Below are 48,059 nucleotides of genomic sequence, written 5' to 3'. Positions count from 1 at the left end.
CGGCCCGACACGGAGGGACGATGGGACTGACGGGAAACCCCCATACCCATCCCTGACCCCGCCCCAGCAGCTCCCGCCCACCCAAGCCCCCGCCGTGCTTCGTCTGATTCCGCCCGCCCGGCCCCACCCCCGAGGCCCCCGCCCCACCTCCCCGGCCCCGGCCGAGCCGCTCCCGCCCCCGAAGCCCCCACCCCCGCCCCCTGGCCCCCATCCCCGCCCTGCTGTTCCATATGCCTCATGACCAGCGAGACCAGCGAGATCAGCAGCGACGAATTCCGCGCCACCCTGCATTCCCTGCGCGTGTGGGACTCTCCGCTCCCCGGGTTCGACGCCTCCGCCGCGCCCCGGGAGCCCTTGGCGCTGTTCCGGGAGTGGTTCGTGCATGCCGCCCGGGCGGGGCAGTTGGAGCCGCACACCATGACTCTGGCGACGGTGGACGGGGAGGGGCGGCCCGATGTGCGGACGTTGATGCTGCACGACGTCGACGCGCGCGGCTGGCACTTCGCCTCGCACGCCACCAGCGCCAAGGGCGTACAGCTGGCCGGGCACCCGGATGGGGCGCTCGGGTTCTACTGGCCGACCGTGGGCCGCCAGGTCCGCGTCCGGGGGCGGGTCACCGCCTGCGGGCCTGAGGAGAGCCGGGCGGACCTGGCGGTCCGCTCGCGGGGTGCGCTCGCCGCCGCGCTCACGGGCCGGCAGAGCGAGGTGCTCGGCTCCGCCGAGGAGCTGGCGCGGGTCTCGGCGGCCGCCTGGGAGCGGGCCGGAGCCGAGCCGGACGCGCCGGCTCCGACCTGGACGCGGTACGTGCTGGATCCCGCCGAGGCGGAGTTCTTCCAGGGTGATGCCGCGCGCCGGCACATCCGCCTGCGGTACTCCCGTACGGAAGGCGGTTCCTGGGAGCGCGAGCTGCTCTGGCCCTGATCCCCGGCCCGAAGGTCCCTCAGTGCGGTGGCGGCGCGGGCTGGAAGACCGCCACCCACACCCCGTCCGCGGCCTCGCGGAAGGTGACCGTCAGCGGCATGCCGACGCGCAGCTCCGCCGCATCGCAGTCCACCACCTCGGTCATCATCCGCGGGCCTTCGGCGAGGTCGACGACCGCCGCCGTGTACGGGACGCGCGTACCGAACGGCGGGAGGTCGTTGCGGTGGACGACCGACCACGTGTAGAGGGTCGCCCGGCCGCTCGCCGTCTCCCACGTCACGCGGTCCTCGCCCGCCCAGCAGAAGGGGCAGAACTCGCGCGGGTAGTGGTGCGCCCGCCCGCAGTCGGCGCAGCGCCGCAGGAGCAGCCGGCCCTCGGCCGCCGCGTCCCAGTAGGGCCGGGTGAACTCGTCCGCCTCGGGGAGGTCGTACCGCACGGTGCCGGTCACGGGAACAGTCCGATCGCCGCGTCGAGGGACCAGGTCTGCCAGGACATGGCGAGGAGCGCGACGAGGGAGATGAGCGCCATCATCGCGTTCTGGCCCTGCTCGGCCCAGTCGTGGATCATCAGCACCAGGTAGAGCAGGTTCAGCAGGAGTCCGCCGATCAGTGCGACCGGGGTCAGGAAGCCGAGTACGAGGCCGAGCCCGAGGGCGAGTTCCGCGTAGACGACGATGTACGCCATCGTCTTCGGCCGCGGTGCGACGACCAGTTCGAAGCCGCCCTTGACGAAGGTCCAGCGGTGTTTGCCGGCGACGTCGGCGGCCCAGGCGATGCCGGTGCCGCGCTCGAACCAGCCCTTCTTGTCCTTGTGCCGCCAGCTCTCCAGCCACCACAGGCCGAGGCCTATCCGGAGCACGGCGAGCCATTCGGCCCCACTGAGCCAGATGGTCTGCATCGGCAGCCCCCACCCCTCTCGCGATCGACGCGCACGCTCTATCTGACGGAACGTCAGTTGAGCGGATCCGGGGCGATCGCGCAAGGCCCCGGCCGGCCGCGGACTCACGGGGGTGCGGGCGTTCCGGGCGCCCGTGATCGATCCGCAATCGATTCCCCGCCCGACCGAGACCCATCAACCCAGCGTGGCGATACGATCACACCTCATGCCCGGAGACCCCACAGCACCCGACATGACCACCCAGCCCCGCCCCGTCTACGTCATCGGGGCCGGCCCCGGCGGCCTCGCCGCGGCCGCCGCGCTGCGCGCCCGCGGGGTCCGCGCGGTGGTCGTCGAGAAGTCCGACGCGGTCGGCGCATCCTGGCGGCAGCACTACGACCGGCTGCGCCTGCACACCACACGCCGGCTCTCCGCCCTCCCGGGCCTGGCCATGCCGCGCCGCTTCGGGCGCTGGGTCTCCCGCGACAACGTCGTGCACTACCTGGAGAAGTACGCCGAGTTCCACGAGCTGGAGCTGGTCACCGGTGTGGAGGTGACCCGGATCGAGCCCGCCGGGCCCGGCCCCGAGGGCGAGGGCTCGGACGGCTGGGTCCTGCACGCCAGCGGCGGCCGGGAGCTGGCGGCCGCGGCCGTGGTCGTCGCCACCGGGTACAACCACACGCCCGCGCTCCCCGACTGGCCGGGCCGGGACGCGTACGCGGGCCGACTGCTGCACGCCTCCGACTACCGCAACCCCCAGCCGTACGCCGGCCAGGACGTCCTCGTCGTCGGCGTCGGCAACACCGGTGCCGAGATAGCCGTCGACCTTGTCGAGGGCGGCGCGGCGCGGGTGCGGCTCGCCGTGCGCACCGCGCCGCACATCATGCGCCGCTCCACCGTCGGCTGGCCGGCCCAGCGCAGCGGGATCCTCGTACGCCGGCTGCCCGTGCGGCTGGTGGACCGGGTGGGTCGGCTCGTCGCCAGGGCGTCCGTCCCGGACCTGTCGGCGTACGGGCTTCCGCGCCCGGCCACCGGCCTGTACAGCAGGGTCAAGCAGGGGTCGATACCGGTTCAGGACGTCGGTCTGATCGACGCGGTCCGCAGCGGCAAGGTGGAACCGGTGGCCGCCGTCGAGGCCTTCGACGGCGCCGAGGTGGTGCTCGCGGACGGCTCGCGGATCACGCCGGACGCGGTGGTCGCGGCGACCGGCTACCGCCGGGCGCTGGAGGGGCTGGTCGGCCACCTCGGGGTGCTCGACGAGCGCGGCCGCCCGCTTGCGCACGGCGCCCGCACCCCCGAGCAGGCCCCCGGCCTGTACTTCACTGGATTCGGCAACCCCATCAGCGGCATGTTCCGGGAGATGGCCCTGGACGCGGAGAAGATCGCCAAGGCGGTCGCCCGCCGCCTGCGCACCACCGAGGGGGCTCCGCGATGAGCAATTCCGATGCCGCAGCCGTCCTGACGACGCCCGACCTGGCGGAGGCGACCCGCGCGATGCACACCCTGCTGGACATCGCAGACACCAGGAACGGCGAGGTCGACTTCGAGGCGGTGATCCGGTCGCCGGAGGTCCTGGCCCGCGTGCTCGTGCTACTGCCCGCCCTCAAGTGGTGGGCCGTGGCCGGAGAGAAGCACGGCTCGTCGGACGCCGGCGACGACCCGGCGCGGTGCCTGCCGATCCGTGTGTTCGACTGGTGCCACCCGCTCGATCTCGCCGAGCCGTTCATCGCCGCGCTGGGACCCGACCCCGCGGCCGTACGGTTCGATCTGGACGCCTGGCCCGAGGTGCCCGAGGCCGGACTGGAGCGCGTCTCGCAGAAGTACGCGTACCTCACGCTCTCGGTCAACTCCCGCGACCTCTACCAGGACGAGCTTCACGAGGACCACACCGTCCACGTGCACGTGCCGAACGCCGCCCGGCCCGAGCACGCCGCCCGTGTCCGGTGGCTCGCCGATCAGGTCGGCGGCCGGTTCACCGGCCGGGTGGAGGTGGCGCCCCTGTGAGCCGCCGGGCGGGCCCGGCCCGCCCGCTCGCCTCATCGGCCGATTCGCGCCCTGGACCGGTCCGGGCGGGATCTGTCACCGTTCACTTCACCACACCACCTCCACACCTTTCCTGCGCAGCCCTGTTCCTGACGGCACGTCAGTTCAGTAATCTGACTACACGTCAGTTATTGAGTTCCATCGAGGTTCATCGAGCAGGAGCGGGCGGGCAACGATGCTTGGATCTACTCACGGCACCCTCACCACCGACTTCCGCGCACGTGTCGAGGCCTGCGGGGAGTCTCCCAGGACCGCCGTCCACTCGTCGGCGGCCCCCTCCGCCGACGACGCGGTCCCCCTGGACGTCAGCGGACGACCGCTGCACGCCGACGTGCCCGACCTGGACCGGTTCTTCCGGCCCGAGTCCGTGGCCGTCATCGGCGCCTCCGACACGGAGGGCCGACCCAACACCGGCATCACCCGCCAGCTCATCGCCTGGGCGGAGCGCGTCGGCGCCCGGATCCACCCCGTGCACCCCACCCGCCCCACCGTCTTCGGGCTGACCTGCCACGCCTCCGTGGCCGACCTGCCCGAACAGGTGGACCTCGCCGTCCTCCTCGTCGCCGACCCGCTCCCCGTCATCGAGGAACTGGCCGAGACGAAGGTCAAGTTCGCGGTCGCCTTCGCCTCCGGCTTCGCCGAGACCGGCGACGCGGGGGCCGCCGCCCAGGAGCGGCTCGGCGCCGCCGTCCGCGGCTCCGGCCTGCGCCTGCTGGGCCCCAACACCAACCTCAACGCCTTCGAGAGGTTCCGCGAGGACCTCGACGGCCCGGCGATCGCCCTCATCACCCAGTCCGGCCACCAGGGCCGGCCCGTCTACACCCTCCAGGAGCTGGGCATCCGGCTCTCCCACTGGGCGCCCACCGGCAACGAGGCGGACCTGGAGACCTCCGACTTCATCTCCTACTTCGCCGAGCAGCCCGAGGTCGGGGCCATCGCCTGCTACGTGGAGGGCCTCAAGGACGGCCGGTCCTTCCTGCTCGCCGCCGACCGGGCCGCACGCAACGGCGTCCCCGTCGTCGCCGTCAAGGTCGGCCGCACCGAGACCGGCGCCCGCATGGCCGCCTCCCACACCGGGAAGCTGACCGGCGCCGACACCGTCGTGGACGCCGCCATGCGCCAGTTCGGCGTCATCCGCGTCGACGGTCTCGACGAGCTCCAGGACACCGCCGCCCTGCTCGCCCGGGCCCGCAAGCCCAAGGCGGACGGGGTCGTCGTCTACTCCATCTCCGGCGGCACCGGGGCGCACTTCTCCGACCTGGCCACGGAGGCGGGCCTGACCCTGCCCACCCTCTCGCAGGCCAGGCAGGACGAACTCCACCAGTGGATCCCCGGGTACCTGAACGTCGCCAACCCGGTCGACAACGGCGGCCACCCGGTCGGCGACTGGCGCGGCCGCAAGATCATCGACGCGATCCTCGCCGACCCCGAGGTGGGCGTCCTGATCTGCCCGATCACCGGCCCCTTCCCGCCCATGAGCGACAAACTCGCCCAGGACCTGGTGGACGCCGCCGAGCAGAGCGACAAGCTGATCTGCGTGATCTGGGGCTCCCCCGTCGGCACCGAGGACGCCTACCGCACCACTCTCCTCGGCTCCTCCCGCGTGGCCACCTTCCGTACCTTCGGCAACTGCATCACCGCCGTACGCGCCTACCTCGGCCACCACCGCTTCACCGCCGGATACCGCTCCCCCTTCCAGGACGCACCGCGCACGCCCTCGCCCTCGTACCGCAAGGCGCAGGCCCTCATGCGGCCGTCCCAGCAGCTCAGCGAGCACGCGGCGAAGCAGCTGCTGCGCGCCTACGGGATACGGGTCCCCCGCGAGCAGCTGGTGACCAGCGCGGCGGCGGCGGTCCGCGCGGCCGGGCTGGTCGGCTACCCGGTGGTGATGAAGGCCTCGGGCCCGCAGCTGGGCCACAAGACGGAGCTCGGCCTCGTGAAGATCGGCCTCACCTCGGCGAGCCAGATCCGTGACGCGTACCGGGAGCTGACCGACATCGCGCGCTACGAGAACGTGCCGCTCGACGGGATCCTGGTCTGCCAGATGGTGGAGCGGGGCGTGGAGATGGTCGTCGGCGTGACCCAGGACGACCTCTTCGGCCCCACCGTCACCGTCGGGCTGGGCGGGGTCCTGGTGGAGGTCCTGCACGACGCGGCGGTCCGCGTGCCGCCGTTCGGCGAGGACCAGGCGCGGGCGATGCTGCGGGAGCTGCGCGGGCATGCGCTGCTGGAGGGCGTACGGGGGGCTCCGCCGGCCGATGTGGACGCCCTGGTGGAGGTCGTGCTGCGGATCCAGCGGATGGCTCTCGAACTGGGCGACGAGCTGTCCGAGCTGGACATCAACCCCCTGATGGTCCTCCCCCGCGGCCAGGGGGCGGTGGCCCTGGACGCCCTCGCCATCTGCCGCTGAGCCACCGGAGCCCCGGCCGGGGCTGCGCCCCGCACCCCGCTCCTCAGACGCCGGAGGGGCTGAAATGCCCGGCCCTGCGGGCACTTGCAGGCTGACGCCGGCCACATCCAGCCCCGCCGGCGATTGAGGCGCGGGGGCTCGGGGGCGGAGCCTCCGCAACGGCGCCGCACCTACCCCCGAACGGGAGTCACCCATGAGCCGCATCGCCGAGGACGAAGTCCTGCACCGCATCGAGAACGGCGTCGCCTGGATCACCCTCAACCGCCCCGAGGCGATGAACGCCGTCACCTGGGACCAGCGCGAGCGCATCATCGCGCTGCTCTCCGAGGCCTCCGCCGACCCCGGCGTGCGGGCCGTCGTCGTCACCGCCACCGGCAAGGGCTTCTGCGCGGGCGCCGACCTGCGCGGCGGCGGCGCCCCCGCGGGCGAGAGGGTCGCCGGTGACGTCGCCCGTATGATCCGCCTCGGCGCGCAGCGCCTGATCACCGCGGTGCTCGACTGCGAGAAGCCCGTCCTCGCCGCCGTCAACGGCACGGCCGCCGGTATCGGCGCCCACCTGGCCCTCGCCTGCGACCTCGTGATCGCCGCAGAACCGGCCCGTTTCATCGAGGTGTTCGTCCGCCGCGGCCTGGTCCCCGACGGCGGGGGCGCGTATCTGCTGCCCCGGCTCGTCGGCCCGCAGAAGGCCAAGGAGCTGATGTTCTTCGGCGATGCCGTCCCGGCCGCCGAGGCCGAGCGCCTGGGTCTGGTCAACCGGGTGGTTCCGGCTGCGGAGTTGGAGGCGACGGCCCGCGAATGGGCCGAGCGGCTCGCCCAGGGGCCCACCCGGGCCCTGGCCATGACCAAGCAGCTGGTCAATGCCTCCCTGGACGGTGACCGGGCGGCCGCACTCGCCGCCGAGGCCACCGCCCAGGAGATCAACATGACCACCGCCGACGCGAACGAGGGCGTGGCGAGCTTCGTGGAGCGCCGCACGCCCAAGTACCTCGGCCGCTGACGGAACCGCCGCGGCCCACTACATCCGCGGGTCGGGCTTGAGCAGCGCGAACACCGCTCCGGCCGGGTCGGCCAGCCAGGCGATCCGGCCGACCTCGGGGAGGTCGGTGGCCGGCATGAGCACCGAGCCGCCGTTCGCCTTGGCCGCCGCGACGGTGGCGTCGACGTCCGCCGAGGAGAAGTACGGCACCCAGCGCGCCTCCTCGGCCGCGCCCTCCCCCAGGAAGGGGGCGACCCCGCCGAAGGAGGCGTCCTGCTGGTCTCCGTCGGCGGTGCTCAGCACCCGGTACGTCATTCCGGGCGCGGGCATCTCGGCGCTGCGCCAGCCGAACACTCCCGTGTAGAAGTCGATGGCGGCGACGGGGTCCGCCACGTGGAGCTCGGTCCACACCAGCGTGTTGTCGGCGGAGGTCAGCTGGAGTCCGGCGGTCTTCCCGGGCTGCCAGCAGGCGAACTCGGCGCCCTGCGGGTCGGTGAACTGGGCCAGCCAGCCCTCTCCCATGACGTCCATGGGCTCCATCCGGACCGCGCCGCCGCCGGCGGTGACGGCCGTCGCGGTGGCCTGGATGTCGGGGGTCATGAAGTGCTGCATCCAGGCGGACGTGGCCCCTTCCTCGGTGAGCGGCCCGAGCGCGGCGACGGTCTTGCCGCCGACCTGGAAGAACCCGTACCCGCCCGCCTCGGGCCCGGCGGAGACGAACTCCCAGCCGAGAACGGCGCTGTAGAACGCGGCGGCCGCCTCGGTGTCGGGACTGCCGAGGTCGAGCCAGTTGGGTGATCCGGTGGTGAAGTCGGTGCCGAGCATGGGGTCCTCCCGGGACTACGGCGGCGGTACGAGGTCGCTGCCACGATGCCGAGCCTCCACCCGCGCCCGGGCGTACGGACCCACGGAGGCGGGGGGTTTCACCCGTGTGGGGGTACGGGACGCTCGGCGCGGCGCCCTAGGCGAGGACGTCCGGCGGGCCGGAGCGCCACAGGGGGCGCATGGAGCCGGCGCCCGGGTTGCCGACCGGGTGGAGCTCGGGGCGGGCCGCGGGCCCGGCCTCCTGCCACTGCGACTGCCAGCCGGGGCAATCGCCGACGATCAGTTCCACCCCGGCCCGCTGGTCGAACCGCGCGTCGGCCGGCCGTTCCCGCCAGGTGCCCGAGGCTGTGCAGCGCGCCACGGAGCCGTCGCCCGGATTGACCGGGAGGTCCTCGACGACGAGCTCGCCGCCCTCCCGGAGCCGGACCGTCCCGCCGCCCTCACCGTGCCACGTGCCGGCGTACTGCGGCTGCCGCGACCCGGACAGCTCGTAGCCGTTCGTCGTGACCCCATCGGTCGCGTACGGCCCGCTGACCAGGGTGGCCAGCGCGAGCACGCCGGAGGTGACGTACGCCGCCGTCGCGACGTAGCCGCACGACCGGGTGGTGCGCAGCGCCAGACCCGCCACCAGCAGGGGGAGTACGCCGCTGCCCGCGATCCAGGCCAGGGAGGGGAGGAACGGGAACCCCACACGCCACAGGAAGAAGGCGCAGGCCGCCGACGTGCCGAGGAGCCAGGCCGGTACGGCGGCGACTTCGCCCGTCCGGCGGGCCAGGGTGAGGGCGGGGCGGGGCGGGTGAAGACGAAGGCGTGCAGCATGCCGATGACCAGCAGCAGGGCGGGGACGACCACGGCCCCTGCGACGAGGAAGGTCAGCAGGTCGTGTCCCCGGGTGGTGAGTTCGAAGCCGTCGTCCGGCCCCTGCAGGACGACGAACAGGGCCAGCCCTGTCAACAGCTGCCCGGCGAAGACCGCTTCCGCGCCGGGTGCCGATGCCCACCATCCGCGGTCCGCCGCCGCCCGCGGCATCCGTGTCACCTGCGTCATCCTGCCCACCCGCCCTCGTCTGAACGCGTTCAAGTCTCTCGGACCGGGACTCTACACCTTTCCTGAACATGTTCAAATAGCGCGCTCACCCTCCCGCCCCTTCCTATCTGACGAACCGTCAGCTTCAATCGTTGCTGTGATGGGACATGCAGGGATGGCGGCCACCGTCGTCCGATACCTCAGGTCAGTGGGCTCCCCCACCTCCGCCTCGGCGGAGCGGGAACCCGAGTCCGTCGACGCCCTGCCGCGTCCCGACCTGCGGGCCGTCGGCGAGGACGAGCGCGCGCCGGTGTCCCCCGCCGAGTTCCGGGCCGTGCTCGGGAACTTCGCCAGCGGGGTCACCGTCATCACCGCACCGCCCGGCGAGGACGAGGAGGGCCCGGCCGGCTTCGCCTGCCAGTCCTTCGCCTCGCTGTCCCTCGACCCGCCCCTGGTCACCTTCATGGTGGCCCGTACGTCGACCACCTGGCCGCGGATCGCCCGCGCCGGGGTGTTCTGCGTCAACATCCTCGGCGCCGCACAGGGTGAGTTGTGCCGGTCCTTCGCCGTCAGCGGCGCCGACAAGTTCGCCGGGGTGACCCACACGCCCGCCCCCGTCACGGGATCACCGCAGCTCGACGCGGTGCCCGCCTGGATCGACTGCCGGATCCAGGCTGTCCACACCGGCGGGGACCACCTCATCGTCGTGGGCCGGGTGGTGGCCATGGGCGCGGCCGGCGAGGGCGAGCCGCTCCTCTTCCACAAGGGCCGCTTCGGGCGTCTCGCCGACTGACGGGCCGGCTGACGGCCCTGCCGCCGGACCGGCCCCGGACCGTTCCGCCCCCGCAGCTCGATGTCCCTGCGTCCGCCGGATGCGTAAGCTCCCCCACGGGCTGGACACCCTCGGTGTTCTCTCGGCGCTCCAGCCCCTTCGGAATTCTTCGGATACGCGGGGATTTGATTTGATACTGAACCTGATGCGCCGTACGCGCGGCGCGATCGCCGTCACGGTCGCCACCGGGGCCTTCCTGGTGGCCGCTTCGCCGGCCTCGTCGGCGGCTCCGGTCGCCGCACCTCCCGTCACGGCCGCCGGATCGATCCTGATCGACGGCACCAGCGGGGCCACGCTCGCCAGCAAGGCCGCCGACACCCAGCGGCAGGGGGCGAGCACCACGAAGATCATGACCGCCCAGGTCGTGATGCGTACGCCCAACCTGAACTACGACCAGAAGGTCACCATCAAGCAGGAGTACGTGGACTACGTCGTCCGCGAGGGCGCGAGCTCGGCCCACCTGAAGGTGGGCGCCACCCCGACGGTCCGCCAGCTGCTGTACGGGCTGATGCTCCCGTCCGGCTGCGACGCGGCCTACGCGCTCGCCGACACCTTCGGCAAGGGCGCGACCACACAGGCCCGCAAGGCGGACTTCATCGCGCAGATGAACGCCAAGGCCAAGTCGCTGGGCATGACCAAGACCGTGTACGACTCCTTCGACGGCATCTCGCCGACCGGCAAGAACCTCACGACCCCGCGCGACCTGGCGAAGCTGACCAAGTACGCGATGTCGGGCGTCACCTTCCCGAAGATCGTGGCGGCGAAGACCTACAGCACGGGCGGCACCTCGACCGACGCCACGTGGGGCAACAGCAACCTGCTGATCAGGGAGCGTCCCACCGGCTACGCCTACCCGGGCGCGATCGGTGTCAAGACCGGCACCGGCACCGCCGCGGGCAAGTGCCTCGTGTACTCGGCGACCCGTAACGGCAAGACCGTCATCGGCGTCCTGCTGAACGACGAGGAGCGCTACGCGGACTCGATGAAGCTCATGGACTGGGCGCTCGGTTCGAGCGCCGGCTCCGGGGCGGCACTGCAGCGCGGCAACACCGACCCGATCCCGGACGTCCTCGACTGACGGTGACACGGTTCACGGCTCCTCCGCCGGCGGGTGCGATCCCGTCGGTGGGGGAGCCGAGCCGTTTCCGGGGAGCGGCAGGGCCGGTCAGAAGGTGAGCACTCCCCTGGCCACCCGCCCGTGGTGGGCGTCGTCCACGGCCTTGGCGAAGTCCTCGACCGGGTAGACCTCCGTGACCAGTTCGTCCAGCAGCAGCCGGCCCTGCCGGTAGAGCTCGGCGTAGAGCGCGATGTCGCGCTGCGGGCGCGAGGACCCGTACCGGCAGCCCATGATCGTCTTGTCCAGGTACATGGACGACACGAGGAACGACGCCTCCTCCCGGAAGCCGGGCACGCCGAGCAGGACCGCCTGCCCGTGCCGGTCGAGGAGGTCGATCGCCTGGCGGATCAGCTTGACGTTGCCCACGCACTCGAAGGCGTGGTCGGCGCCGGTCGGCAGGATCTCGCGGACCGCCGCCGACGAGTCGGCGGCGGCGGACGCGTCGATGAAGTGCGTGGCGCCGAACTGCCGGGCCACCGCCTCCTTCGCCGGGTTCGCGTCCACCGCCACGATCGTCGTGGCGCCCGCGATCCGGGCCCCCTGCAGCACGTTCAGCCCGATGCCGCCGGTGCCTATGACGACCACCGTCTCACCGCGGTCCACGCGCGCCCGGTTCAGTACCGCCCCCACCCCCGTGAGGACCCCGCAGCCGATGAGCGCAGCCGAGGTCAGCGGAATGTCGGCCGGGATCTTCACGGCCTGTACGGCCTTGACGATCGTGCGCTGCGCGAAGGCGGAGTTGGAGGCGAACTGGAACAGCGGCTTCCCGCCCCGCGAGAACGGCTGCCCGGGCATCCCGATCGCCTTGCGGCACATCGTCGGCCGGCCCCGGTCGCAGTCAGCGCACGCCCCGCAGTTGGCCAGGGTGGACAGCGCCACGTGATCGCCCGGCACCACGTGGGCAACCCCCGGGCCCACCGCCTCCACGACCCCCGCGCCCTCGTGCCCGAGCACGACCGGCGGCGGGAACGGGATCGTCCCGTCGATGACCGACAGGTCGCTGTGGCACAGCCCGGCCGCGCCGATCGCGACCAGCACCTCCCCCGGCCCCGGGTCCCGGATCTCCAGGTCGTCGACCACCTGAGCCTGCTTGCCGTCGAACACGACGCCTCTCACCTGGACTCCTTAGGCAGGCCGAGCACGCGCTCGGCGATGATGTTCCGCTGGATCTCGTCCGAGCCGCCGTAGATGGTGTCGGCACGGGTGAACAGGAACAGGCGCTGCTCCTCGTCGAGTCCGAGTTCGTACGGGAGCCCGGGCGCCCAGGGGCCCGGCCCGGCCGTGGCCGCCGCGCCGCGGACCTCCACCGCCAGCTCCCCGAGCCGCCGGTGCCAGCCGCCCCACAGCAGCTTGGCCACGCTGGGGGCGCCCGGATCCCCGTCGGCGCCGAGGGTGCGCAGCGCGTTCCACCGCATCGTGCGCAGCTCGGCCCACTGCCGGACCAGCCGGTCCCGCAGGACGGGGTCCCCGGCGCCCGAGGCGGCCCGCGCCGCGTACGCCGCCAGAACGCGCTCCAGTTCCGCCGCGAACCCGATCTGCTGGACCAGGGTCGAGACCCCGCGCTCCAGGGCGAGCAGGCCCATGGCCACGGTCCAGCCGTCGCCCTCGGCGCCGACGACCTCCGCCGCGACCGCCCCGTCGAAGAACACCTCGTTGAACTCGCTCGTGCCCGACATCTGCCGGATCGGCCGGACCTCGACGCGGCCGGGCTGGTCCATGCGTACGAGCAGGAACGACAGCCCCCGGTGACGGCGCGAGCCGGGCTCGGTGCGGGCCAGGACGAAGCACCAGTCGGCGTCGTGGGCGAGCGAGGTCCAGATCTTCTGGCCGGTCACCCGGTACAGCCCGTCGGCCGCGTCCCGTACCGCGGCCGTACGGATCCCCGCGAGGTCGGACCCGGCGTCCGGCTCGCTGTAGCCCTGGCACCACAGCTCCTCGCCCCGCGCGATGCCGGGCAGGAAGCGGCCCTGCTGCTCGGGCGACCCATGGGCGATGAGGGTCGGGGCGAGGAGGTTCTCGCCGATGTGGCCGACCCGGCCGGGCGCGCGCAGGGCCGCGTACTCCTCGGCCCACACCACCTGGCCGGTCAGGGAGAGCCGCCGGTTTCCCCACCCGTCGGCCTCCCAGCCCTGCCCGATCCAGCCGCCCCGGCCGAGCTCGCGTTCCCACGCCCGCCGGACCCCGGCCCCCTCGTGCTCGCTGCCCGGTCCGCCGAGGCCGACGGCCTGTGCGTACGGGCCCACGAGGTGCTCCGACAGCCACGCCCGGGCGCGCCCGCGCAGCTCCTCGTCCTCGGCCCCGAAGCTGAAGTCCACGCCGCTCCCCCTGGTCCTGTCCCGCCCTGTCTTGTCCGGTCCCGCCCGGTCCGGTCCCGCCCGGTCCGGCTCCTACGCGTTGGGGCGGTCCTTGGCGGCCGCCGCCTTGGCCATGGCCTCCAGCTGCGCGAGCATCGGCATCGGGTCGGTGCCCACCGTGCCGGGCAGGAAGTCGGCGATCTTCTCCGGCGTCCAGGACCCTTCGGCGTATCCGGCGCGCAGCTCGCGCGGCTGCGCCCAGACGGCGATCTTCGGACCGGCGATCGTGTACACCTGCCCGGTGATGTCCTCGGCCCTGGCCCGGTCGCTGAGCAGGTAGGTGACCAGCGCCGCCACGTCCTCGGGCTCGCCGATCTCCTTGAGCTCCATCGGCACGTTGGCGGACATCCGGGTGCGGGCGACGGGTGCGACGGCGTTGGCCGTGACCCCGTACTTGGCCAGGCCCAGCGCGGCGGAGCGGACGAGCGAGATGATCCCGCCCTTGGCGGCGCTGTAGTTGGCCTGGGCGACGGAGCCCTGGTGGTTGCCGCTGGTGAAGCCGATCAGGGTGCCCGTGCCCTGCCTGCGCATGACGGCGGAGGCGGCGCGGAAGACGGTGAAGGTGCCCTTCAAGTGGGTGGCGATGACCGGGTCCCACTCCTCCTCGGACATGTTGAACAGCATCCGCTCGCGCAGGATGCCGGCCACGCACACGACGCCGTCGATGCGGCCGTACCGTGCGAGCGCCGTGTCGACGAGGCGCTGGCCGCCCGCCATGGAGGAGATGTCGTCGGCGACGGCGACGGCCTCCCCGCCGAGGGCGGTGATCTCCTTCACCACGGCCTCGGCGATCTCGCTGGTGGGCTCCGCGCCCTCGATCCCGACCCCGTAGTCGTTGACGACGACCTTGGCGCCCTCGGCGGCCGCGGCGAGTGCCACGGCCCGTCCGATGCCCCGGCCGGCGCCGGTGACGGCGACGACCTTGCCTGCCAAGAAGTTCCCCACGTCCGGCCCCTTCCCGCGATTTCTGACGGACCGTTAGATTCTATGGGTAGTCGGATACACCTGCACAAGCCCTCGTTGTCGTCGTAACCGCCGCATCCACGCAAGGAGCTGTCGACGCCCATGACCCTGCCCGCCGAGTTCCACGACATCGCCAAGCGCGTCAACAACTGGGGACGCTGGGGCGCCGACGACGAGATCGGCACCCTGAACCTGATCACCGACGAGGTGGTCCGGGGCGCCGCGGCACAGATCCGCACCGGCCGCCGGATCCCGCTCGCCCTCCCGCTCAAGGAGGACGGGGTACAGGTCGGCATGATCCCCGGCCGGATCAACCCGCTGCACACGATGGTGCAGATCAACCAGGAGCTCTTCGGTCCCGGCACGGTGGCCTGCAACGACGACGCGGTGAGCATGGGCCTCCAGGCGGGCACCCACTGGGACGCCCTCACCCATGTCTCGCACTCGGGGAAGATCTACAACGGCCGCCCGGCCGGCACCATCACGGCCCACGGCCGCGCCGAGTTCAGCGGCATAGACAAGGCCGGCCACATCGTCTCGCGCGGGGTGCTCCTCGACGTCGCGCGCGCGAAGGGGCTGGACCGGCTGCCGGGCGACCACGCGGTGACCCCCGGGGACCTGGCCGAGGCCGAGGAGTTCGGCGGGGTCACCGTCCGCCCCGGCGACATCGTCCTGGTGCGCACCGGCCAGATCCAGGTCTACCTGGCGGGCGACAAGCACGGCTACGGCTTCCCCTCGCCCGGGCTGTCCGTCCGTACGCCCGAGTGGTTCCACGCGCGGGACGTGGCGGCCGTCGCGAACGACACGCTGACCTTCGAGATCTTCCCGCCGGAGATCGAGAACCTGTGGCTTCCGGTCCACGCCCTCCACCTGGTCGAGATGGGCATGCACCAGGGCCAGAACTGGAACCTCGAAAAGTTGTCCACAGCCTGTGCAGAAGAGAACCGCTACGCGTTCCTCCTCTCCGCCATGCCGGAACCCTTCGTCGGCGGCACCGGAACTCCCGTGGCCCCGGTGGCCGTCCTCTGACCCGACGGCGTTTCGCCCCGGGGGCTTTGGCCGCACGGCCCCCGGGGCGTACGACCACGTGGAACCATGAGGTGTACATGCCGCGTCACCGTTCGCGTGCGTCACACCCCGTCCCCGCCACGTTCCCCGCAGGAGAAGCCCGCATGGCCAACCCGTACCAGGTAACGCCGCCACCTGCCCCCAGGCGCCGTTCAGGCGGCAACATCGTCGCCGTCATCGTGCTCGCCGTGGTCATCATCGGTGGCTACTTCGTCATGCAGTCGCTCCGCAAGGACGACGGCAAGCCGTCGGCGTCCCCCTCGGCCTCCCCCTCCGCCAAGCCCACCGCCAAGGACCCCGGGTCCCCCGAGTCCTCCTCCGACACCTCCAGCGCGTGGAAGGTCGGCGACTGCGGCGGCCCCGACCCGGCCAAGGCCCCCGACGGGTACAAGCGGCACGGCTGCTCCGACTCCGGCGCCACCTTCAAGGCCATCGACATCAAGGAAGCCAGCATCCTCCCGGGCGCGATCCAGTGCCCGCCGGGCACGGACCTGATGATCGACGTGAGCATCTCCTACGGCGGCAAGTCGAGCGGCATCCCCACCAACACGGTCTGCGGCCGCAACCTCTCCGGCGACCACCCCGGCGACGCCGGCGCCGGCGGCGGCCAGCTGGTGAAGGGTGACTGCGTGACCTCCCAGGCCAAGGAGGTCGCCTGCGGCGGCTCGGGCGCCCAGAAGGTCCTCGGCCTCGTCAAGACGAAGGCCGAGTGCCCCTCCGGCACCACCGACCCGATCGAACTGACGATGGCCATCGGGCGCCCGTACGACGTGATCTGCACCGACGGCTGAGACGCCCCGGAACGTGACCGCCCGCTGTCCCGGCACGGCGCCCGGGACGGCGGGCGACAGCGGCCGACCGCCGACCGCCGGCCGGCGCCGAAAATTCCGTGCCCCGGCGCCGGTGAAGGCGCAGACTCGGCCCATGGCGGACATGCGGGCATTCCGGGAAGCGGTCGACCACTGGGCGAGCGGCGGTCCCGGCGAGGCCGCGAGCGAGCTGGCCGCACGCCTGGACGTGCGGACGGCGGTACTGCTGGAAGGGCCCAGCGACCACGCGGCCGTCGAAGCCCTGGCCGCACGGCGCGGCCGCGACCTCGCCGCCGAGGGGGTGTGCGTCGTACCCATGGGCGGGGCCATGAGCGTGGCCCGCTACACCGGCCTCCTCGGGCCGCCCGGCCTCGGACTGCGCCTGACAGGACTGAGCGACGAACGCGAGCAGCCCTTCTACGACCGTGCGCTGGACCGGGCCGGGGCCCCGAGGCAGGGCTTCTTCGTGTGCGTGGCGGACCTGGAGGACGAACTCATCCGGGCACTGGGCACCGCGCGGATCGAGGAGGTCCTCCGGTCCGAGGGCGACCTGCGCTCCTGGCAGACCTTCGTACGTCAGCCCGCCCAGCACGGCCGTCCCCGGCAGCGGCAGTTGCGGCGCTTCCTCGGCACGAAGAAGGGCCGCAAGATCCGCTACGGCCGCCTCCTCGTCGAGGCCCTCGCTCCCGAAGAGGTACCAGCCCCGCTCGACGACCTCCTCGCGGCGCTGTGACCCACGCCTGCCTCAGTCGGCCTCCTTGACGCAGGTCCGGTCCTTCGCGGGCAGTTTGCCGGTGGCCAGGTACCTGTTGACCTGGTCGTCCACGCAGCTGTTGGCGTAACTCCCGTAGAGGGCATGCCGGTTCGCACCCTCCAGAGTGATCAGCCTGGAACTCGGCAGCTGTCGGCGCAGCTCGACGCTGCCCTTGTACGTGGTGCGCGGATCGCCGGTGGCGGCCACGATCAGCGCGGGGGCATCACGCCGTACCCGGGTGGGCTCCTCCCGCGGCCGGTCCCAGAAGGCGCACGGGTTGATGTTGCGGGTCAGCGGGCCGAACAGGGGATGCGCGGCGCGGCTGCGCTCGATGTCCCGCCAGTACTGCTCGGGATCGCGCCCGGCGGCCACGTCCCCGCAGATGATCGCGGACTGCACTCCCGTGGGCTCGCCCTCCCCGCGCAGCGCGTACCGGAGCTCCCCGGCGAACCCCGCGGGCAGCGTGGTCGGCGCCCCGCCGGCGGCCTCGACCAGTACGGACAGCAGCCCGCCGAAGGACGCCCGCGCGGGCTCGGTGTCGTCCGCGATGCCCGAGAACAGCAGGAGCGGCACCTGACTGTCGTCGATCCGGAAGGCGTCGGCGCCCGAACCGATGGTCAGCGGGCCGCGCGCGGATGCCGCGACGACGCGGTCGACGGAGGCTAGCACCTCGGCGCGGGTGCGGCCGAGGCCGTAGGTGCCGTGGCGCTCCGCCGCCCAGCCCGCCCAGTCGGACAGCGCCTTCTCGTTCTCGCGCTCCGTGCCCTCCAGCAGTCGCGGCCGGTAGTCGCCCGGGTCGATCGCCCCGTCGAGCACCATCCGGTCGTGGCGGCCGGGGAACATCTGGGTGTAGACCGTGCCCAGGTAGGTGCCGTAGGAGTAGCCCAGGTAGGAGATCTTCCGCTCGCCGAGCGCGCCGCGGATGACGTCCATGTCGCGGGCGGTGTTGCGGGTGCTGATGTGCGGGAGCACGGAGGCGCCGGTGGCCCGGCACTTGTCGGCCAGGCTCTTCTGCAGGGCGACCTGCCGGTCGAAGCCCGCCCGGTCGGCGCCGGCCGACAGCCAGGTCATACCGAGGGGCCAGCCGCAGTCCAGCGGGGTGCTGCGCCCGACGAAGCGCGGGTCGAAGCCGACGATGTCGTAGCGGGCCCCGACTTCCTTCATCGCCGCGCGGGCCGTCGGCGGGTAGGCCCGGGCGGGGCCGCCGGGGCCGCCCGTGTTCAGCAGGATCGCGCCGATGCGGTGACGGGTGTCGGTGGCCTTGAGCCGGGATATCGCCACGGTGATCGTGCGTCCCCGGGGGGCGGCGTAGTCCAGCGGCACGGTCACGTCCGCGCACTGCACACCTGCCCTGTCCAGATCAGGGCCCGTGGTGTCGCCGGGGCCAGTGACGCAGCTGCCCCAGGCCGGCCGCTGCCGGTAGTACGGGTCGAGGCCGGCCCCGGAACGGTTCGCGGCGGACGCGGACGCGGACGGGGGCGCGGCCCCGGCCGCCCCGGCGGACGCGGCCTCGTCGGCGACGGCCAGGGTGGGGGTGGCGGCGAGGCAGGCGGCGAGGACGAGGCCCACGGAAGACGCGCGACGGGCGGCGGGGCCGAGGGGTCGGTCGGCGGTGGGCGGCGCCTCGGCCGCTTCGTGTGATCGCATGCCCCGAGGCTAGGAACCGGCCCCGGCACGGCACATCGGCCACGGGCACGAGGTCGCGGGTCCCGCCCTCCCCCGGCACCCGGGACCCGCGGCCCGGTCCAGCCTCCTCCCCCAGGAGGAGGCCCGGCGGGTTCTGCGGGTGGCGGCGACGCGCATGCACGCCCCGAGCGCGGCACGGCAGCCGCCACCCCACGACCCGCACTCGTCAAGGCCTGCCCTTGGCGTCCCCTCGCGTCGAATCGCTCCACACCAGGGTGATCAAGATGTGACGAACCGTCAACACCTCGTTAGAGGTACACGCGCGGTTCCCGCGGCGGGGTATGAAATTCCGACGGGCCGTCCGAGGGCCGCTCGGACGCGCAGTCAGAGGTCGATTTCTGCGCGCGGTCGATCTCGCACCAGATCTGTTTGCCCGCACCCTCGCGCTGCCAGCCCCAGCGGTCCGCCAGCCCGTCGACCAGCTCCAGGCCGCGCCCGCCGGTGTCCTCCCCGCACGCCTGCCGGCGGTTCGGCGCCCGGTCGCTCGCGTCGGCCACCTCGACCCGCACTCCCGGCCCTCCGAACAGCATCCGCAGCACGGCCGGACAGCCCGTGTGCACGACCGCGTTCGTGACCAGCTCGGAGATCAGCAGGATCAGCGTCTCGGCGAGCGGCTCGTCGTCCCCTATGCCCGACCCCGCCAGCCGGGAACGCGCCCACCGGCGGGCCCGGCCGACCTCGGCGGGATCCGCACCGACCTCAAGCTGAACCTGAAGCACCTGCACCGCTCACACCATCCGAACCGGCGGACACTTCGCCTCGCGACAGGACGGGATCACCCGCTGTGATCCCCTTCCGTAGCAGCATGGTTGACATACAGTCACCACAACAAGCGCTTCGGGCATATTCACGCGCGAAGGTGTGGGCGTGGTGCATACTGTGCGACGCTCGCGCCGCTCAACCGCTCGCATTCGTGGGAGCGTACCGGAGCAGGTCCCCGCATCCGGGCCGCAATGAGTTGGGCGAAGGACACAAACCGATATCAACTCTCTGTAATCGGACATGCGTCCCGCGTCGTCCTTCCCGTGCCTCCACATCACCGTGAGCGACGTCCGCCGAGGGTCTCCCGCCGACGCGGCCGCCTCCCGCGCCCTACCCCGCCCCGCGCCTTACCGCGCCCGGCCCCCTTGCCCCGCCGAGCCCAGCAGCTCCTGCGACAGCAGCTCCTCCGCCTGCGCCGCCGTCCGCCACTGCTCGGCCCGCACCCAGGCCCGCTTCAGGTGCAGGTGCACGTCCGCCTCCCAGGTGAAGCCCATCCCACCGTGCACCTGCAGGCAGTCCCGGGCGCCCAGCACCGCCGCCTCGTCCGCGAGGAGCTTGGCCGCGGCCACCTCCCCCGCGTCCCCCGTCACCGCCGCCGCGTAGACCGCCGTACGGGCCACCTCCGCCCGCACCAGCATCCGCGCACACAGGTGCTTGACCGCCTGGAACGCCCCGATCGGCTGCCCGAACTGCTCGCGCTCGCCCGCGTACCGCACCGCCAGCTCCACCGTCCGCAGCGCGCTCCCGAGCTGCAGCGCGGCCGTCAGCAGCGCCCCCTCCTCCCGGTACGCCGACGAGTCGCCCGCCACCGCCACCCGGTGCAGCGGAGTCAGCGGGTCCACCGAACGCACCGGCTCGCCCGCCGGCACCCCGGACGCCCCCAGCACCGCGTCCGCCTCCCCGAGGTGGGCCACCAGCGGTCCGCCCAGGTCGAAGGCGCTCACCACCGCCGTCCCCGCCGCCGCCCCAGGAACCACCCCGGCGGCCAGGTGCGTGGCCACCAGCGGACCCGGCACCAGCGCCCGCCCGGCCTCCTCGAAGACCAGCACCGCCTCCGGCAGTCCCAGGCCCACACCGCCCTCGGATTCCGGCAGGCGCAGCGCGAAGAAGCCCGCCTCGCCCAGCTCGCGCCACAGGGCGCGGTCCACGCTCGCGCCCGTGTCCACCGACGCCCGCAGCGCCTCGCGTCCGTACCGGCCCGCCAGCAGGTCCCGTACGCCCGCCCGCAGGTCCTTCTGGTCCTCGGTCGGCTGGAAGTCCATGCCCCTCACCGGCCCTTCGGGAGGCCGAGGATCCGCTCGGCGACGATGTTCCGCTGGATCTGCGAGGTGCCCGCCGCGATCGTGTACGAGAGGGAGGAGAGCCGGTCCAGGGTCCACTCCTCCTCCAGGGACAGGGACTGGGCCCCGAGGACCTCCGCCGCCGTGTCGTACAGCTCCTGGCGGGCGTGCGAGTAGGCGAGCTTGAAGACGGAACCGCCGATGCCGGGGACGCCGCCCGCCGATCGCCCGGCCTCGCTGACGTTCCACTGGGTGAGCCGCCACAGCGCGCCGAACTCCCCGTACAGCCGTCCCAGCCTGCGCCTGAGCACCGGGTCGTCCCACCGGCCGTTGGCCTGCGCCGTCCGGGCCAGTTCCCCCAGGGTCCGGCGGCAGGCGACGACCTCGCCGACGAAGGCGGTGCCGCGCTCGAAGGACAGCGTGACCATGGTGACCCGCCAGCCGTCGTTCTCCGCACCGACCCGGTCGGCCACCGGGACCCGTACCTCGTCGAGGAACATCTCCGCGAACTCCGCCGACCCGGCGAGCGTGCGCAGCGGCCGTACGGTCACCCCCGGCGCGTCCATCGGCATGGCCAGCCAGGAGATCCCCCGGTGCTTGGGCGCCCCGGGATCGGTGCGCACCAGCAGCTCGCACCAGTCGGCGACCTCCGCGTGCGAGGTCCAGATCTTCGACCCGCTGATCACGTAGTCGTCGCCGTCGCGCACGGCCCGGGTGCGCAGGGAGGCCAGGTCGGAGCCCGCGTCCGGCTCACTGAAGCCCTGGCACCACACCTCGTCGCCGCGCAGTACGGGCGGCAGCCAGCGCGCCCGCTGCTCCGCCGTGCCCTCGGCGGCGATCGTCGGTCCGGCGTGCAGCAGCCCGACGAAGTTCGCGCCGACGTACGGGGCCCCGGCGCGCTCGGTCTCCTCCAGGAAGATCAGGTGCTGGGTCGGGGTGGCTCCGCGGCCGCCCGCGTCCACCGGCCAGTGCAGGCCCGCGTAGCCGGCCTCGTACAGCCTGCGCTGCCAGCCGAGGTCGTAGGCGCGCCGGCCCGGCCAGTCGTCGGGGGACGGCCTGGCGGGCAGCTCGGGGAGCACCTTGGCGAGCCATGCGCGCAGCCGGGCCCGGAAGTCCTGCTCCTCCTCGGTGTAGGTCAGGTCCATCAGCGGTCGCGGTCCAGGTCGAGGCCGAGCATGCGGATGGCGTTGCCGCGCATCAGCTTGTAGACCGTCTCGTCGTCCAGCCCCTTCACGTGGTCGAGGGCGACCTCCTTGGTGTGCGGGAAGGTCGAGTCCACGTGCGGGTAGTCGGTCTCGAAGGTCGCGTTGTCGCGTCCGACGACGTCGAGGGAGGCGATCCCGTGCTTGTCGCGGAAGAAGCAGCAGAACATCTGCCGGTAGTAGTACGTGGACGGCGGCTCGGGGATCAGGTCGCGGACTCCGCCCCAGGCCCGGTGTTCCTCCCAGACGTCGTCGGCCCGTTCCAGGGCGTAGGGGATCCAGCCCATCTGGCCCTCGCTGTAGGCGAGCTTGAGCGTCGGGAACTTCACCAGGACGCCGCTGAAGAGGAAGTCCATCATCGAGGCCATCGCGTTGTTGAAGCTGAGCGAGGCCTGGACGGCGGGGGGTGCGTCGGGGGAGGCGGCGGGCATCTGGGAGCTGGACCCGATGTGCATGTTGACCACCGTGCCGGTCTCCTGGCAGACGGCGAAGAAGGGGTCCCAGTAGCCGGAGTGGATGGAGGGGAGCCCGAGATAGGTGGGGATCTCGGAGAAGGTCACGGCCTTCACCCCGCGGGCCGCGTTGCGCCGGATCTCGGCGACGGCGAGGTCGATGTCCCAGAGCGGGATGATGCACAGCGGGATCAGCCGGCCGCCGCTGTCGCCGCACCATTCCTCGACCATCCAGTCGTTGTAGGCGCGTACGCAGGCGAGGGCGACTTCCTTGTCGTGGGCCTCGGCGAAGGTCTGGCCGCAGAAGCGCGGGAAGGTCGGGAAGCAGAGCGAGGCCTCGACGTGGTTGAGGTCCATGTCGGCGAGGCGCGCCTTGGGATCCCAGCAGCCGCGGCGCATCTCCTCGCGGGTGATGCCCTCCAGGGTCATGTCGTCACGGTCGAAGCCGACGGCGGCGATGTTGCGCTTGTACGGGAACTTCAGGTCCTCGTAGATCCACCAGTCGGTCGGCGGGCCGTCGGGGTCCATGGTGATGACGTACTTGCCTCCGGTGTAGGCGAGTTCGCCGATGCCGGCGGTGAGCGCCTTGGGGCCGCGGTCGCGGTACTTGGCGGGCAGCCAGACGTCGAACAGGTGCGCGGGCTCGATCACGTGGTCGTCGACGCTGATGATCCGAGGCAGTTCCATGGTCTCCCCAATTCACCGATCTGATGGATCGTCAGAAACAAGCTAGCCCCGCCACCCCTGGACCGACAAGCGTCGGCGCTCTACGCTCTGCGCTTGATCTGACTATCCGTCAGCTATGGGGAGGTCTGGGATGACGGACACCGCGACCGCGACAGAACTGAGCCGGTCCCGGACCCTGTGGGAACTGATCTCCCGCCGGGCCGCGCTGACCCCGGACGCCACCGCCTTGACCGAAGCCGCCGAGGACCCCGCACACGACCGCCGGCTCACCTTCGGCGCACTGCGCGACCGCTCCGAACGCGTCGCCGCCGGCCTCCACGCCATGGGCGTGCGCCCCGGCACCGTCGTCGCCTGGCAGCTCCCCACCCGCATCGAGACCGTGCTGCTCTCCGTCGCCCTCGCCCGGATCGGCGCCGTCCAGACCCCCGTCATCCCCTTCTACCGGGACCGCGAGGTCGGCTTCGCCCTCCGCGAGTCCAAGGCCGAGTACTTCGCCGTCCCCGGAACCTGGCGCGGCTTCGACCACACCGCCATGGCCGCCCGCCTCGGCGCGCGCGGCGTCTTCGAGGCCTACGCGGACCTCCCCGACGGCGACCCGGCCGTACTCCCCCCGCCGCCCGCCTCCGGCACCGGCGTCCGCTGGATCTACTGGACCTCCGGCACCACCTCCGACCCCAAAGGCGTCCTGCACACCGACCGCTCCCTGATCGCGGGCGGCTCCTGCCTCGCCCACGCCCTCCACCTGAGCCCGTCCGACGTGGGCTCCATGGCCTTCCCGTACGCGCACATAGGCGGCCCGGACTACCTGGTGATGCTCCTGCTGTACGGCTTCCCCGCGGTGCTCTTCGAGAAGTTCGCGATGCCCGGCGCGCTGGACGGCTACCGCCGCCACGGGGTCACCGTGGCCGGCGGCTCCACCGCCTTCTACTCCATGTTCCTGACCGAGCAGCGCAAGGCCCCGGGCGTCCCCCTCCTCCCCACCCTGCGTCTCCTGGCGGGCGGCGGCGCCCCCAAGCCGCCGGAGATCTACCACGCGGTCGTACGGGAGCTGGGCTGCCAGCTGACCCACGGCTACGGCATGACCGAGGTCCCGATGATCACCATGGGCTCCCCGGACGACACCGCCGAGAACCTCGCGACCACCGAGGGCCGCCCTCCGGCGGGCATGTCCATCCGCATCACCTCACCGGACGGCACCGAGCTCCCCCGGGGCACCGACGGCGAGGTCCGCCTGCGGGGCGAGGCCGTCTGCCGGGGCTACCTGAACCGCGACGGGGCGGCGGACGCCTTCGACCCCGACGGCTACCTGATCACGGGCGACCTCGGCCACCTGACGCGGGACGGCTACCTGGTCCTCACCGGGCGCAGCAAGGACGTCATCATCCGCAAGGGCGAGAACATCTCGGCGAAGGAGATCGAGGACCTCCTCCACCAGCTCCCGGGCATCACGGACGTGGCGGTCATCGGCCTCCCGGACCCGACCCGCGGCGAACGCGTCTGCGCGGTGGTGGAACAACCCCCGGGAGCCGCCCCCCTGACCCTCCCCCAGCTGACGGCCTACCTCCGCACCCAAGGCCTGGCCACCCACAAGCTCCCGGAACAACTCGAACTCCTGGAAGCCCTTCCCCGCAACGAGGCCCTGCGCAAGATCCTGAAGTACAAGCTCCGCGAGCGGTACGCGTAGCCCTGCGGGGCGGGGGCCGAAGGGCGGGGGCCGAAGGGCGGGGGCGGGGGCGGCGTGCAGGAGCCACCTGACCGGCATCAGAGTCGCGCATGGGGGCTTCCCGTCAGTCCCATCGTCTCTCCGGTTCGGGCCGGCCCCTCAAGGGCGCTCCCTTCGGTCGCGTCGCTTCGCGATGTCGCTGCGCTCCACCCTTGACCGACCGACCCGCCCCGGACATACGAGGACAGCCGGGAAACCCCCAAAGGAACGAGCCGGGCACTCAAGAATCAGGACGGGGCGGCCAGAGATCCGCGAGGAGATCCCGGTGGGCACGACCGAGAGACGGGGCCCATGACGGCGCCCTGCCGAGTCGGCGGGGCGCGCCACATCGCTACGCGCTCCTCATCGCTCAGCGTCCGACGACCGTCCTGGGCTGGACACAAACCGCCCACAGCCTCGGTCCCCCACCCGCCACGCGTCCGACGACCGTCTGGGGCCGGACACAGGCCACCCACACCCCACAGGCGCTCCTCATCCGAGGCGCCTGACGGCCGACTGGGGTAAAGACGGGCTGGACAGCGGCTATGCCGTCGTGGGTGCGGGTCAGCGCACGTGGGTGGGCCAGAAGGCCGACCATTTGCCCCAATTACCCCTGTTTAGCCGCGAGGTTATGGGGTGACGCTCGCGCTGACCCGGTTCTACGACGGAATAGCCGAGCTGCCGGCCGTCCGCCCTTCTCAGCAGCTCTCATCAGCCCCTGCCGGCCGTCGGACGCAGTCATGGAGAAGCGCGTAGCGATCCGAGGCGGCCTATGTCCAGCCCCAGACGGTCGTCGGACGCTAAGGCGTGAGGAGCGCGTAGCGATTGGGCGCGCTTCCCCCGACGCGGATGCTGGTCTGTGATGGGCCCCGTCTCTGGACCGTGCCTACGGGGGGTCTCCTCGCGCATCGCTGGCCGCCCCGTCCTGATCCTTTAACTCCCGGCCCGTTCCTTTGGGGGCTTCCCGGCAGTCTTTCGTTTCTCCGGGGCGGGACGGTCGGTCAAGGGTGGCCGAAGGCCATCACGCAGTGACGCGACGAAGGAGCGCCCTTGAGGGACCGGCCCGACACGGAGGGACGATGGGACTGACGGGAAACCCCCATACCCATCCCTGATACCGATCGAGCAGCTCCCGACTACCCGAGCCCCCGCCGTACCCCCGCCCCGCCCCGACCCGCCCCCTACAGCCTGCTCAGTGACGCCGCCGCGAACAGGACGTCGCGGATCGCCTCGCGGTCACCGTGCTGGCCCACCGCCGCCTCCTCCGGGGAGATGTGCCCGGCGGCCAGCTGACAGAACTCGATGCCGTCCAGGGCGATCTCCGCCACCGTGCGTTCCGGCGACGGCTTCGCTCCCGGCGAGTCCAGCGCGATGTCCCAGCCACCGCCGCCCGAGCCCTCGATCTCCAGGTGCAGGGTCCGCCCGGGCGCACCCGCCGCGACCAGGCCCCGCGCCGGGGCCGCCAGGCCGGCGCGTCTGCGCTGCGCCAGCGCGCCCGGCAGGAGCCGCGCCGCCAGGTCGATCATCCGGTGCAGGTGCGGGCCGGCCGGCGGCTCGTACGGGTAGTCCACCGCCTCCGCGATGTCCCACGCGTGCACCCAGCACTCGAAGGCCCGTTCCAGGAACGCGTCCCCGAGCGGCAGCGCGAAGCCGCCGTAGTCCACCGCCAGCTCGGCGACTCCCCGGCCGGCGAAGGAGACCGTACGCACCAGCGTGTGGCCCTGTTCCCGCCACGGGTCGCGGACCTGCCGCGTGACCGGGTACGGAGTCGCACCCCAGAAGTGCTCCGTCCGCACGGTCGGCCCGCCCTTCGGCGCGTCCGGACCCAGCGGGTCGTCGAGCCCCAGCGCCGAGGCGATCAGCCCGTCCACGGTCAGCAGATGGCCGATCACCCCCGCCACCGTGGTCCGCTGCGACCGACGCCGCTCCTCCTCGAACCACTTGAGCCGCACCGGGGTGTGCCACTCCGAGTCCCCGAAATCCTGCAGCAGCGCGTCGAGCCGCGCGGTCTCGGTGTCGTACGGACTCGCCCACACCGGCACCGGAATGCGGGCCGGCCGCTTGCCCAGGCAGTCCTCCAGGACGCGCGAGCGCAGCAGCGGTTTCAGGTCGAGGTTCTCCTCCGGGTGCAGCAGCCCCACCGCGTCGCGCAGCCGCAGCGCCTCCTCCGCGCAGGGCGCGCACTCGGTGAGGTGGTCCTCCACCGCCTGGGTCTCCTCGGACGAGCAGGCCGCCAGCGCCCACGCCCCGAGCAGGGACTTCAGCACGGCGTGCGAAGGCGGAGGCGGCACCTCGGACGGCGGCGGCGGTGGCGGCATCGACCGCGGCGCGTGGCCCGGGTCGAGGTCGTCCGCGGCCCCGCGCGGACCCGGTATCCGCGGCCGGCCGCCCGGACGCGCGTATCCGTCATCGGGCGACTGGGGAGGGCCGTTCATCGAGTCGTTCCATATCCGGACCGGGCGGTTTCCTCCTGCGGGAGGGCGTTGGCGGTCGACAGCAACTGCAGCCCGAGCCGCAGCCTGCGCCGCGCCTCGTCTTCACTGATCTGCAGGTCGGCGGCGGCCTGCCGATAGTCGCGCCGCTTGAAGTAGGCGAGTTCCAGCGCGGCGCGCAGGGGTGCGGGCATCGAGGTGACGATGTAGTCGGCGCGGGCGGCCGCGTTGGCGCTGCGCACCTTCTGCTCCAGCTCCTCGCGTGAGCCGCGGCCCAGTTCGGCCTGGCGCAGCCGGGCCACCGCCTGGCCCTGGGTGATCCGGGCGACCCAGGAGCGCATGGAGCCCTGCTTGGGGTCGTAGGCGTCCGGGTTCTCCCAGATGTAGCCGAAGACCTCGCGGGTGATCCGGTCCGCCGCCTTCTCGTCGCCCAGCACCCGGTGCGCCAGGCTGTGCACGAGCGAGGCGAAGCGGTCGTACAGCTCCCCGAGCGCGGCAGCCTCGCCACGGGCGAGTCGCTGCTGCATGCGACGGTCCCAGCGCGGTGGTGCGTCCTTCGGCATGAATGCCCCCAGCCGTGTGTCGACTCAACGAATGTAGTGGGCACATGGCAGATCGCGCCTGTTTTGGAAGAACCTCACCCTGGAAGTGCGCCCTGCGTGATAGGGGCGTGGCAGGGCGTGAACGGTGGTACGCCCGACGGCACATGGGGACAGGTGTACGCGCCCCATCGCGCTCCCCGTGCGCGGGTTCGATGCGGCCGCCTCCTCGACCACTTCGCTTAACGCTCAGGCCACATAGGGCTTACGCTCCTGCCTTGTCTTGATCTGAACCCCACTGCACATGTGAAGGCGGAACGCCGAAATGGACAGCGCAGAATACGAGCGCAAGATCGCCGCCCGATTCGCCACCTTCGACCAGGACGGGTCCGGGTATATCGACCGGGAGGACTTCAGCGCGGCCGCGAAGGCCGTCCTGGCCGAATTCGGCACCACCGCCCGGTCGGACAAGGGCCAGGCCGTCTTCGCGGGCGCCGAGGCCTTCTGGCAGGGAATGGCCGGCATCGCGGACGTCGACGGGGACCAGCGGGTGTCCCGCGAGGAGTTCATCACCGGGGCGGCGAAGCGGCTGCGCGACAACCCGGAGCGGTTCGCGGAGATCGCGCGGCCGTTCCTGCGGGCTGTGATCGCGGTGGCGGACGAGGACGGCGGCGGCGCGACCCCGCCGAACGCGGCCCGGGTGCTGCGCGTCCTGGGCACCGCCCCTGAGCTGGCCACCCAGGTGGCGGCGGCCCTGGACGCGGACCGCGACGGCCGCATCTCGGAGGACGAGATCCTGGCGGCCTTCGCGGGCTACTGCGGTGTGGAAGCCCCCGACGCGTAACGCCTGCGGCGCGCTCGGCAGTACATCCGGCCCGGCCGGCACAACGCAGCCTCGCCAGGGGGCACCTCCCAGCGGTAGCTGGGGGAGTTTGAGGCGCGGGGGTCTGGGGGCAGCGCCCCCAGCAGTCGGCCTGCACGGGCCCACCGCGCCTCACACCGGTATCGGGCCCCTGCGGCCGGCTTCCCGGGGCGCTGCCCCAGACCCCCGCGCCTCAAGCGCCGGCGGGGCTGCACTTCGCTACGCGAAGACGACCGTGCGGGCACCGTTGAGCAGCACGCGGTGCTCGCTGTGCCACTTCACCGCGCGCGCGAGCGCCTGGCACTCCACGTCCCGCCCGACCGCCACCAGCTGGTCCGGGGTCACCTCGTGGCCCACCCGCTCGACCTCCTGCTCGATGATCGGCCCCTCGTCGAGGTTCGCCGTCACGTAGTGCGCGGTCGCGCCGATCAGCTTCACACCTCGCGCGTGCGCCTGGTGGTACGGCTTCGCGCCCTTGAAGCTCGGCAGGAACGAGTGGTGGATGTTGATGATCCGCCCGCTCAGTTCCGTGCAGAGCTTGTCGGACAGCACCTGCATGTAGCGCGCCAGGACCACCAGGTCGACGTTCTCGGCGCGCACCAGCTCCAGCAGCTGCGCCTCCGCCTCCGCCTTCGTGTCCTTCGTGACGGGGATGTGCACGAACGGGATGTCGTAGGAGCCGACCAGTTCGGCGAAGTCGGTGTGGTTGGAGACCACGGCCGCGATCTCGACCGGCAGGGCGCCGATCCGCGTGCGGAACAGCAGGTCGTTCAGGCAGTGCCCGAACTTGGACACCATGAGGATGATCCGCATGCGCTCTTCGGAGCGGTGGATCTGCCAGTCCATCTTGAAAGAGTCGCCGATCGCGGCGAAGCTGGCGCGCAGCTTCTCGACCGTCACCGGGGGCTCGGCCTCGAAGTGCACCCGCATGAAGAAGAGCCCGGTCTCCCGGTCTCCGAACTGCTGGCTGTCCACGATGTTGCATCCGGTCATGAAGAGGTAACTCGACACGGCATGCACGATGCCCTGCTTGTCGGGGCAGGACATGGTCAGGACGTACTGGGGCTGGGCCTGGGCCTCGGTGTGCGGGTCGCTCATGACCGCACAGCCTTTCACACCGCGCGGGTGAGGATCTTCAACACATCGAGCGATGCGGGGCGCACGTCGGGGTCGTCCCCGTCGGCTTCCGCCAGTCGTACGTGCGCCTCGCGCGCGGCACGCACCGCCTCGGGCCACGCGTGGTGCTCCAGGTAGGCGGAGACGGGGGCGTCGGGCCCGACCTGGTGAAGGATGCGGAGCACCCGCAGCACGGCGAGGTCGACGACGGCCGCCTCCTGCGAGTCACGGAAGATCGTGCCGACGTACTTCTCGGCGGACCAGCTGTCGAGCCAGGTGTCCTCGACGAGCCGGTACACGGCGTCGGTGATGTCGCCGTACGCCTCGTCGCCGGTCAGCCAGGTGTCCTCGTGGAAGACCGGATCGGAAAGCATGTGCAGCGCCGAGCGCACGTTGCTGCGCCAGCGCCACCACGGCATGTCGTTGAGGGGCATGCCGCCCATGGTGGAGGAGCGGCCACCGCGTCGGGAAGAGTTCTTCGAACCTTGGGCGAATGTCACGCTTTCGATCGTACGTTCCCGTTCGATGCGATCTTGAAGCACCCAGGGGGACTGCGCCCCTGCAATTCACCTGGGCGTCACCCGATGTTGTGTCCATCTCACTCGACAGTTACCGGTGGGGCGGAATGGTGCACGGACATGACCATCTCGCGACGCGCCGCATCCCGCTCCCGCACCTTCGTGGCCACGGCGATGGGTGCGTGTCTCATCGCCGGGTGCGGGGTGCTCCCCGGCGGCTCGGAGGGCTCCGGGGGAACCGTCACCGTCATGACTTTCGCCCCTGAAGACACCAAAGCGACCAACATGCCTGGAATGACCGGCATGGCCAAGGCGTACGAGCGCTGGGTGAACTCCAAGGGCGGGATCAACGGCCACAAACTGCGCGTACTGACCTGCAACGAGAAGAACACGCCCTCCGGCGCCGCCGACTGCGCCCGCAAGGCCGTCGCCGAGAAAGCCGTCGCCGTCGTCGGCTCCTACAGTCAGCACGGACGCGCCTTCATGGCCCCGCTGGAGGCGGAGGGCATCCCCTTCATAGGTGGCTACGGAGTCTCCTCCGAGGAGTTCCAGTCCCCCCTGTCCTACCCGGTCAACGGCGGCCAGCCCGTCCTCATCGCCGGCGCCGGCCACCAGCTGAGCCGCGCCTGCAACCAGGTTGCCCTGGTCCGCCCGGACACCCTCGCGGGCGACACCCTGCCCGTTCTGCTCAACGCCGGGCTGCGGGCCAACAAGATGGCGGACGCCTCCGACATCCGGGCCGCCGAGGACTCCGCCGACTTCGGACCGCAGGCCCGCGAAGCCCTCGCGCACACCAGCGGCACCGGCAAGGAGAAGGAAAAGGAGAAGGGCTGCGTGACCGCCGTCCTCGGCGAGCGCACCGAGACCTTCTTCGACGCCTTCCGCCGGACCGACGCCCAGCGCAAGAAGCCGCAGATCTCCTCCGTCCTGGGCAGCGTCAGCCAGTCCCTGGTGGACCGCACGGGCGGCAAGGAGAGCCCCTTCGAGGGGGCGTACCTGACCAGCTGGTACCCGGTGGCCGCCGATCCCCTGTGGGAGCCCATGCGCAAGGTGGTCTCCGAGTTCGCCTTCGGCGACGACAACGTCGACCCCGACGACAGCGGGGCGCAGACCACCTGGATCGCGTACACCGTGCTCAGCGAGATCCTCAAGGGCCTCAAGGGGGACGAGCCCGTCACCGGCCGCGTGGTCAAGCGCGCCCTGAACGAGGCGCAGCCGGTCAACACCGGAGGCCTCACCCCGAACCTGAGCTGGCGCTACCAGGACATGCGCGCCGTCGCCGGCTTCCCCCGCATCGTCAACGGCCGGGTCACCTTCCAGATCGTGCAGGCCGGGCGGCTCGTGGCGCAGCCCGGCGAGCAGTCCCTGGACATGACCCCGACCCTGGTGACGGCCCCGCCCATGGCCTGAGCGGAACGGCTCAGAGCTGGGTCTTGTCCCGCTTGGTGAGGCCGTACTTGCCGGCGATCGCGTTCCACAGGGTCGCGGCGGACTCCTTGGCCTTCGTCGCCTCGCCACTCGACTTGTTGCCCTCGGAGGCGTTCTTGGTGACCTTGGCCTTGCCGTCCTTGCACTTGTCGTCGTCCACGTCGTCCGCCCAGGCCGCGTAGCTGTCGTCGGCATCCGCGGAGGACTGCCAGGCCTTGGTCAGGGACGCGGACAGCTTCGCGTGGTCCGGGAGCTGGTCCAGCTTCAGCTCCTGGAGGCGGGTGACGAGCTCCTCGCGCTGGCGGGCCGCGTCGCGCAGGTCGGCGGCCGCCTGGTCGAGGTTGCTGCAGCCCTTGATGTCCTCCACGGCCTTGATCACCGCGGCCCGGCTGTCGTTGCTGTCCGCGAGGAGCTTGTCCAGCTGGACGGCCTGCGGGCGGCCCGGGTCGACGGGGGCCACGCCGCCGGGGGCAGCGGGGTCGCCGCTCGCGGTCGGGGCGGCGGCGACCGCGCCGGGGTCGTTGTTCTGCGGCTTGCCGTCGGCGAGCAGCGAGCCGACGCCGAGCCCGACGACGGCCAGGCCGATGACCACCGCGCCGATGATCGCGGGCGAGACCTTGCGCGCGGGCTCCGGGGGCGGCGGGGGCGGGGCGTACTGCTGCTGCGGGTGCGGGTGCGGCTGCTGGTACTGCGGTTGCTGCGGCTGCTGCTGGCGGGGCGGCTGGGGGCGCGGCGGCGGCTGACGCAGCACGGGCTCCTGGACCGGCGGCAGGTGCTGGGTGTGCCCGGCGGAGTCGTCACCCCGGAAGAGCCCGTCGAACCCGTCCACGGCGCGGTCTGCGGGGACCGGCGGTATGTACTGGGTCGCCGCCTCCTCGTGCGCGGGAGCGGCCGGGACCGGCGGGATGTACTGCGTCGCCGCCTCGTCATGCCCGGGAGCCGCCGGGACCGGCGCAATGTACTGCGTCGCCGCCTCGTCATGCCCGGGAGCCGCCGGGACCGGCGGAATGTACTGCGTCGCGGCCTCCGGCAGCGGGGGGTAGCCGTAGCCGTGCGGGTCCCCCGGCCCCTCGTAGCCGGGCCCCACCACATGCCCGGGCGAGGCTTCCGGGCCGGGATAGGCCTGCGGATAGCCGTACGCGGCCCCGGGCTGCTGCTGGGGCTGCTGCTGGGGCTGCTCCTGGTGCTGGTGCGGCTGCGGGTACTGCTGCGGCTGCGGCTGCGGGTACTGCTGCTGTTGTTGTGGCTGCTGCTCCGGGTACGCCGGGTATCCGGACGCCGGGTCCGGACCCCACGGGGCACCCGGCTGGGGGGCGCCCCCTTGTCCGCTCTGCGTCACCGGGACTCCTTCTCCGACTCGCCCGACCCTACGGAACCGTCAGGTCACGCTACCCCGTCACGCACCGCCACGGTGAGAGCACCCCGAACCCCGTCCGGCCCGCCCAGGCCGGGTGTCCTGCCGATCAGGCCGGGCTCGCGGCGCCAGACCGACAAGACACCCCTACGCCGTCACCTCCAGCCGCGCCGCGAACTCCCGCACCGCCGCCTCCTCCCGGTACGGCTCCAGCCGCGCCCGGAAGTCGTCCAGGTACTCCACGCCCCGGTTCGAGCGGAGCCCCTCCAGCAGTTCCGCCGCCTGCGTCGCCGTCAGGCAGGCCTGTTCCACCTCCCGCTGCTGCACCTGCGCCGCCGCCAGCAGCAGCAGCCCGATGGCCCGGCGGCGCGCCTTGCCCGCCGGGAGGCCCCGCAGGGCCTCCTCCGCCCGCCTGGCCGCCGCGTCCGCCTGGCCCAGGTCGCGGTGGCAGTGCGCCAGCTCGTCCGCGAGATACGCCGCGTCGAAGTGGCGGATCCACACCGGGTCGTCACCCGACTCCGGCTCCGCCCGCTCCAGCGCGCTCACCGCCCGCCCGGACAGCACCGCCGTCGCCCGGGTGTCCCCGAGCAGCGCGTGGCCGCGCGCCTCGGCCGCGTAGAACATGGCCTCGACCCGGGGGGTGACCTGCCCCCGCGTCCCCTCCTGGGCGGCCCGCGCCAGCTGCGCGATCTCCCGCGGGTTGCCCAGTTCGGCGGCGAGGTGGCTCATGGACGCCGCGAGCACGTAGCCCCCGTACGCCCGGTCCCCCGCCGCCTGGGCGAGGCGTAGCGCCTGGATGTAGTACCGCTGGGCCAGGCCCGGCTGGCCCGTGTCCACCGCCATGTAGCCGGCGAGCTCCGTCAGCCGGGCCACCGCCGCGAACAGGGCCCGCCCTACGGGTTCCCGGTAGGAGCCGCCGATCAGTCCGGACACCACCGAGTTGAGGTAGTGCACGACCACCGGCCGGACGTGCCCGCTGCCGAAGCGGTGGTCGAGGTCCTTGAGGGCCTCGGTGGTCGCCCGGACCGCCTCCACGTCCGGCATGCCGACGCGCGAGCCGCCGCTGCGGGCGACCTGGGTGTCGGCCCCGGTGATCAGCCAGTCGCGGCTCGGCTCCACGAGCGCGGAGGCGGCCACGCTGGAGCCCGCGAGGAAGTCACGGCGGCCGACATCACTGCGCCACAGCTCGCAGACCTGCTCGATGGCGCCGATGACGGTCGGGGAGAACTGCAGGCCGACGCCGGAGGCGAGGTTCTTCCCGTTGGCCATGCCGATCTCGTCGATGGTGACGGTCCGGCCGAGCTTGCGCCCGAGCGCCTCGGCGATGATTCCGGGAGCCCGGCCGCGCGGCTGCTGGCCGCGCAGCCACCGGGCCACGGAGGTCTTGTCGTAGCGGAGATCGAGGCCGTGTTCGGCCCCGCACATGTTCACGCGCCGGGCGAGCCCGGCGTTGGAGCACCCGGCTTCCTGGATGAGCGCCTGCAGCCGTTCGTTCGGCTGGCGGGCGACGAGAGGCCTGGCTGCCATGAAAACCCCCTGCTGACCGCGGGTGATCCGTTGGAATGATCACTTCCCGCCTGATGTGCGGAGAATCTTCCGCTCTGCGTCGTGTCGCTACCCAACTCCGGCGCCCCGGCCTCCTACGCGCCCCCACGCGTGCATCAGTGCGCCCCGTATGCAGGATCGATGCTCCGCCCGCCGCCTGGTTTACGCCCGTAACCCCGGGTGACCCGAGGAGTTGTGATGGGCGTGGAAGAGACCATCGGAGTCACGGAGACCGCACCCATCCCCAAGCAGCGCGGCGAGCAGCTGCTGGACCATGCCGTGCGGTACGCGGAAGAACGGCACTGGGATGTCTTCGCCGGCACCTGGTTGGAGCCCGGGGACGGCCGCGAGCTGTGCTCCTGCGGGGCGGCGGACTGCCCGGCTCCCGGCGCGCACCCGGCGGTGAAGGACTGGGCGGCCCAGGCCACCGGCAGCGCGGTGCAGGTCCGGCGGATCTGGGCGAAGCACCCGCAGGCCTCGATCCTGCTGCCGACGGGCCGGACGTTCGACGCGCTGGACGTGCCCGAATCGGCCGGGTTCCTCGCGCTGGCACGGCTGGAGCGCATGGAGCGCACCCTCGGGCCGGTCACCCTCACGCCCGACCACCGGATGCTGTTCTTCGTCCTGCCCGGGGCCGGCGTCAAGGTGCCCGACCTGGTGCGCAAGCTGGGCTGGCCGGCCGCCACGATCGACCTGGTGGCGCGGGGCGAGGGCGAGTACGTGGCCGCGCCCCCCACCCGCTTCGGCGGCCGGGGCTCGGTCCAGTGGGCACGGCGGCCCACGCCGGCGAACCGGTGGCTGCCGGACACGGAGGAGCTCATCGACGCGCTGGCGTACGCGTGCGGCAGCGAGGCCGCGGCGGAACGCAAGCGCCGCCAGGGCTGACCCCGGAGCTCGGAGCTCAGAGCTCAGAGCTCAGAACCCGGAACTCGCCTGCCGGACCTGCGAAATCAGGGCGAAAACTCATGACATAAGTAACTGCTCAGGCCTCTCCCCCTCCTCCTATGGTGAAGAAGGAACGACCAACGGGGACGTAAACGGGAGGCGGGCGCATGCCGGACCAAGGCAATGCGACGGGTGGAACGTACGGGACGGGTGGCGCGCGATCCGCGCCGCCCGCCGTGCGGGTGGAAGGTCTGTGGAAGCGCTTCGGCGTCCAGGTGGCCGTCGCCGGGATCGACCTGGAGCTGCCCGCCGGGCAGTTCATCGGTCTCGTGGGCCCGAACGGCGCGGGCAAGACGACCACGCTGTCGATGGTGACCGGGCTGCTGCGCCCGGACATGGGGCGGGTCCACGTCGCGGGACACGACGTGTGGGCGGACCCGACCGAGGTGAAGGCGCGGATCGGCGTACTGCCCGAGGGCCTGCGGCTCTTCGAGCGGCTGTCGGGGCGCGAACTGCTCGGCTACATGGGCCGGCTGCGCGGGCTGCCGGGCGAGGAGACCGACAAGCGGGCGACCCAGCTGCTGGACGTCCTCGACCTCGCGGGCTCGCAGCACAAGCTGGTCGTGGACTACTCGACCGGCATGCGCAAGAAGATCGGCCTGGCGGCGGCGCTGCTGCACAACCCCGAAGTGCTCTTCCTCGACGAGCCGTTCGAGGGCGTCGACCCGGTGTCGGCGCAGACCATCCGCGGGGTGCTGGAGCGCTACACGACCTCCGGCGCCACGGTCATCTTCTCCTCCCACGTGATGGAGCTCGTCGAGTCGCTGTGCGACTGGGTGGCCGTGATGGCCGCCGGCCGGATCCGCGCCGCGGGCCCGCTGGCCGACGTACGGGGCTCCGCGCCCTCGCTGCAGGCCGCCTTCCTCGAACTGGTCGGCGCGCACGGGCGCGACGCGGCCGGGGACTCGCTGGACTGGCTCGGCGGCGGCTCCGGGGCGGGATCGCGATGACCTCGCCCGCCAACCCGGCCGCCGGCCCGGCCGGCACAGTGACCACACCCGCCACCGGATCCACCGGGGCCACGGGGTCCGCAGGGACCTCGTCCGTCGCGTCGGTCCCGCTGACCCCGGTGTTCGTCCGCCTCAAGCTGTCGCTGCTGCGCAACGGCCTGAAGGGCTCCTCCAAGCGCAAGGCCGCCTACTTCTCGACGCTCGCCTTCGCCCTGGTCGTCGGCTTCTTCGTGACGCTCGGCCTGGCCCTGCTGCACGGGAACGCCCACGCCGGCACGGTCGTCGTCCTGCTGGCCGCGATCCTGGCCCTCGGCTGGGCCTTCATGCCGCTGTTCTTCCCCACCGGGGACGAGACCCTCGACCCGAGCCGGCTGGTCATGCTGCCGCTGCGCCCGCGTCCTCTCGTACGGGCCCTCCTCGCCTCCTCTCTGGTCGGCATCGGGCCGCTGTTCACGCTGTGCCTGGCCATCGGCTCCGTACTGGCCGTCGCGCGCGGCGCCGCCGGCGCGGTGGCCGCCGTGGTGGCCGCGCCCCTGCTGGTGCTCGGCTGCGTGACCCTCGCGCGGGCGGTGGCCACGGCCAACGTGCGGCTGCTGACCAGCCGCAAGGGGCGGGACCTGGCCGTGCTCAGCGGCCTGCTGATCGCGGTGGGCGGGCAGCTGGCCAACTTCGCCAGTCAGAGCCTGTTCCAGTCGGGCGGCCTGGCCTCCCTGGCACCCGTCGAGGCCGTGGTGCGCTGGCTGCCGCCGGCGACCGCCGTCGGCATGGTGGACTCGGCGAGCGAAGGCGCGTACGGGGTGGCGGCCGCCCAGCTGGCCCTGACCCTGGCCGCCCTGGCCGCCCTCCTGTGGTTCTGGGAGCGGAGCCTGACCCGGCTGATGGTCACCCCGGACGGCTCGACCCTCACGGCGGCCCGGCCGGCGAAGGACCGCGGCGCGGGCGGCCTGTGGTCCCTGCTGCCCGCCGGCCGGACGGGCGCGACCATGCAGCGCACGCTGCGCTACGCCGTCCGCGATCCGAAGACCAAGGCGTCCTGGGTGACCGCGCTGGCGATCGGCCTGATCATCCCCGTCTTCAACGCCCTCCAGGGCTCGGGATCCGTCTACCTCGGCTGCTTCGGCGCGGGCATGCTCGGCATGCAGATGTACAACCAGTTCGGCCAGGACACCTCGGCTTTCTGGATGGTCGCGCAGACCATCTCCTCCACGCGTGACGCGTACGTGGAACTGCGCGCGCGGGCCGCCGCGCTGGCCCTGGTCACCGTCCCGTACACGATCCTGGTCACCGTGATCACGGCTGCGGTGATCGGTGAATGGTCCGCCCTCCCGGCGGCCACCGGCGTGGCCCTCGCCCTGCTGGGCTCGATGCTCTGCACGGGGGCGCTGGCCTCGGCCCGCTTCCCGTACTCGATCCCGTCGGACGGCGCCTTCAAGAACGTCGCCCCGGGTCAGGGCGGGCTCGCCTGGGCGGGCATCTTCGCCGGGCTGCTGGTCTCGGCGGTGGTCTCCGCCCCGGTGATCGCCCTGACGATCTGGCTCACAACGGACGGCCACCAGGACATCTCCTGGATCGTGCTCCCGCTGGGTGCGGCCTGGGGCGCACTGGCCACGTGGACGGGTCTGCGGCTCGCGGCCCCGACGGTGGCGCGCAAGCTCCCGGAGATCCTGTGGGCGGTCAGCAAGGGCTGACCACCGACCACTCACTGACCACGCCGGAACGGGCCGGCCTCCGAATCCCCTTGCGGGGGCGGAGGCCGGCCCGTTGCCGTGGTTCCGGCGTCAGTTGGCGGCGAGCAGGACGAGTACGGCGATCGAGCCCGCGAAGACGACGACGTGCCGGAGGTTCTGGAGGTACGGCATCACCCAGTCGGGGAAGCCGTCCTCGGCGGCACGGAGCATGGACCTGACGTCGATGCGCTGCAGTTCGGTGTCGCCGGACTTGGCGAAGGCGGCGGTCACGGACGGCACGGCGGTCAGGTTCGAGTAGAGGATCACGCAGTTCACGAGGATGACGAGCGGCTGGACGACCCAGGACACCGTCCCGGTCCACGAGCTCCCGGCGATCCCGAGCACGGCGGACAGGACCAGGGCCGCCGCGATCCCGACGGGCGCCCAGGTCTCGTGCCCGCCGGCGTCGAGCCGCATGCCGTTCTCGGCCATGACGGTGGTGCGCGCCCCCTGCCGCCCCAACTCGGCCTCGACGGCGGCCTGGGCGCGGGCGCCGTAGCGGCTGCGGACGACGGGGATGCTCAGGAAGGCGGCGGCGATCAGGAGCTGCAGGGCGGCGACGGCGTCCATCGGGGGTACCTCGTTTCTCGGGCTTGCCTGGCGACGCCGCCACCATGAAGCCGCCCCCTGACACCCCCCGAACAGCCCGCTGACAGACCGCTGACACGGGCCCCCGGCCGGCAACCGCGACGGACCTGATCGCCGTCAACGAGACCGAGGCCGCGATGTTCTGGTATTTCGATCCCACCTGATCAGAGCCCCGGGGCCGTTGCCGGTGGGACAGTCGGCGCCGGGGCGGGGTCTTCGGGCGGTCAGGGGGCCTCGGCCTTGATGCCGTCGAGGAAGGGTTCCAGGACCTCGCGCCAGGCTGTCGGCTGGTCGTAGTGGAGGTAGTGGCCCGCGTCGGGGATTTCCGCGTACTGGCCGGCCGGGAGGACGCGGACCATTTCCTGGGCCTCGGCCCGGCCCAGTTCGCCGTCGAGGCCCCGGACCACCAGAGTCGGGCAGCGGACCTGGGCGAGCTCCTCCCAGTGGGCGTCGTGGACCCAGGTCTCGCGGGCGGTCAGCATCTGGCGGCGGGAGAAGACCGGGCGCCAGCCGTCCGACGCCTCGTGCATGACCTCGGCGAAGAAGGCGCCACGGCCGGGGTCGGGGCGTTCCACCCGGGGGTCGTCCTCGCCGAACCAGCGGCGGGCCGCGTCCTGGGTGGGGAAGGGCAGGGGCCAGTGACGGAACCAGTCCTCCCATTCCTGCTGGGAGGCCGCGCCCAGGGCGGAGGCGCGCATGTCGCAGATGACCACGGCTTCGACCAGGTCCGGGCGGCGGGCCGCGAGCTGCCAGGCGGTGAGGGCGCCCATGGAGTGGCCGATCAGCGTCACGGGGGCGAGGCCGAGCTGCTCGACGGCCGCTTCGGCGTCGGCCACGAAGGCCTCGCGGCCCAGGGAGGTCGGGGTGCCGTCGGGGGCGGCGGGCGGACGGGCGCTCTGGCCGTGTCCGCGCTGGTCCAGGGCCACGACCCGGCGGCGCTCGCGGAGCCAGCGGGCGGTGCCCGCCCAGTGGAAGGCGCGGCCCATCAGGCCGTGCAGTAACAGCACCCCGGGGCGGGTGTCGGGTCCGGCCTCTGCTTCGCGGAACTCCCAGGCGGCCAGGCGCACGCCTTCGGCCCCTGTCACATCGACGCGCTGTACCACCGCAGATGCACCCCCTTCGCTCCCCGCCAGACTATCGAACCCGTATTCGAAAACGGGTTTCTCGCCCACAACACCGCTCTTTCGAGTGACCTTGCTCAAGGATTGACCGCCGCTGCCGATGGAGATCCTTTCAACAGGGAGGCGGGCCGATCGGGGAAGACGGTCCGAGGGGACGACCTTGAGAGCTCGGGGCTCCAGGTCACAAGGGGAGGACCGGTCCCGGCGCCGAAAGGCGCCGGGACCGCCCACACCAAGGGCTGGTCATCCGAACGGGTCGCGACCCGTGGGACAGAACCCCCCGGGGCACAGCTCGTACGGACCGGTCCACCGGCACATCCGCGCCGCCGCGAACGCCGTCAGGCGAACGCCGACGCGCCAGGGGTCAGCGCTTCGCCACGAACACGTGCGAGGCGACCTCCACGTCCAGCTCGGCAGCCTCACCACCACTGCCGACCAGCACACCGCCCGGGGACTCGGTCACGCTCACCACCGAGCCGGGCTGCACGCCCGCCCGCCGGAGCGTATACATCAGCTGGGCGTCCGTCTGGATCGGCTCACCGATCCGCCGGACGACCACGGTCTTACCCTCGGTCCCCGGGTCGAGCTCGGACAGGCTGACCATGCCGTCCTCCAGGAACGGGTCCGCCTCGGCCTTCTCACCCAGCTCCTCCAGCCCCGGGATCGGGTTCCCGTACGGCGACTCGGTCGGGTGACGCAGCAGCTCCAGCACCCGCCGCTCCACCGCCTCGCTCATCACGTGCTCCCAACGGCAGGCCTCCGCGTGCACCTGCTCCCACTCCAGGCCGATCACGTCGACGAGCAGACACTCCGCGAGCCGGTGCTTGCGCATGACACGCGTGGCCAGTCGGCGCCCCTCCTCCGTCAGCTCAAGGTGCCGGTCGCTGGCGACGGCCACCAGGCCGTCCCGCTCCATGCGCGCCACCGTCTGGCTCACCGTCGGACCGCTCTGGTCGAGCCGCTCGGCGATGCGGGCGCGCATGGGGACCACGCCTTCCTCTTCCAGTTCGAGGATGGTGCGGAGATACATCTCCGTGGTATCGATCAGTCCGGACATTCGTGCCCCTCGGATTGCGTGCGCTGGCCCTGCCCCCAATTCTGACGCATCGGGCCGACAACCGTCCCGTGCCGTGGGTCAAGACCGCTCCCGGACATCTCCCGGACATCCCCGGGAAGATCATCCGAGGATGTCCGGGGCGCGCGACCAGAGCTTTCGGCCCGGGATTGACGTTCGTATTGACACGCCCTTGGTCCAGACCGCACGGTGAGCGGCGGACACGGACGCTCCCCCACCCCTGGAAGGGCCATCGGCGTATGAGCGAGAGCAAGCTGGCCGGTCAGTTCTTCGACGCCGCCATCGGTCTGCTGGAACGGGTGCGGGACGAGGAAGCCCCGCACATCGCCGAGGCCGGCTCCCTGATCGCCGACGCGGTCGCCGCCGGCAACCGGCTCTTCGCCTTCGGCGCCGGGCATTCCTCACTGCCCGCCCAGGACGTCGTCTACCGGGCCGGCGGCCTGGCCCTGATGAACTTCCTCGCCGTCCCCGGCACCGCCGGCGTCGACGTCATGCCCGCGACCCTGGGCAGCGCCCTGGAACGCGTCGACGGCCTGGCCGGCGCCGTCCTCGACAGCAGCCCCGCCTCCGACGGCGACGTCCTCGTGATCATCTCCCTCTCCGGGCGCAACGCCCTGCCCGTCGAGATGGCGATGAACGCCCGCGCCATCGGCCTCAAGGTCATCGGCGTGACCTCGGTGGCGTACGCGACCGGGACCAAGTCACGGCACGTCTCCGGCACCTTCCTCAAGGACCACTGCGACGTCGTCCTCGACAGCAAGATCGCGGTCGGCGACGCCGAGCTGACCCTCGACGGCATCGACGCGCCCTTCGCCCCCGCCTCCACCGTCGTCACCAGCGCGATCATGCAGGCGGTCATGGCGGCGGCGGCCGGCGAGCTCGCCGCCCGCGGGGTGGAGCCCCCGCTGCTGCGCTCGGGCAACGTCGACGGCGGCCACGAGTGGAACGGCCGCGTGATGCAGGAGTACGGCGACCGGATCTTCTTCCGGCACTAGGCCGTCTCTTCCGGATCCCGCCGGGCCCGGCCCGCCCGGCCCGCCCGGCCCGGCACCTCGCCGCACCCGACGGACAGCGCTCCACGGGGAGTTGGCCCGGCGGCGACCGCGCCTGCCGGGACCCGGGCCGCGTTCAGCCCTTCTCCGGGCCGGCCGGACCCGCCGCCAGGTCCAGGTCGGCCGCGACCCGGGCCGCGACCTCCTCCGCGTACTCCGCGTCCGCACGCTCGAAGGCCGCCCGCGAGGGCCCGCGCACGAACGTCAGCGCCCCCAGGGTCCGCCCCCGGCTCCGCAGCACCGTGCACAGCACGTGCGCGGCGCCCTCGGGCCACTGGCGGGCCCGCGCCCACTCCGCGCCCGCCTCCCCCCGCGGGGCGCTGGTGCGCACCGAGCCGATCCGGTCCAGGGCCTGCAGCGCCGGGTGCCCGGCCGCGTACCGGACGGGGATCGACCCGGGGCCCGGCAGCGCCGGCGGAGACGCGGCGGACCGTACGAGCCTGCGCCGCTCGGGGTCGGCCGTGGGGTCCAGTACGTCCAGCAGCGCGTGCTCGGCGAAGCCGGCGAGGGCGAAGTCCAGGCGTACGGCGGCCGCCTCGGCCGGATCCTCGCACTCGGCGGCGGCCCGCCCCGCACGGTGGAGCTGGTGTGAGCGGAACCGCAGCTGCGCGGTGTCCAGCTGCTCCTGGCGGGCCTCGGTGACGTCCTGGAACAGCCAGCCGACGCCCAGCGGTACCGGCTCCTCCGCGAGCGGCGAGGCCAGCCGCAGGAACCCGCACCGCCAGCACCTGCGCCGCACCCCCTCGGGCGTGCGCACCGACACCCACATCTCCACCGGCGCGGGCGGGGCCCCCTCGGCGAGCACGTGCTGGAGCGCGCCCTCCAACTCCTCCACGCCCTGGGTCAGCAGTTCTCCCAGGGGCCGCCCGAGCAGTGCGGTGCGGCCGGTCCCGAAGGCCCGTGCGGCGTGCGCGTTGACCACGGCGGGCCGCAGGTCGACGTCGACCAGGACGACGCCCCACGAGGCGTCCTCCATCAGGGCCTCGCTCAGCGCGATGGAGCGTTCCAGGTCGATCTGGGCGTGCACCTCGCTGAAGGCGCAGTACACCCCGGCGGGTTTCCCGTCCGCGCCCGGCACCCCGGCGGACTGGGTCCGTACGAGGACGCGCCCGCCGTCCTTGGTCAGCAGCGCGAACTCGTGCACCTGCCGGCCGGGCGCGTGCTGGGCGGCCATCAGCCGGTCCTGGACGTCGTGCGCGTCGGCGGCCCGCACCGCCCAGCCCTCGAAGCCCTTGCGGCCCACGGCCTCGCCGGCGGTCCAGCCCAGGATCCGCTCGGCCTCGCGGTTCCAGTGGGTGATCACGCCGTCGGAGTCGAACGCGCACAGGGCGGCGTCCATCCCGTCCAGCAGCGCTGCGAGCAGATCGTCAGCGGTCTCGTCACGTCCGTAAGCACTCACCTGGAACCCCCAGCAGGTGTTCGCGTATGCGGCACGTCAGATCATTGAACTCGAACGTGACCCACACCACACCGCTTTCGCCGGATTGGGTGCGGGAAATCCGGTCAGGAGCCGCCGAAGAGCACGTGGTAGCCGATGAACCCCGCCCCGACGAGGACGAGGGCCACGACGACCCCCCGCCACCCCGTCATCCAGAGGATGAAACGATCCGTCCGACCTTCCCGCGCCATCTGGCGGGCGATGTGCGGCTCCGCCCGCGGGTCCGGCGCCCAGTCGGCCCGGCGCCGCTCCCGCAGGAGGGACCGGAGGACGGCGACTTCCAGGTCGAGGACTGGCAGGTCGCCGTCCACGCACCTCAGGAGGACGCGCTGACCGTCGGATCGGTAGGCGTACGTGAGGGTCCTGGCCCAGTGGCGAACTCGGCCACGGCAACGGCGCGGATGTCATGGATCTCGTCCCAGGGGAGCCGGCTCACGCGGCACCAGGTGCCCGTGGTGACGCCGTGATCGTCGACGGTGGTGAATCTGCGCGTCAGGCTGTACCAGCCGAGTGCGCCAAGGACCAGGGTCAGGCTGGTGAGCAGCCACGTGACCCCATCGGACCACGGCCCGTCCTGGAGCTTCGGGCAGAGGGCCCCCAGCCCGAGGGCGATCGCGGCGTGAAAACGCCAGTCCCCTGGTCCCCTCCGGTACTCGCGCGGCTGCATCACTTCCGGCATGCCTCCCCCTTGGATCTTGATCCGTTCAGGCGCCGCCCTCCCCCGCCCCGGCGGGGAAATAAACAGTTGTGGCTCCCGCGACGCCTGCCTAGGCTCTGACTTACACGAGAAGGGAGGTGGTTCCCGAAATGTACGGAAACCGGACGCGTGAGGTGACTGCGGGCTAAGCGCCCGTCGTCGCACGCACCCAGTGCGGTGCCCGGCGGAATCGCCTGGCGCCAATCCCAAGCAGTCACCCGACCCGCGGGCTCGCCGGTACGTCCGGCCGGCTTCTCTCACTGCAGGAGAGAAACCCGAGCCCGCGGGTCGCCTGCGTTCACCGCTCCCCCTCGGGGTGAGCAGGACCCGGGCGACCCCCGGCGCCCCACGGCTACGGGCAGAGCCGCTCCACGCGCCACTCGTCCCCGTCCAGGACGTAGCGCAGACGGTCGTGCAGGCGGTTCTCGTGGCCCTGCCAGAACTCCACCGCCTCCGGGACCACCCGCAGGCCGCCCCACTCCGGCGGGACCGGCACCTGCTCGCCCTCCGGGTAGCGGGCCTCCAGCTCGGCGTAGCGCCGGTCCAGCTCCGCACGGGACTCGATCACGCTGGACTGCTCGCTCGCCCAGGCGCCCAGCTGGGAGCCGTGCGGGCGGGAGCGGAAGTACGCCGCCGTCTCGTCGCGGCCGATACGGGCCGCCGTACCCGTGACGATCACCTGGCGGGCGATCGGGTGCCAGGGGAAGAGCAGCGCGACGTGCGGGTTCTCGGCCAGCTCACGGCCCTTGCGGGAGGCGTAATTGGTGAAGAAGACGAAGCCCCGGCCGTCGAACTGCTTCATCAGCACCGTCCGCGAACTGGGCCGTCCGTCCGGGGTGGCCGTCGATACGACCATGGCGTTCGGCTCGAAGAGGTGCGAGTCGGCGGCCTGCTGGAACCAGAGGGCGAACTGGTCCATCGGATGCGCGGCGAGACTCCCCTCGTCGACGATCTCCGAGCGGTACTGCTTGCGCATCATGGCGGGGTCCATGTCCTGATCGGTCACGCTGGCCATCCTGCCGCAGCCGGACCGGTGACGGTGTGCCGTATGTCACGCTTCCGCAGTCGGGGCGGAACGGCCAAAATCTTGGGGCCGGTCCGAAGGTCCCCGAGTGGGTGACCGACGGCCGTGCCGGGCATCAACGGGGATGACCGCGCCGGACCGCGAGTCACGCCGGGAGCCGCGCGTGTTCGCACTATCTGAGGAGCCGCCTGATGTCCGACTTCGTACCCGGGCTCGAAGGGGTCGTCGCGTTCGAGACGGAGATCGCCGAGCCCGACAAGGAAGGCGGGTCGCTCCGCTACCGGGGCGTCGACATCGAAGACCTCGTCGGCCACGTCTCCTTCGGGAACGTCTGGGGCCTGCTGGTCGACGGTGCCTTCAACCCGGGCCTGCCGGCCGCCGAGCCCTTCCCCATTCCGGTCCACTCCGGTGACATCCGTGTCGACGTCCAGTCCGCGCTCGCGATGCTCGCCCCCGTGTGGGGTCTGAAACCGCTGCTGGACATCGACGTGCAGACCGCCCGCGACGATCTCGCGCGCGCGGCCGTGATGGCGCTGTCGTACGTCGCCCAGTCCGCCCGCGGCCAGGGCCTGCCCATGGTGCCGCAGCGGGAGATCGACAAGGCCGAGTCCGTCGTCGAGCGGTTCATGATCCGCTGGCGGGGCGAGCCGGACCCGCGGCACGTCAAGGCCGTCGACGCCTACTGGACCTCGGCCGCCGAACACGGCATGAACGCCTCCACCTTCACGGCTCGGGTCATCGCGTCGACCGGCGCGGACGTCGCCGCCGCGCTGTCCGGCGCGGTGGGCGCCATGTCGGGGCCGCTGCACGGCGGGGCCCCGTCCCGCGTGCTCGGCATGATCGAGGAGATCGAGCGCACCGGCGACGCCGTCGCGTACGTGAAGAAGGCCCTCGACAAGGGCGAGCGGCTGATGGGCTTCGGCCACCGCGTCTACCGCGCCGAGGACCCGCGCGCCCGCGTGCTGCGGCGCACGGCCAAGGAGCTCGACGCGCCGCGCTACGAGGTGGCCGCCGCGCTGGAGAAGGCCGCGCTGGAGGAGCTGCACGAGCGCCGCCCGGACCGGGTGCTCGCCACGAACGTGGAGTTCTGGGCCGCGATCATGCTGGACTTCGCCGAGGTCCCCGCGCACATGTTCACGTCGATGTTCAGCTGCGCCCGTACCGCAGGCTGGTCGGCGCACATCCTGGAGCAGAAGCGCACGGGCCGCCTGGTGCGGCCCTCGGCCCGCTACATCGGGCCGGGGCGGCGCAACCCGCAGGAGATCGAGGGCTACGCGGACATCGCCGAGACCGCGTAGTCGCGCAGCCGCTGGGCAGGTCGGGCGCCGCATCCCGCGGGCGGGGTGCGGCGCCCTTGTCGTTCCCGCCGCCTCAGCCCAGGGCCGCGTCCAGGATCCGGGACCACTGGGCCACCACCCGGGCCCGGCGGGCCGTGTCGTCGGTGAGCACGTTGGCCAGGCCGAGGCCCCGCGCCATGTCCAGCAGGCCCTGCACCGTCTCCCGTACGCCCGGCACCGACTCGTCCGCACCCAGCAGCTCGACGGCGATGCGGTGGGTCTCGCGGCCGACCCGGGCCTCCAGTTCGGTGACCTGGGGGCGCAGCTGCTCCTCGTTGGAGGCGGCCACCCACAACTGGAGGGCGGCCCGGAAGAGGGCGCCGGTGTACAGGTCGACCAGCGCCTCCACCACGGCGGGGCGGGCGGCCGGGTCGGCGTGGAAGAGGTCGCGCAGGGCGGTGGAGCGTTCCTCGGCGACGTACTCGACGGCCGCGGTGAACAGGTCCTCGCGGGTCGGGAAGTGGTGCTGGGCGGCGCCGCGCGAGACCCCGGCCCGTTCGGCGACGACCGAGACGGTCGAACCGGCCCAGCCGTGCTCCGCCAGGCAGGACACGGCCGCCTCCAGGAGGTGGCGGCGGGTGACGCGGCTGCGCGCCTGCTTGGGGCCGGTCACAGCGACCATGACGGTTCCCGGCGCTCGAAGCGGGCGGTGATGCCTTCGCGGGCCTCGTCGGAGGCGAACAGTCCGGCGGACAGCTCGGTGAGGCGGGAGCCGTCGCGGGTGAGGGCCTCCCGTACGGCGGCGGAGGTCAGTGCCTTGGTCGCGGCCAGCCCCTGCGGGGAGGCCTTGCGCAGGCCGGCGAGTACGGGCTCCAGGGCCGCGTCCACGTCCTCGCCGTGCAGGGTGAGCAGTCCGATCCGGGCGGCCTCGGTGGCGTCGAAGGCCTCGGCGGTGAGGAAGTACCGGGCGGCGGCGCGCGGGTCGAGGCGCGGCAGCAGCGGCATGGAGATCACCGCGGGGGCGAGGCCCAGATGGGTCTCGGTGAAGGCGTACGAGGACTGCGGTCCGGCGGCGGCGATGTCGCAGACACCGAGCAGCCCGAGGCCGCCGGCCCGGACGTGGCCGGTGACCCGGGCGACGACGGGCTTGGGCAGCTCGGCGGTCTCGCGGAGCAGGGCCAGGAAGTCGGCAGGGTCGCAGGGGGACTTGAGATCGGCCCCGGCGCAGAAGGTGGTGCCGGTGTGGGTGAGGACGACGGCCCGGACGGCGGGGTCCGCGGCGGTGGCGGCGAGCGCGGAGCGGAGCTCGGCGACGAGGCCGGCGGAAAGGGCGTTGCGGTTGCCCGGGGAGTCCAGGGTGAGGGTGACGATGCCGGTCGCCTGGGCGGCGTGCACTCGTGGGGCCATGTCTCCTCCGGAGTGGTGTGCGGATGGGGGTACTTCAGGAGCCGAGTCCCTTCGGGGAGGGTACGTTGCGCTGCCCCTGCGGTCGGCTCGGTGGTGTGGCTTCCCTGCGGTGCCCCTGCGGGGTGCTCGGTGGTGTGGCTTCCCTGCCGAGGTGGGGCGCCTCAATCGCCGGCGGGGCTGGGTGGTGTGGGGCGGTGCCCCGCACGAGGGTCTCCTCGG

The 48,059-nt window shown here is 72.5% G+C and carries 45 protein-coding genes; 18 read left to right on the top strand and 27 right to left on the bottom strand.

What is annotated here, in order from left to right:
- Nucleotides 1–237: 237 nt before the first annotated feature.
- Complete coding sequence (locus ACFY0D_RS38555) at nucleotides 238–921, top strand: pyridoxal 5'-phosphate synthase (protein WP_390802541.1); 684 nt, start codon at nucleotides 238–240, stop codon at nucleotides 919–921.
- 19 nt (nucleotides 922–940) lie between these two features.
- On the opposite strand, the gene ACFY0D_RS38550 is transcribed toward ACFY0D_RS38555, so the two are convergent.
- Together ACFY0D_RS38550 and ACFY0D_RS38545 are read right to left on the bottom strand one after the other, a co-directional pair.
- On the bottom strand, nucleotides 941–1,369 hold the full coding sequence (locus ACFY0D_RS38550) for a Zn-ribbon domain-containing OB-fold protein (protein WP_390802540.1): 429 nt from the start codon (nucleotides 1,367–1,369) through the stop codon (nucleotides 941–943).
- Nucleotides 1,366–1,818, bottom strand: coding sequence for a DoxX family protein (locus ACFY0D_RS38545; RefSeq protein ID WP_390802539.1), 453 nt, complete (start codon nucleotides 1,816–1,818; stop codon nucleotides 1,366–1,368). Before ACFY0D_RS38545 ends, ACFY0D_RS38550 begins: the two co-directional genes overlap by 4 nt.
- 232 nt (nucleotides 1,819–2,050) lie before the next feature.
- Between ACFY0D_RS38545 and ACFY0D_RS38540 the strand changes: the two genes are divergently transcribed.
- The 4 genes from ACFY0D_RS38540 (at nucleotide 2,051) to ACFY0D_RS38525 (ending at nucleotide 7,247) form a co-directional block, all read left to right on the top strand.
- Nucleotides 2,051–3,232, top strand: coding sequence for a flavin-containing monooxygenase (locus ACFY0D_RS38540; protein WP_390802538.1), 1,182 nt, complete (start codon nucleotides 2,051–2,053; stop codon nucleotides 3,230–3,232).
- The gene (locus ACFY0D_RS38535; RefSeq protein ID WP_390802537.1) at nucleotides 3,229–3,801 is read left to right on the top strand and encodes a hypothetical protein; all 573 of its coding nucleotides are present in this window, start codon (nucleotides 3,229–3,231) and stop codon (nucleotides 3,799–3,801) included. Before ACFY0D_RS38540 ends, ACFY0D_RS38535 begins: the two co-directional genes overlap by 4 nt.
- A 214-nt stretch (nucleotides 3,802–4,015) precedes the next feature.
- Nucleotides 4,016–6,250, top strand: coding sequence for an acetate--CoA ligase family protein (locus ACFY0D_RS38530; RefSeq protein ID WP_390802536.1), 2,235 nt, complete (start codon nucleotides 4,016–4,018; stop codon nucleotides 6,248–6,250).
- A 193-nt stretch (nucleotides 6,251–6,443) separates the two neighbouring features.
- On the top strand, nucleotides 6,444–7,247 hold the full coding sequence (locus tag ACFY0D_RS38525) for an enoyl-CoA hydratase/isomerase family protein (protein WP_390802535.1): 804 nt from the start codon (nucleotides 6,444–6,446) through the stop codon (nucleotides 7,245–7,247).
- 18 nt (nucleotides 7,248–7,265) lie between these two features.
- On the opposite strand, the gene ACFY0D_RS38520 is transcribed toward ACFY0D_RS38525, so the two are convergent.
- Together ACFY0D_RS38520 and ACFY0D_RS38515 are read right to left on the bottom strand one after the other, a co-directional pair.
- On the bottom strand, nucleotides 7,266–8,051 hold the full coding sequence (locus tag ACFY0D_RS38520; protein ID WP_390802534.1) for a VOC family protein: 786 nt from the start codon (nucleotides 8,049–8,051) through the stop codon (nucleotides 7,266–7,268).
- Nucleotides 8,052–8,187: 136 nt separating this feature from the next.
- Nucleotides 8,188–8,742, bottom strand: a complete 555-nt coding sequence (locus ACFY0D_RS38515) for a hypothetical protein (RefSeq protein WP_390802533.1) — start codon at nucleotides 8,740–8,742, stop codon at nucleotides 8,188–8,190.
- Nucleotides 8,743–9,252: 510 nt separating this feature from the next.
- On the opposite strand from ACFY0D_RS38515, the gene ACFY0D_RS38510 reads away from it, so the two are divergent.
- Nucleotides 9,253–9,870 carry a flavin reductase family protein gene (locus ACFY0D_RS38510; RefSeq protein ID WP_390802542.1) on the top strand — a complete coding sequence of 206 codons (618 nt, stop codon included), beginning with the start codon at nucleotides 9,253–9,255 and terminating at the stop codon, nucleotides 9,868–9,870.
- 184 nt (nucleotides 9,871–10,054) lie between these two features.
- Nucleotides 10,055–10,987, top strand: a complete 933-nt coding sequence (locus tag ACFY0D_RS38505) for a D-alanyl-D-alanine carboxypeptidase family protein (RefSeq protein WP_390802532.1) — start codon at nucleotides 10,055–10,057, stop codon at nucleotides 10,985–10,987.
- A gap of 87 nt (nucleotides 10,988–11,074) precedes the next feature.
- Here ACFY0D_RS38505 and ACFY0D_RS38500 read toward each other — a convergent pair whose 3' ends face one another.
- The 3 genes from ACFY0D_RS38500 to ACFY0D_RS38490 all read right to left on the bottom strand — a co-directional run bounded on the left by ACFY0D_RS38500 (nucleotide 11,075) and on the right by ACFY0D_RS38490 (nucleotide 14,325).
- Nucleotides 11,075–12,142 (bottom strand): Zn-dependent alcohol dehydrogenase, encoded by a 1,068-nt coding sequence (locus tag ACFY0D_RS38500; protein WP_390802531.1) that lies wholly within the window; start codon nucleotides 12,140–12,142, stop codon nucleotides 11,075–11,077.
- Entirely contained in the window at nucleotides 12,139–13,341 is a 1,203-nt protein-coding gene (locus ACFY0D_RS38495; protein WP_390802530.1) for an acyl-CoA dehydrogenase family protein, read from the bottom strand. The genes ACFY0D_RS38500 and ACFY0D_RS38495 overlap by 4 nt, the downstream gene beginning before the upstream one ends.
- A 72-nt stretch (nucleotides 13,342–13,413) precedes the next feature.
- On the bottom strand, nucleotides 13,414–14,325 hold the full coding sequence (locus tag ACFY0D_RS38490) for an SDR family oxidoreductase (RefSeq protein ID WP_390802529.1): 912 nt from the start codon (nucleotides 14,323–14,325) through the stop codon (nucleotides 13,414–13,416).
- Nucleotides 14,326–14,445: 120 nt separating this feature from the next.
- On the opposite strand from ACFY0D_RS38490, the gene ACFY0D_RS38485 reads away from it, so the two are divergent.
- The 3 genes from ACFY0D_RS38485 (at nucleotide 14,446) to ACFY0D_RS38475 (ending at nucleotide 16,953) form a co-directional block, all read left to right on the top strand.
- Nucleotides 14,446–15,372 carry a cyclase family protein gene (locus ACFY0D_RS38485; RefSeq protein WP_390802528.1) on the top strand — a complete coding sequence of 309 codons (927 nt, stop codon included), beginning with the start codon at nucleotides 14,446–14,448 and terminating at the stop codon, nucleotides 15,370–15,372.
- A 143-nt stretch (nucleotides 15,373–15,515) separates the two neighbouring features.
- Nucleotides 15,516–16,202, top strand: coding sequence for a hypothetical protein (locus ACFY0D_RS38480; protein ID WP_390802527.1), 687 nt, complete (start codon nucleotides 15,516–15,518; stop codon nucleotides 16,200–16,202).
- A gap of 133 nt (nucleotides 16,203–16,335) precedes the next feature.
- Nucleotides 16,336–16,953 (top strand): TOPRIM nucleotidyl transferase/hydrolase domain-containing protein, encoded by a 618-nt coding sequence (locus ACFY0D_RS38475; RefSeq protein WP_390802526.1) that lies wholly within the window; start codon nucleotides 16,336–16,338, stop codon nucleotides 16,951–16,953.
- Between the two features lie 12 nt (nucleotides 16,954–16,965).
- Here ACFY0D_RS38475 and ACFY0D_RS38470 read toward each other — a convergent pair whose 3' ends face one another.
- The 5 genes from ACFY0D_RS38470 to ACFY0D_RS38450 form a co-directional block, all read right to left on the bottom strand.
- A complete protein-coding gene (locus ACFY0D_RS38470) occupies nucleotides 16,966–18,621 on the bottom strand; it encodes an alpha/beta hydrolase (RefSeq protein ID WP_390802525.1) in 1,656 nt (551 codons plus the stop codon).
- Between the two features lie 287 nt (nucleotides 18,622–18,908).
- The gene (locus ACFY0D_RS38465; protein WP_030731977.1) at nucleotides 18,909–19,385 is read right to left on the bottom strand and encodes an ATP-binding protein; all 477 of its coding nucleotides are present in this window, start codon (nucleotides 19,383–19,385) and stop codon (nucleotides 18,909–18,911) included.
- A gap of 384 nt (nucleotides 19,386–19,769) precedes the next feature.
- Nucleotides 19,770–20,684, bottom strand: coding sequence for an acyl-CoA dehydrogenase family protein (locus ACFY0D_RS38460; RefSeq protein WP_390802524.1), 915 nt, complete (start codon nucleotides 20,682–20,684; stop codon nucleotides 19,770–19,772).
- A 5-nt stretch (nucleotides 20,685–20,689) separates the two neighbouring features.
- Nucleotides 20,690–21,847 (bottom strand): acyl-CoA dehydrogenase, encoded by a 1,158-nt coding sequence (locus tag ACFY0D_RS38455; protein WP_390802523.1) that lies wholly within the window; start codon nucleotides 21,845–21,847, stop codon nucleotides 20,690–20,692.
- Nucleotides 21,847–23,043: an amidohydrolase family protein gene (locus ACFY0D_RS38450; protein ID WP_351149854.1), complete on the bottom strand. Its 1,197-nt coding sequence runs from the start codon at nucleotides 23,041–23,043 to the stop codon at nucleotides 21,847–21,849. The genes ACFY0D_RS38455 and ACFY0D_RS38450 overlap by 1 nt, the downstream gene beginning before the upstream one ends.
- Before the next feature lie 130 nt (nucleotides 23,044–23,173).
- Here ACFY0D_RS38450 and ACFY0D_RS38445 point away from each other — a divergent pair, with 130 nt between their 5' ends.
- Nucleotides 23,174–24,727 carry an AMP-binding protein gene (locus ACFY0D_RS38445; RefSeq protein ID WP_390802522.1) on the top strand — a complete coding sequence of 518 codons (1,554 nt, stop codon included), beginning with the start codon at nucleotides 23,174–23,176 and terminating at the stop codon, nucleotides 24,725–24,727.
- 1,199 nt (nucleotides 24,728–25,926) lie between these two features.
- On the opposite strand, the gene ACFY0D_RS38440 is transcribed toward ACFY0D_RS38445, so the two are convergent.
- Both ACFY0D_RS38440 and ACFY0D_RS38435 read right to left on the bottom strand, forming a co-directional pair.
- A complete protein-coding gene (locus tag ACFY0D_RS38440; RefSeq protein WP_390802521.1) occupies nucleotides 25,927–27,180 on the bottom strand; it encodes a zf-HC2 domain-containing protein in 1,254 nt (417 codons plus the stop codon).
- Nucleotides 27,177–27,740: a sigma-70 family RNA polymerase sigma factor gene (locus ACFY0D_RS38435; protein WP_053173621.1), complete on the bottom strand. Its 564-nt coding sequence runs from the start codon at nucleotides 27,738–27,740 to the stop codon at nucleotides 27,177–27,179. Before ACFY0D_RS38435 ends, ACFY0D_RS38440 begins: the two co-directional genes overlap by 4 nt.
- A 301-nt stretch (nucleotides 27,741–28,041) precedes the next feature.
- On the opposite strand from ACFY0D_RS38435, the gene ACFY0D_RS38430 reads away from it, so the two are divergent.
- Nucleotides 28,042–28,560, top strand: coding sequence for an EF-hand domain-containing protein (locus tag ACFY0D_RS38430; protein WP_301370098.1), 519 nt, complete (start codon nucleotides 28,042–28,044; stop codon nucleotides 28,558–28,560).
- A 237-nt stretch (nucleotides 28,561–28,797) separates the two neighbouring features.
- Here the strand turns inward: ACFY0D_RS38430 and purU are convergent, their stop codons facing one another.
- Both purU and ACFY0D_RS38420 read right to left on the bottom strand, forming a co-directional pair.
- On the bottom strand, nucleotides 28,798–29,676 hold the full coding sequence (gene purU, locus ACFY0D_RS38425; protein ID WP_382549612.1) for a formyltetrahydrofolate deformylase: 879 nt from the start codon (nucleotides 29,674–29,676) through the stop codon (nucleotides 28,798–28,800).
- Between the two features lie 14 nt (nucleotides 29,677–29,690).
- Nucleotides 29,691–30,137: a hypothetical protein gene (locus tag ACFY0D_RS38420; protein WP_301374636.1), complete on the bottom strand. Its 447-nt coding sequence runs from the start codon at nucleotides 30,135–30,137 to the stop codon at nucleotides 29,691–29,693.
- Nucleotides 30,138–30,332: 195 nt separating this feature from the next.
- Between ACFY0D_RS38420 and ACFY0D_RS38415 the strand changes: the two genes are divergently transcribed.
- Nucleotides 30,333–31,622, top strand: coding sequence for an ABC transporter substrate-binding protein (locus tag ACFY0D_RS38415; protein ID WP_390802520.1), 1,290 nt, complete (start codon nucleotides 30,333–30,335; stop codon nucleotides 31,620–31,622).
- 10 nt (nucleotides 31,623–31,632) lie between these two features.
- On the opposite strand, the gene ACFY0D_RS38410 is transcribed toward ACFY0D_RS38415, so the two are convergent.
- On the bottom strand, nucleotides 31,633–32,979 hold the full coding sequence (locus ACFY0D_RS38410; RefSeq protein ID WP_390802519.1) for a hypothetical protein: 1,347 nt from the start codon (nucleotides 32,977–32,979) through the stop codon (nucleotides 31,633–31,635).
- Between the two features lie 162 nt (nucleotides 32,980–33,141).
- A complete protein-coding gene (locus ACFY0D_RS38405) occupies nucleotides 33,142–34,521 on the bottom strand; it encodes a transcriptional regulator (RefSeq protein ID WP_328962824.1) in 1,380 nt (459 codons plus the stop codon).
- A gap of 222 nt (nucleotides 34,522–34,743) precedes the next feature.
- Between ACFY0D_RS38405 and ACFY0D_RS38400 the strand changes: the two genes are divergently transcribed.
- From ACFY0D_RS38400 to ACFY0D_RS38390, 3 genes are all read left to right on the top strand, one after another.
- Nucleotides 34,744–35,424: a bifunctional DNA primase/polymerase gene (locus ACFY0D_RS38400; RefSeq protein ID WP_301374635.1), complete on the top strand. Its 681-nt coding sequence runs from the start codon at nucleotides 34,744–34,746 to the stop codon at nucleotides 35,422–35,424.
- Between the two features lie 167 nt (nucleotides 35,425–35,591).
- Complete coding sequence (locus tag ACFY0D_RS38395; RefSeq protein ID WP_390802518.1) at nucleotides 35,592–36,434, top strand: ABC transporter ATP-binding protein; 843 nt, start codon at nucleotides 35,592–35,594, stop codon at nucleotides 36,432–36,434.
- Nucleotides 36,431–38,122 (top strand): transporter, encoded by a 1,692-nt coding sequence (locus tag ACFY0D_RS38390; protein WP_390802517.1) that lies wholly within the window; start codon nucleotides 36,431–36,433, stop codon nucleotides 38,120–38,122. The genes ACFY0D_RS38395 and ACFY0D_RS38390 overlap by 4 nt, the downstream gene beginning before the upstream one ends.
- A gap of 90 nt (nucleotides 38,123–38,212) precedes the next feature.
- Here the strand turns inward: ACFY0D_RS38390 and ACFY0D_RS38385 are convergent, their stop codons facing one another.
- The 3 genes from ACFY0D_RS38385 to ACFY0D_RS38375 form a co-directional block, all read right to left on the bottom strand.
- Nucleotides 38,213–38,731, bottom strand: a complete 519-nt coding sequence (locus ACFY0D_RS38385) for a hypothetical protein (RefSeq protein WP_390802516.1) — start codon at nucleotides 38,729–38,731, stop codon at nucleotides 38,213–38,215.
- Between the two features lie 242 nt (nucleotides 38,732–38,973).
- Nucleotides 38,974–39,852 carry an alpha/beta hydrolase gene (locus tag ACFY0D_RS38380; RefSeq protein ID WP_351149802.1) on the bottom strand — a complete coding sequence of 293 codons (879 nt, stop codon included), beginning with the start codon at nucleotides 39,850–39,852 and terminating at the stop codon, nucleotides 38,974–38,976.
- 382 nt (nucleotides 39,853–40,234) lie between these two features.
- Nucleotides 40,235–40,927, bottom strand: a complete 693-nt coding sequence (locus tag ACFY0D_RS38375; protein WP_030390665.1) for a metal-dependent transcriptional regulator — start codon at nucleotides 40,925–40,927, stop codon at nucleotides 40,235–40,237.
- A 257-nt stretch (nucleotides 40,928–41,184) separates the two neighbouring features.
- Between ACFY0D_RS38375 and ACFY0D_RS38370 the strand changes: the two genes are divergently transcribed.
- Nucleotides 41,185–41,940 carry an SIS domain-containing protein gene (locus tag ACFY0D_RS38370; RefSeq protein WP_351149799.1) on the top strand — a complete coding sequence of 252 codons (756 nt, stop codon included), beginning with the start codon at nucleotides 41,185–41,187 and terminating at the stop codon, nucleotides 41,938–41,940.
- A gap of 133 nt (nucleotides 41,941–42,073) precedes the next feature.
- On the opposite strand, the gene ACFY0D_RS38365 is transcribed toward ACFY0D_RS38370, so the two are convergent.
- From ACFY0D_RS38365 to pdxH, 4 genes are all read right to left on the bottom strand, one after another.
- Nucleotides 42,074–43,396 (bottom strand): PAS domain-containing protein, encoded by a 1,323-nt coding sequence (locus tag ACFY0D_RS38365; protein WP_390802515.1) that lies wholly within the window; start codon nucleotides 43,394–43,396, stop codon nucleotides 42,074–42,076.
- A 104-nt stretch (nucleotides 43,397–43,500) separates the two neighbouring features.
- Nucleotides 43,501–43,746, bottom strand: a complete 246-nt coding sequence (locus ACFY0D_RS38360) for a hypothetical protein (RefSeq protein WP_390802514.1) — start codon at nucleotides 43,744–43,746, stop codon at nucleotides 43,501–43,503.
- A gap of 5 nt (nucleotides 43,747–43,751) precedes the next feature.
- Nucleotides 43,752–44,114 carry a PH domain-containing protein gene (locus ACFY0D_RS38355; RefSeq protein WP_390802513.1) on the bottom strand — a complete coding sequence of 121 codons (363 nt, stop codon included), beginning with the start codon at nucleotides 44,112–44,114 and terminating at the stop codon, nucleotides 43,752–43,754.
- A gap of 370 nt (nucleotides 44,115–44,484) precedes the next feature.
- Nucleotides 44,485–45,147: a pyridoxamine 5'-phosphate oxidase gene (gene pdxH / locus ACFY0D_RS38350; RefSeq protein ID WP_390802512.1), complete on the bottom strand. Its 663-nt coding sequence runs from the start codon at nucleotides 45,145–45,147 to the stop codon at nucleotides 44,485–44,487.
- A 200-nt stretch (nucleotides 45,148–45,347) separates the two neighbouring features.
- On the opposite strand from pdxH, the gene ACFY0D_RS38345 reads away from it, so the two are divergent.
- A complete protein-coding gene (locus ACFY0D_RS38345; protein ID WP_390802511.1) occupies nucleotides 45,348–46,454 on the top strand; it encodes a citrate synthase 2 in 1,107 nt (368 codons plus the stop codon).
- Between the two features lie 73 nt (nucleotides 46,455–46,527).
- Here ACFY0D_RS38345 and ACFY0D_RS38340 read toward each other — a convergent pair whose 3' ends face one another.
- Nucleotides 46,528–47,115, bottom strand: coding sequence for a TetR/AcrR family transcriptional regulator (locus ACFY0D_RS38340; RefSeq protein WP_390802510.1), 588 nt, complete (start codon nucleotides 47,113–47,115; stop codon nucleotides 46,528–46,530).
- A complete protein-coding gene (locus tag ACFY0D_RS38335) occupies nucleotides 47,103–47,840 on the bottom strand; it encodes an enoyl-CoA hydratase family protein (protein ID WP_390802509.1) in 738 nt (245 codons plus the stop codon). The genes ACFY0D_RS38340 and ACFY0D_RS38335 overlap by 13 nt, the downstream gene beginning before the upstream one ends.
- Nucleotides 47,841–48,059: the final 219 nt, after the last annotated feature.

The sequence above is a fragment of the Streptomyces sp. NPDC001502 genome, assembly GCF_042894785.1.
GTDB classification, from domain to species: domain Bacteria; phylum Actinomycetota; class Actinomycetes; order Streptomycetales; family Streptomycetaceae; genus Streptomyces; species Streptomyces kutzneri.
Note: the sequence above shows the minus strand (reverse complement) of the source record. Positions and strands in the feature narration are given on the sequence as shown.

Bases quoted from the DNA above. Each gene is read 5' to 3' on its own strand.
- ACFY0D_RS38450 (WP_351149854.1), bottom strand. From the start codon at position 23,043: ATGGAACTGCCTCGGATCATCAGCGTCGACGACCACGTGATCGAGCCC.
- ACFY0D_RS38525 (WP_390802535.1), top strand. From the start codon at position 6,444: ATGAGCCGCATCGCCGAGGACGAAGTCCTGCACCGCATCGAGAACGGC.
- ACFY0D_RS38485 (WP_390802528.1), top strand. From the start codon at position 14,446: ATGACCCTGCCCGCCGAGTTCCACGACATCGCCAAGCGCGTCAACAAC.
- ACFY0D_RS38390 (WP_390802517.1), top strand. From the start codon at position 36,431: ATGACCTCGCCCGCCAACCCGGCCGCCGGCCCGGCCGGCACAGTGACC.
- ACFY0D_RS38335 (WP_390802509.1), bottom strand. From the start codon at position 47,840: ATGGCCCCACGAGTGCACGCCGCCCAGGCGACCGGCATCGTCACCCTC.
- ACFY0D_RS38440 (WP_390802521.1), bottom strand. From the start codon at position 27,180: ATGAACGGCCCTCCCCAGTCGCCCGATGACGGATACGCGCGTCCGGGC.
- ACFY0D_RS38470 (WP_390802525.1), bottom strand. From the start codon at position 18,621: ATGCGATCACACGAAGCGGCCGAGGCGCCGCCCACCGCCGACCGACCC.
- ACFY0D_RS38430 (WP_301370098.1), top strand. From the start codon at position 28,042: ATGGACAGCGCAGAATACGAGCGCAAGATCGCCGCCCGATTCGCCACC.
- ACFY0D_RS38435 (WP_053173621.1), bottom strand. From the start codon at position 27,740: ATGCCGAAGGACGCACCACCGCGCTGGGACCGTCGCATGCAGCAGCGA.
- ACFY0D_RS38415 (WP_390802520.1), top strand. From the start codon at position 30,333: ATGACCATCTCGCGACGCGCCGCATCCCGCTCCCGCACCTTCGTGGCC.
- ACFY0D_RS38505 (WP_390802532.1), top strand. From the start codon at position 10,055: ATGCGCCGTACGCGCGGCGCGATCGCCGTCACGGTCGCCACCGGGGCC.
- pdxH (WP_390802512.1), bottom strand. From the start codon at position 45,147: ATGGCCAGCGTGACCGATCAGGACATGGACCCCGCCATGATGCGCAAG.
- ACFY0D_RS38545 (WP_390802539.1), bottom strand. From the start codon at position 1,818: ATGCAGACCATCTGGCTCAGTGGGGCCGAATGGCTCGCCGTGCTCCGG.
- ACFY0D_RS38530 (WP_390802536.1), top strand. From the start codon at position 4,016: ATGCTTGGATCTACTCACGGCACCCTCACCACCGACTTCCGCGCACGT.
- ACFY0D_RS38445 (WP_390802522.1), top strand. From the start codon at position 23,174: ATGACGGACACCGCGACCGCGACAGAACTGAGCCGGTCCCGGACCCTG.
- ACFY0D_RS38535 (WP_390802537.1), top strand. From the start codon at position 3,229: ATGAGCAATTCCGATGCCGCAGCCGTCCTGACGACGCCCGACCTGGCG.
- ACFY0D_RS38475 (WP_390802526.1), top strand. From the start codon at position 16,336: ATGGCGGACATGCGGGCATTCCGGGAAGCGGTCGACCACTGGGCGAGC.
- ACFY0D_RS38355 (WP_390802513.1), bottom strand. From the start codon at position 44,114: ATGCCGGAAGTGATGCAGCCGCGCGAGTACCGGAGGGGACCAGGGGAC.
- ACFY0D_RS38340 (WP_390802510.1), bottom strand. From the start codon at position 47,115: ATGGTCGCTGTGACCGGCCCCAAGCAGGCGCGCAGCCGCGTCACCCGC.
- ACFY0D_RS38510 (WP_390802542.1), top strand. From the start codon at position 9,253: ATGGCGGCCACCGTCGTCCGATACCTCAGGTCAGTGGGCTCCCCCACC.
- ACFY0D_RS38540 (WP_390802538.1), top strand. From the start codon at position 2,051: ATGACCACCCAGCCCCGCCCCGTCTACGTCATCGGGGCCGGCCCCGGC.
- ACFY0D_RS38375 (WP_030390665.1), bottom strand. From the start codon at position 40,927: ATGTCCGGACTGATCGATACCACGGAGATGTATCTCCGCACCATCCTC.
- ACFY0D_RS38370 (WP_351149799.1), top strand. From the start codon at position 41,185: ATGAGCGAGAGCAAGCTGGCCGGTCAGTTCTTCGACGCCGCCATCGGT.
- ACFY0D_RS38555 (WP_390802541.1), top strand. From the start codon at position 238: ATGACCAGCGAGACCAGCGAGATCAGCAGCGACGAATTCCGCGCCACC.
- ACFY0D_RS38480 (WP_390802527.1), top strand. From the start codon at position 15,516: ATGGCCAACCCGTACCAGGTAACGCCGCCACCTGCCCCCAGGCGCCGT.
- ACFY0D_RS38455 (WP_390802523.1), bottom strand. From the start codon at position 21,847: ATGGACCTGACCTACACCGAGGAGGAGCAGGACTTCCGGGCCCGGCTG.
- ACFY0D_RS38385 (WP_390802516.1), bottom strand. From the start codon at position 38,731: ATGGACGCCGTCGCCGCCCTGCAGCTCCTGATCGCCGCCGCCTTCCTG.
- purU (WP_382549612.1), bottom strand. From the start codon at position 29,676: ATGAGCGACCCGCACACCGAGGCCCAGGCCCAGCCCCAGTACGTCCTG.
- ACFY0D_RS38405 (WP_328962824.1), bottom strand. From the start codon at position 34,521: ATGGCAGCCAGGCCTCTCGTCGCCCGCCAGCCGAACGAACGGCTGCAG.
- ACFY0D_RS38520 (WP_390802534.1), bottom strand. From the start codon at position 8,051: ATGCTCGGCACCGACTTCACCACCGGATCACCCAACTGGCTCGACCTC.
- ACFY0D_RS38345 (WP_390802511.1), top strand. From the start codon at position 45,348: ATGTCCGACTTCGTACCCGGGCTCGAAGGGGTCGTCGCGTTCGAGACG.
- ACFY0D_RS38420 (WP_301374636.1), bottom strand. From the start codon at position 30,137: ATGGGCGGCATGCCCCTCAACGACATGCCGTGGTGGCGCTGGCGCAGC.
- ACFY0D_RS38395 (WP_390802518.1), top strand. From the start codon at position 35,592: ATGCCGGACCAAGGCAATGCGACGGGTGGAACGTACGGGACGGGTGGC.
- ACFY0D_RS38460 (WP_390802524.1), bottom strand. From the start codon at position 20,684: ATGGACTTCCAGCCGACCGAGGACCAGAAGGACCTGCGGGCGGGCGTA.